Annotated in this window: 48 protein-coding genes, 1 tRNA gene and 1 pseudogene (1 of these 50 only partly in view); 15 read left to right on the top strand and 35 right to left on the bottom strand. The window is 39.4% G+C overall.

What is annotated here, in order from left to right; all coding sequences use genetic code 11:
- Positions 1–100 precede the first annotated feature (100 nt).
- Complete coding sequence (locus FTU16_RS02170; protein WP_180145369.1) at positions 101–1,621, top strand: acetyl-CoA C-acetyltransferase; 1,521 nt, start codon at positions 101–103, stop codon at positions 1,619–1,621.
- Positions 1,622–1,689: 68 nt separating this feature from the next.
- Here the strand turns inward: FTU16_RS02170 and FTU16_RS02165 are convergent, their stop codons facing one another.
- Both FTU16_RS02165 and aceI read right to left on the bottom strand, forming a co-directional pair.
- Positions 1,690–2,793: an OmpW family protein gene (locus FTU16_RS02165; RefSeq protein ID WP_180162604.1), complete on the bottom strand. Its 1,104-nt coding sequence runs from the start codon at positions 2,791–2,793 to the stop codon at positions 1,690–1,692.
- 204 nt (positions 2,794–2,997) lie between these two features.
- A complete protein-coding gene (gene aceI, locus FTU16_RS02160) occupies positions 2,998–3,423 on the bottom strand; it encodes a chlorhexidine efflux PACE transporter AceI (RefSeq protein ID WP_180162603.1) in 426 nt (141 codons plus the stop codon).
- A 116-nt stretch (positions 3,424–3,539) separates the two neighbouring features.
- On the opposite strand from aceI, the gene FTU16_RS02155 reads away from it, so the two are divergent.
- The 4 genes from FTU16_RS02155 (at position 3,540) to FTU16_RS02140 (ending at position 7,655) form a co-directional block, all read left to right on the top strand.
- Entirely contained in the window at positions 3,540–4,430 is an 891-nt protein-coding gene (locus tag FTU16_RS02155) for a LysR family transcriptional regulator (protein WP_111884264.1), read from the top strand.
- A gap of 89 nt (positions 4,431–4,519) precedes the next feature.
- On the top strand, positions 4,520–5,509 hold the full coding sequence (gene tal / locus FTU16_RS02150; RefSeq protein ID WP_078191801.1) for a transaldolase: 990 nt from the start codon (positions 4,520–4,522) through the stop codon (positions 5,507–5,509).
- Between the two features lie 73 nt (positions 5,510–5,582).
- A complete protein-coding gene (leuE, locus tag FTU16_RS02145) occupies positions 5,583–6,233 on the top strand; it encodes a leucine efflux protein LeuE (RefSeq protein ID WP_180022039.1) in 651 nt (216 codons plus the stop codon).
- Between the two features lie 252 nt (positions 6,234–6,485).
- Positions 6,486–7,655 (top strand): benzoate/H(+) symporter BenE family transporter, encoded by a 1,170-nt coding sequence (locus FTU16_RS02140; protein ID WP_180162602.1) that lies wholly within the window; start codon positions 6,486–6,488, stop codon positions 7,653–7,655.
- A gap of 344 nt (positions 7,656–7,999) precedes the next feature.
- On the opposite strand, the gene FTU16_RS02135 is transcribed toward FTU16_RS02140, so the two are convergent.
- The 3 genes from FTU16_RS02135 to FTU16_RS02125 form a co-directional block, all read right to left on the bottom strand.
- A complete protein-coding gene (locus FTU16_RS02135; RefSeq protein ID WP_180162601.1) occupies positions 8,000–8,560 on the bottom strand; it encodes a TetR/AcrR family transcriptional regulator in 561 nt (186 codons plus the stop codon).
- A 1-nt stretch (position 8,561) separates the two neighbouring features.
- A complete protein-coding gene (locus tag FTU16_RS02130; protein ID WP_078188613.1) occupies positions 8,562–8,906 on the bottom strand; it encodes an SMR family transporter in 345 nt (114 codons plus the stop codon).
- 81 nt (positions 8,907–8,987) lie between these two features.
- Positions 8,988–9,995 carry an alpha/beta hydrolase gene (locus FTU16_RS02125; RefSeq protein WP_180162600.1) on the bottom strand — a complete coding sequence of 336 codons (1,008 nt, stop codon included), beginning with the start codon at positions 9,993–9,995 and terminating at the stop codon, positions 8,988–8,990.
- 311 nt (positions 9,996–10,306) lie between these two features.
- Here FTU16_RS02125 and FTU16_RS02120 point away from each other — a divergent pair, with 311 nt between their 5' ends.
- Together FTU16_RS02120 and FTU16_RS02115 are read left to right on the top strand one after the other, a co-directional pair.
- On the top strand, positions 10,307–10,750 hold the full coding sequence (locus FTU16_RS02120) for a universal stress protein (RefSeq protein ID WP_078191806.1): 444 nt from the start codon (positions 10,307–10,309) through the stop codon (positions 10,748–10,750).
- 141 nt (positions 10,751–10,891) lie between these two features.
- Positions 10,892–11,338: a universal stress protein gene (locus FTU16_RS02115; protein ID WP_078188616.1), complete on the top strand. Its 447-nt coding sequence runs from the start codon at positions 10,892–10,894 to the stop codon at positions 11,336–11,338.
- A gap of 49 nt (positions 11,339–11,387) precedes the next feature.
- Here FTU16_RS02115 and FTU16_RS02110 read toward each other — a convergent pair whose 3' ends face one another.
- From FTU16_RS02110 to FTU16_RS02080, 7 genes are all read right to left on the bottom strand, one after another.
- On the bottom strand, positions 11,388–12,416 hold the full coding sequence (locus FTU16_RS02110) for a DUF1311 domain-containing protein (RefSeq protein WP_180007886.1): 1,029 nt from the start codon (positions 12,414–12,416) through the stop codon (positions 11,388–11,390).
- Positions 12,417–12,537: 121 nt separating this feature from the next.
- Positions 12,538–14,013 carry an OmpA family protein gene (locus FTU16_RS02105; protein ID WP_180162599.1) on the bottom strand — a complete coding sequence of 492 codons (1,476 nt, stop codon included), beginning with the start codon at positions 14,011–14,013 and terminating at the stop codon, positions 12,538–12,540.
- Positions 14,014–14,179: 166 nt separating this feature from the next.
- Positions 14,180–15,082: a lysozyme inhibitor LprI family protein gene (locus FTU16_RS02100; RefSeq protein ID WP_257224780.1), complete on the bottom strand. Its 903-nt coding sequence runs from the start codon at positions 15,080–15,082 to the stop codon at positions 14,180–14,182.
- A 15-nt stretch (positions 15,083–15,097) separates the two neighbouring features.
- Positions 15,098–15,808, bottom strand: coding sequence for a hypothetical protein (locus FTU16_RS02095; RefSeq protein ID WP_180162598.1), 711 nt, complete (start codon positions 15,806–15,808; stop codon positions 15,098–15,100).
- A 117-nt stretch (positions 15,809–15,925) separates the two neighbouring features.
- Positions 15,926–17,158, bottom strand: a complete 1,233-nt coding sequence (locus FTU16_RS02090; protein ID WP_180162597.1) for a dihydroorotase — start codon at positions 17,156–17,158, stop codon at positions 15,926–15,928.
- A gap of 9 nt (positions 17,159–17,167) precedes the next feature.
- Positions 17,168–18,184, bottom strand: coding sequence for an aspartate carbamoyltransferase catalytic subunit (locus FTU16_RS02085; protein WP_180023479.1), 1,017 nt, complete (start codon positions 18,182–18,184; stop codon positions 17,168–17,170).
- A gap of 368 nt (positions 18,185–18,552) precedes the next feature.
- Positions 18,553–18,909: a hypothetical protein gene (locus FTU16_RS02080; protein WP_111884255.1), complete on the bottom strand. Its 357-nt coding sequence runs from the start codon at positions 18,907–18,909 to the stop codon at positions 18,553–18,555.
- Between the two features lie 221 nt (positions 18,910–19,130).
- On the opposite strand from FTU16_RS02080, the gene rlmKL reads away from it, so the two are divergent.
- Positions 19,131–21,335 (top strand): bifunctional 23S rRNA (guanine(2069)-N(7))-methyltransferase RlmK/23S rRNA (guanine(2445)-N(2))-methyltransferase RlmL, encoded by a 2,205-nt coding sequence (rlmKL, locus tag FTU16_RS02075; protein ID WP_078188622.1) that lies wholly within the window; start codon positions 19,131–19,133, stop codon positions 21,333–21,335.
- A gap of 41 nt (positions 21,336–21,376) precedes the next feature.
- On the opposite strand, the gene FTU16_RS02070 is transcribed toward rlmKL, so the two are convergent.
- From FTU16_RS02070 to crp, 8 genes are all read right to left on the bottom strand, one after another.
- Entirely contained in the window at positions 21,377–21,799 is a 423-nt protein-coding gene (locus tag FTU16_RS02070) for a hypothetical protein (protein ID WP_078188623.1), read from the bottom strand.
- Positions 21,800–22,033: 234 nt separating this feature from the next.
- A complete protein-coding gene (locus FTU16_RS02065) occupies positions 22,034–23,335 on the bottom strand; it encodes a DUF945 family protein (protein ID WP_180162596.1) in 1,302 nt (433 codons plus the stop codon).
- Positions 23,336–23,463: 128 nt separating this feature from the next.
- Positions 23,464–24,630 carry a GNAT family N-acetyltransferase gene (locus FTU16_RS02060; RefSeq protein ID WP_180060057.1) on the bottom strand — a complete coding sequence of 389 codons (1,167 nt, stop codon included), beginning with the start codon at positions 24,628–24,630 and terminating at the stop codon, positions 23,464–23,466.
- Between the two features lies 1 nt (position 24,631).
- The gene (locus FTU16_RS02055; protein ID WP_180162595.1) at positions 24,632–26,182 is read right to left on the bottom strand and encodes a GH3 auxin-responsive promoter family protein; all 1,551 of its coding nucleotides are present in this window, start codon (positions 26,180–26,182) and stop codon (positions 24,632–24,634) included.
- Positions 26,182–27,018: a hypothetical protein gene (locus FTU16_RS02050; protein WP_306669391.1), complete on the bottom strand. Its 837-nt coding sequence runs from the start codon at positions 27,016–27,018 to the stop codon at positions 26,182–26,184. The genes FTU16_RS02055 and FTU16_RS02050 overlap by 1 nt, the downstream gene beginning before the upstream one ends.
- Before the next feature lie 225 nt (positions 27,019–27,243).
- A complete protein-coding gene (clpB, locus tag FTU16_RS02045) occupies positions 27,244–29,823 on the bottom strand; it encodes an ATP-dependent chaperone ClpB (protein ID WP_078188627.1) in 2,580 nt (859 codons plus the stop codon).
- Positions 29,824–30,170: 347 nt separating this feature from the next.
- Positions 30,171–31,220, bottom strand: coding sequence for an NADP(H)-dependent aldo-keto reductase (locus tag FTU16_RS02040; protein WP_180162594.1), 1,050 nt, complete (start codon positions 31,218–31,220; stop codon positions 30,171–30,173).
- A 202-nt stretch (positions 31,221–31,422) separates the two neighbouring features.
- On the bottom strand, positions 31,423–32,133 hold the full coding sequence (crp, locus tag FTU16_RS02035; RefSeq protein ID WP_180004890.1) for a cAMP-activated global transcriptional regulator CRP: 711 nt from the start codon (positions 32,131–32,133) through the stop codon (positions 31,423–31,425).
- A 148-nt stretch (positions 32,134–32,281) separates the two neighbouring features.
- On the opposite strand from crp, the gene FTU16_RS02030 reads away from it, so the two are divergent.
- Both FTU16_RS02030 and FTU16_RS02025 read left to right on the top strand, forming a co-directional pair.
- The gene (locus FTU16_RS02030; RefSeq protein WP_078191820.1) at positions 32,282–32,710 is read left to right on the top strand and encodes an OsmC family protein; all 429 of its coding nucleotides are present in this window, start codon (positions 32,282–32,284) and stop codon (positions 32,708–32,710) included.
- Between the two features lie 403 nt (positions 32,711–33,113).
- Positions 33,114–33,860, top strand: a pseudogene (locus FTU16_RS02025) (IS5 family transposase).
- A gap of 85 nt (positions 33,861–33,945) precedes the next feature.
- Here the strand turns inward: FTU16_RS02025 and FTU16_RS02020 are convergent.
- The 7 genes from FTU16_RS02020 to efp form a co-directional block, all read right to left on the bottom strand.
- Positions 33,946–34,022, bottom strand: a tRNA-Val gene (locus FTU16_RS02020).
- Between the two features lie 31 nt (positions 34,023–34,053).
- A complete protein-coding gene (locus FTU16_RS02015) occupies positions 34,054–36,066 on the bottom strand; it encodes a DUF3488 and transglutaminase-like domain-containing protein (RefSeq protein WP_180162593.1) in 2,013 nt (670 codons plus the stop codon).
- Positions 36,067–36,069: 3 nt separating this feature from the next.
- Positions 36,070–36,975 (bottom strand): DUF58 domain-containing protein, encoded by a 906-nt coding sequence (locus tag FTU16_RS02010; protein ID WP_180009339.1) that lies wholly within the window; start codon positions 36,973–36,975, stop codon positions 36,070–36,072.
- A gap of 12 nt (positions 36,976–36,987) precedes the next feature.
- The gene (locus FTU16_RS02005) at positions 36,988–37,944 is read right to left on the bottom strand and encodes a MoxR family ATPase (RefSeq protein ID WP_180009341.1); all 957 of its coding nucleotides are present in this window, start codon (positions 37,942–37,944) and stop codon (positions 36,988–36,990) included.
- A gap of 229 nt (positions 37,945–38,173) precedes the next feature.
- Positions 38,174–38,476, bottom strand: coding sequence for a YbdD/YjiX family protein (locus FTU16_RS02000; protein WP_078190160.1), 303 nt, complete (start codon positions 38,474–38,476; stop codon positions 38,174–38,176).
- A 13-nt stretch (positions 38,477–38,489) separates the two neighbouring features.
- Positions 38,490–40,592: a carbon starvation CstA family protein gene (locus FTU16_RS01995; RefSeq protein ID WP_180162592.1), complete on the bottom strand. Its 2,103-nt coding sequence runs from the start codon at positions 40,590–40,592 to the stop codon at positions 38,490–38,492.
- Between the two features lie 194 nt (positions 40,593–40,786).
- Complete coding sequence (gene efp, locus FTU16_RS01990; RefSeq protein ID WP_067762759.1) at positions 40,787–41,356, bottom strand: elongation factor P; 570 nt, start codon at positions 41,354–41,356, stop codon at positions 40,787–40,789.
- 388 nt (positions 41,357–41,744) lie between these two features.
- On the opposite strand from efp, the gene epmB reads away from it, so the two are divergent.
- Genes epmB through FTU16_RS01975 form a run of 3 tightly spaced genes read left to right on the top strand, consistent with a single transcriptional unit; the run spans position 41,745 to position 46,632 of the window.
- Positions 41,745–42,761, top strand: coding sequence for an EF-P beta-lysylation protein EpmB (gene epmB / locus FTU16_RS01985; protein ID WP_180162591.1), 1,017 nt, complete (start codon positions 41,745–41,747; stop codon positions 42,759–42,761).
- Between the two features lie 14 nt (positions 42,762–42,775).
- Positions 42,776–44,521, top strand: a complete 1,746-nt coding sequence (locus tag FTU16_RS01980; RefSeq protein WP_180162590.1) for a GTPase — start codon at positions 42,776–42,778, stop codon at positions 44,519–44,521.
- Complete coding sequence (locus FTU16_RS01975) at positions 44,503–46,632, top strand: EAL domain-containing protein (RefSeq protein ID WP_180162589.1); 2,130 nt, start codon at positions 44,503–44,505, stop codon at positions 46,630–46,632. Before FTU16_RS01980 ends, FTU16_RS01975 begins: the two co-directional genes overlap by 19 nt.
- A gap of 83 nt (positions 46,633–46,715) precedes the next feature.
- Here the strand turns inward: FTU16_RS01975 and rpmE are convergent, their stop codons facing one another.
- The 5 genes from rpmE to FTU16_RS01950 all read right to left on the bottom strand — a co-directional run bounded on the left by rpmE (position 46,716) and on the right by FTU16_RS01950 (position 51,626).
- Positions 46,716–46,940: a 50S ribosomal protein L31 gene (rpmE, locus tag FTU16_RS01970; RefSeq protein ID WP_078190165.1), complete on the bottom strand. Its 225-nt coding sequence runs from the start codon at positions 46,938–46,940 to the stop codon at positions 46,716–46,718.
- 217 nt (positions 46,941–47,157) lie between these two features.
- Positions 47,158–47,628 carry a hypothetical protein gene (locus FTU16_RS01965; protein WP_180162588.1) on the bottom strand — a complete coding sequence of 157 codons (471 nt, stop codon included), beginning with the start codon at positions 47,626–47,628 and terminating at the stop codon, positions 47,158–47,160.
- Between the two features lie 56 nt (positions 47,629–47,684).
- Positions 47,685–48,659: a bile acid:sodium symporter family protein gene (locus FTU16_RS01960; RefSeq protein ID WP_180116768.1), complete on the bottom strand. Its 975-nt coding sequence runs from the start codon at positions 48,657–48,659 to the stop codon at positions 47,685–47,687.
- A 223-nt stretch (positions 48,660–48,882) separates the two neighbouring features.
- Positions 48,883–49,284 (bottom strand): lactoylglutathione lyase, encoded by a 402-nt coding sequence (gene gloA, locus FTU16_RS01955; RefSeq protein ID WP_078191833.1) that lies wholly within the window; start codon positions 49,282–49,284, stop codon positions 48,883–48,885.
- 197 nt (positions 49,285–49,481) lie between these two features.
- Positions 49,482–51,626, bottom strand: coding sequence for an MFS transporter (locus FTU16_RS01950; RefSeq protein ID WP_180162587.1), 2,145 nt, complete (start codon positions 51,624–51,626; stop codon positions 49,482–49,484).
- A gap of 205 nt (positions 51,627–51,831) precedes the next feature.
- Here FTU16_RS01950 and FTU16_RS01945 point away from each other — a divergent pair, with 205 nt between their 5' ends.
- A complete protein-coding gene (locus tag FTU16_RS01945) occupies positions 51,832–54,480 on the top strand; it encodes a Lon protease family protein (protein ID WP_373683879.1) in 2,649 nt (882 codons plus the stop codon).
- 182 nt (positions 54,481–54,662) lie between these two features.
- On the opposite strand, the gene grxD is transcribed toward FTU16_RS01945, so the two are convergent.
- Entirely contained in the window at positions 54,663–55,004 is a 342-nt protein-coding gene (gene grxD, locus FTU16_RS01940; RefSeq protein WP_067762767.1) for a Grx4 family monothiol glutaredoxin, read from the bottom strand.
- 198 nt (positions 55,005–55,202) lie between these two features.
- Here grxD and FTU16_RS01935 point away from each other — a divergent pair, with 198 nt between their 5' ends.
- Complete coding sequence (locus tag FTU16_RS01935) at positions 55,203–56,414, top strand: aspartate aminotransferase family protein (protein ID WP_180162585.1); 1,212 nt, start codon at positions 55,203–55,205, stop codon at positions 56,412–56,414.
- A gap of 69 nt (positions 56,415–56,483) precedes the next feature.
- Here FTU16_RS01935 and FTU16_RS01930 read toward each other — a convergent pair whose 3' ends face one another.
- Together FTU16_RS01930 and FTU16_RS01925 are read right to left on the bottom strand one after the other, a co-directional pair.
- A complete protein-coding gene (locus FTU16_RS01930) occupies positions 56,484–57,413 on the bottom strand; it encodes a LysR family transcriptional regulator (protein ID WP_180063510.1) in 930 nt (309 codons plus the stop codon).
- A 92-nt stretch (positions 57,414–57,505) separates the two neighbouring features.
- Positions 57,506–57,671, bottom strand: partial view of a peptidoglycan DD-metalloendopeptidase family protein gene (locus FTU16_RS01925; protein ID WP_180162584.1) — the final stretch only. The gene runs 665 nt beyond the window's last position; 166 of the gene's 831 nt are visible here — the last part of the coding sequence; its start codon lies off the right edge, out of view — the gene reads right to left on this strand; it ends in the stop codon at positions 57,506–57,508.

Genomic DNA, 57,671 nt, shown 5'->3' with positions numbered 1-57,671 from the left:
CCTGAATGCTTTAGCGAATGTCATTTTAGTCAATTTACCCCTTTGGTGAATATGCTAATGTAGCCGTCAAGAAGATCATCAACATGCTTGGAAAAGCCTTATGAGCAAAACAACTCAAGAAAATCCAGCAGTCGAAAGTCCGACTACGGAAACTGTGTCAAATACATCAAAGAGTACGCCACGTACCGCTAAAAGTACGGGCACAGCAACCAAGTCTACAAGTGATGCCGCTAAAATAAGCCGTCCTCGTCGTGCATCTACACGTACTAAGACACCCGCTTCAAACCCTAAAACAGCTTCAAAATCAACAACTCAAACGTCTGTTCAACAGGATAATACCATGAGTCAAAACACAGTTCGCCGCGTTGCTATTATCGGTGGTAATCGTATTCCTTTCGCTCGTTCTAACGGCGCTTACTTCACTGCATCAAACAGCGATATGTTCACCGCTGCATTAAATGGTCTTGTTGAACGTTTCAACCTTCAAGGTCAACGCCTTGGTGAAGTTGTTGCTGGTGCCGTGTTAAAACATAGTCGTGACTTTAACATGACCCGTGAGTGTGTACTCAATACCGAACTTGCTCCTGAAACACCTGCTTACGATATTCAACAAGCATGTGGTACTGGTTTACAAGCAGCTTTCTTGGTTGCTAACAAAATCGCATTGGGTCAAATCGAAGTGGGTGTTGCTGGTGGTGTAGATACAACCTCTGATGCACCGATCGCTTTTGGTGATGGCTTACGTAAAGCTTTACTTGAATTGAATATTGCTAAAACAGGTAAAGACCGCCTAAAAGCATTAACTAAAATTAATGTTAAAGATTTGATGGATGCACCGAAGAACGGTGAACCACGTACAGGTCTTTCTATGGGTGACCATCAAGCAATTACAACGCTTGAATGGGGTATCTCTCGTGAAGCGCAAGATGAACTTGCTGCATCTTCACATCAAAAAATGGCAGCTGCTTATGAAGAAGGTTTCTTCGATGACCTTATTACACCATTCCTTGGTTTAGAGCGTGACAACAACTTACGTGCAGACTCATCAGTAGAAAAACTTGCGAAGTTAAAACCAGCGTTTGGGAAAGGCGATGCACGTACGATGACTGCGGGTAACTCGACTCCACTGACTGATGGTGCGTCATGTGTCCTTCTTGCATCAGAAGAATGGGCAAAAGCAAACGGTCACGAAGTTCTTGCTTATTTAACTTTCCAAGAAACAGCGGCGGTTGACTTTGTAGAGAAAAAAGAAGGCTTATTGATGGCGCCAGCGTATGCAGTACCTCGTATGCTAGAACGTGCAGGTATTACGCTACAAGATTTCGATTACTATGAAATTCATGAAGCGTTTGCATCTCAAGTATTGTCTACACTGAAAGCATGGGAAGATCCTAAATTCTGTAAAGAACGTTTAGGCTTAGATGCACCATTGGGTTCAATTGATCGTTCTAAATTGAACGTGAAAGGCTCATCACTTGCTGCAGGTCACCCATTTGCTGCAACTGGCGGTCGTATTATCGCAACTGCTGCAAAACTATTGAACCAAAAAGGTTCAGGCCGTGTACTTGTATCGATCTGTGCTGCGGGTGGTCAAGGCGTAACAGCAATTATTGAAAAATAATCCTTTATGTTTTAAAGCAAAAAACCGCTCTTGAGAGCGGTTTTTTTATTCTTTGATTCCGTAAATTTTTAGAAACGATAACCGACACCTAAATAAGTAATGATGGGATCAATATCGATCTTGGTCGTTGCATGAATTAATTGTTCACCCGTCGTTTGGTTAATCACATCAATCTTGGTTTTGTTATTTAACTTCGCATAAGACACCGAAGCAACCGTAAACCAACTTGGGGTGAAGTCATAGGTAAATCCGAGTGTGACAATTGGAGCAATCGCATCATCCGCATCGACATCGACCACCATTTTACCTGATGATTCTTTACCGTCTAATGCAGCACCTGCAAGATTATCCTTAATATTTTGAATCATATGCCCTGCAGCAATTAAGTCAGATTCAATACCTTTATTGAGTTCAATATCATTAAAATACGCATACATAATCCCTGCACCTACATAAGGTCTGAATTTATTCACGCCCGATTTTCCAAATTGATACTGAGCTTGAAATGCTGGCGTCCAAGCACGCGCTGTTGCTGCTTTACTATAAGCATCCAGATTGGTAATTGGTACATCATAATCCAAAGGTAAACCGTCCGGAAACAGCAAACCAGCAAGACCTCCCGGCATTGCATTGCCAGATAAAGGTGCCGTAATCATCCCTTTCCCTTGAATATCCACTTTGGGAGGAATACCGCCAATCATCTGTAAGGATACGTTGTCATTGATATAATAATTGACCATCAAACCTAAAGTATCAACATCCTCTGCTTCTAGACCAGTGCCTCCTGCTGACCAATTTTCCAATCCATATAATGTCGATATCCCTGCAATATCTGGTTTGATATTGCCTTTGCCATCTGTCATGAGTCCATTAATAAAACTATCTTCTAATAATGTTCCTAAAGTCTCCTTTAAATTTACTGTGTTATCACCGTCTTGAATCGTTGCATTTGGGTCAATTGCTTGTAAAAAACCCTCTTCACTAATGCTTCCAACTTTGGCCTGTGTCCCATTTGCCACAGAAGTATTAATGTTAAAAGGATTCGCCTTTCCTTGCGGCATCACGTGTAACCAACCTGCAGATACAGAAAAGCGCTTAAAGTTACCATCTGCAAATGTAAATTGTGTAAGCCCAAGTAAAACAATAGGTGTGACAATTTTTATCAATTTCATATGCTAACTCCTTGTTTTGAATATTTTTTGAATTAATATATAAAAGCATTCTTTGTTCTTATATTTAAAAGTTATGTAATTATTCTAACTTTTTATAGTTAGTTTATGTTTTTATATATTATTATTTGTTAAATATTGCACTATTTTGATGCAAAAAAGGCCTGTATTTATCAGTACAGGCCAATGTGATTTTCTTATTGAAATTTAACGATATTGTGGTTGGTAGCCAAAGTGCGCCTCGATCTGGTCATAGCACCATTGGAAAATAAATGTGTAGACTAAAATGCACATGGTCATACTAAAATCGAGCAAAATCGCCTGCCATAAGGTCATATGCATGGCATAAGCGACCATTGGTATGGTTGCAAGCATTAAGCCGCCCTCAAATCCAATTGCATGTAAAACACGTACACCAAAGGTTCTTTTTAACTTTCTTTTTGCTTCAAATTTTTCAAAATAATGATTAAAAATCATGTTCCAAATCACAGAAGTGACCGCCATCGCAATACCGAGCGTACCTGTCACCTCCATCGGAACTTTAAAAATAAAACTTAAAGCAATAGCAATGATCACCAATAGGATGATCTCATAGCTTAGCGCATGAATAATCCTTCTCTTGGAAATCGTCATTTTGAAACACTCTATCATTTGTAAAAAACTTATTTTATTTTTATATTATTGATTAATCGAGTTAGGTTCTTTCAATATTATTGAAAGGTTGTATTCCTTTATTTTTCTGTATGCTCATGAATATTAATCAAGAACAACTGATGATTTTTAAAACAGTCATGGAAACAGGATCATTTTCCGCAGCTGCCAGACAACTCGGCAAAGTGCCTTCAGCGGTCAGCATGTCCATTGCGAATTTTGAAATTGATCTCAACCTTAAACTGTTTGAGCGCGTTGGTCGTGAGCCTGTGCCCACCGCTCAAGCGCTTAACCTGTATGAAAAAACTGAACAATTATTGATAGAAATCAATCAGTGGAAACAGCATGCGATTGCGCTGAGTCATGGTTTAGAGTCTTCACTGAATATCGTGGTGGTATCAGAACTGCTTCATACGCAGTGGACCGACTATATCTCTTTGCTAGAAACTCATTTTCCATCTTTGCAAATCAATATTTTTTCTGCGCCTCAAGAAGATGCCCAAAAGATGCTATTACAAGGTCAAGCGCAGCTTGCTCTAATGTTTGAACGTGAACAGCTTGAGAGCTATGAACAATTTGTCGAATTGAAGCGTGAAGCATTGGTTCCTGTTGCTGCGACAAAACATGCCCTGTCGAAATTTAAGCAAGTCAGTTTTGAGCAAATTTTGCAAAGTCGACAAATCGTGGTCGCGAGTCGTGATAAAAGCATCAAACCAGAATTGTTATTTTCCAAACACAGTTGGCGTACAGATAACCACCACTCTGCCTGTTCGATGATTATTCAAGGGCTGGGTTGGGGTGTGCTTCCATTAGAGATGTTTAATGAAAATCCGACGCTCAAAGATCAACTCAAAATCTTAAGCTTTCAAGATTTCACACCCAAATTTGAATATTTCGTCGACTTGGTCTGGAACCGTGAAAAACCACTCGGCTCGGCTGCTCATTTTTTGATTAATCACATCCGAAATTCACGAAAAACTACGATTTAGACCGCCTAATTGGGCGGTTTTTGGTTGGGTTCTAAACAGATTGTGTTATAAAAGTATGTACACCAAGAACATTAAGAACTAGATTTCAAATGACTCAAAATGCGTTAAACCAATTAAAAAGCCTAACAACGATTGTTGCTGACAGCAGTGATTTAGCTGCGATTAATACATTCCGTCCATTGGATGCGACCACAAATCCATCTTTAATTACAGCAGCGGCAAATCAACCTGAAAATAAAGAACTGATTGAAAGTGCTTTTGAACAAGCGCGTAAAGAAGGTTATCAAAATGATGAGCTGGTTGAGCGCACCATCGATATTCTTACGGTCAAATTTGGTGTAGAAATTTTAAAATTGATCGAAGGACGTGTCTCTACAGAAGTCGATGCAGCCTTGTCCTATGATACTGATGCCACCATTGCAAAAGCTAAAGAGTTATTGGCTTTATATGCACAGTATGGTATCGATCAAAACCGTATCTTAATTAAAATTGCCTCAACGTGGGAAGGCATTCAAGCCGCTAAAGCCCTTGAAGCTGAAGGCATTCACTGTAATCTGACGCTTTTGTTTGGTTTGCATCAAGCTCAAGCCTGTGCAGATGCTCAAGTCACGCTGATTTCGCCATTTGTTGGTCGTATTTTAGATTGGTACAAAAAAGCTGAAAATGTGGATAGCTACCCGATTGAGAAAGATCCGGGCGTGTTATCAGTGAAGCAGATTTACCACTACTATAAACAACATGACATCAAAACTGAAATTATGGGTGCTAGCTTCCGTAGTATTGATCAAGTGCTTGGTTTAGCAGGTTGTGATTTATTGACGGTTTCACCGAATTTATTGGCAGAACTGGAAAAAGATCAGCGTACCGTGGAAGTGCAATTGTCTAATCATCATGCGCATGCACACTGTCAACACGATGTACAAGTGCTCGACAAGCAAACTTTCAAAGCTGAAGTTGAAAAAGACTTAATGTCTTTCCAACTATTACAAGGCGGTATTGATGGCTTTATTAAAGCCCGTGAGCAATTAAGTAGCTTACTGCGTCAAACTTTTGGCTTAGATGCTGAAATAAAAGCATAAATTAGAAATTTTCAGTTTCATCTAGAACCGAAGTTGTATACTACAGCTTCGGTTTTTTATTTGAGTGTCTTCAGTGTTTGGAATCACAGACTTAACGACCTTTATTATTGGTACGATATTAATTGTGATTTTACCCGGGCCAAATTCACTTTATGTCATGTCTGTTGCTTCTCGCTATGGCATTAAGGTCGGCTATTTAGGTGCTTTTGGCGTTTATACTGGCGATTTGATCTTAATCTTACTCACCGCTCTAGGGGCTGCATCCTTACTTCACGCCTTCCCTTGGTTATTCTTATTATTAAAAATTGTCGGTGCGCTGTATTTAAGTTATCTAGGTATCAAACTTTTCAAGGCTGCCTACCAAACATGGAATGCCGTTCAGATGCCAGAACAACTCGACACCAAGCAACTGAGTTTGAATGAATTGAAACCGTTTAAGACTGCATTAACCATCAGTATTTTAAACCCTAAAGCCATTCTTTTTTACTTATCGTTCTTTGTGCAATTTGTTGATCCTGCATATCCATATCCTGCGATTACATTTACCGTACTCGCGATCGTATTGCAAATTATCAGTATGAGCTATTTAACGATTTTGATCTTTTCGGGTGCAAAACTGGCCACCTATTTTAGCCATCGTTATAAATTTACGGCATGCTGTGTCGCAGCAGTTGGTCTTCTATTTTGTGGATTTGGTCTAAAGCTTGCGACATCTACCATGTAACCGACATAGGCAAAGTAGTACTGTTTTTTTAGGAAAATCCATATCCCTTTAAATTTTAAATGGATGAAACATCCACAATGTGTGGTTGTCGGTTCGTTCTATTGAAGTGCCATTTGTTAAAGTGCCATTTGTGAATAAATAAAGTATTTCCATAATATCTCGATGAGCACTTTTACTGTACATGACTTGAGCGTATCATCCTGAAAAATGTCATCCTAAATCTGCGCCAACAATAGTCATAGCTCGATCATTATGCAAAAACTACTCCAAGACTTCTCCATTCCAGCTGCTTTTGCAGGTTTTATTACGTTCTTAGTCGGGATCAGTGTCTCGGCTGTTTTGGTGATCCAATCTGCACAAATGCTCGGTGCCAACACTGCAGAAATAACTTCTTGGTTTTGGGCCCTAGGTTTGGGTATCGGCTTAAGCGGGCTGATTCTGTCTTGGAAATTTAAATATCCCGTTGCGACTTCATGGTCCACTGCAGGACTGGCACTGATTTTAGCGACTGCAAATGGTTACAGCATGAATGCTGCCCTAGGTGCTTTCTTGGTTTGTGGCTTATTGACAGCAGTACTTGGATTTTTAGGCATTTTTGAAAAAATACTGCGCTATATTCCACAAAGTCTCACCAGTGCAATGTTGGCGGGCGTACTTCTAAAATTTGGTATTGAGTTATTTGTCAGTTTACAAAATGAATGGGCATTCGTCCTGGGTTTACTCGCGGCTTATGTCCTCAGTAAACGACTGTTACCGCGTTATAGCATTGTCATCACAGTGATTATTGGCATCATGCTTTGCCCATTATTACTTGGCTTTCAATTACCGGCGCTTAATTTAGAACTCGCACAGCCGGTTTGGGTTACACCTGAATTTTCGATCTCAGCAATACTGGGTTTGGCGTTACCACTCTTTGTAATCAATATGGCCTCTCAGTATTTACCGGGTTTAGCTATGATTAAAAGTTATGGTTATCAACCCCACGTTAATCAACTGATTGGTTGGACTGGTACAGCCCAAACGCTACTCGCGCCATTTGGATGTTTTAGTGTCAATATTGCTGCGATTAGTGCGGCCATCAGTCTAGATGACCAAGCCCACCCCGATGAGAAAAAACGTTATATCGCAGGTATGACCTGTGGCTTTTTTTATATTTTGATGGGCCTGTTTGCAGCCACTTTGGTGAGTTTCTTAACCGCTTTCCCATTGATATTTATTACCGCTTTAGCAGGCATTGCCCTACTAGGCACCATTGGACACAACATCGTCATTGCTTTCCAAGAAGCGAGTGAACGTGACGCTGCTCTACTCACCTTCTTGTTTAGTGCATCGGGCGTACAATTTTTTGGTATTGGTTCCGCGTTTTGGGGGTTGGTCTTTGGTTTAGTCGTACATGCTATTTTCAAGTATAAGAGAAATTAAGCCCTCAGTTAAATAATTTGCTTCAAATAAAAGAATGATACGCGGTAACGTCATACGCAAGTGTTTGATATAGGACTACTTCTAATCAAAAATGTTTTTGCGGTACTTTGAGTAATTAGACACTAGTGAACAAGTTTTGCGGTGAGGAGCAATGCTCCGCAAGATGGTTTCCTTACGTAGCACGCTTCTCATTTTGCCGAATGAGAAACAACATTTCAAGAGTACCTCCAGCCGAAGGCTAATCCCTTTATTCAATCCCTAGATGTAAGACTCTATCGAATAGACTTAAAAATCATTTTAAAAATGCGTAATTACTTTTACGTATTTAAAATCAGTTATTTAATCTATTTCGCTCGATACGTTCGGGCGATTAATTCTTGTTTTAATAATTGAGTTTCGATTTCGTCTTCCACTTCTGTAAAAGCGGTGAGCCAAATACCATCAGCTGCATAACGTACAATTTTCAGTTCTATATCTGAATCGGTCTGATGATGTCTCTCTAAACGTGAGTTCATCCATTCAATCCAATATTCATTAAAAGTTTTATCGGTCAGCATGGTCATCGAAATCGCGGACCATGACTGTTGCAAACCCATGATTTGTTTTTCTAAGGTAATTTCAATATAGGCTCGGGTAAAGCGACCGTATGGCTCAGGGTCTTCGTCAATTAATCGGTCAACGACCTCGTCTAATTGAGCTAAAAGCATCACAATCATGGACTCTAAGAGCTTTTGCTTATTTGAAAAATGATGAAATACACCACCTTTTGTAACCCCAACTAAATCCGCAACGGCTTGAATCGACACTCCATTAACACCTTTATCAGCAGCAAGAAGGATTGCGTGCTGCAAAATACTTTGGCGTATCAGTTGAGGTTCTTTCTTGCGCTGATGCGGATTATCCATATTAGTGTCCAGCTGAAGTTGAAAACAGGTTGATCACGACCACACCTGAAACAATCAGGCCTATCCCTAACATGGCTGGGAGGTCTAAACTTTGACGAAAGATAAAGTAGCCAATTAGTGCAGTTAAAACAATACCAACGCCTGCCCAAATGGCATAAGCAATACCAAGTGGTATGACTTTAATCACCTGAGACAATAAATAAAATGCCAAACAGAATAAAACTGCGACAGCCAATGAAGGCGCAAGTTTGGTAAACCCTTCTGACTTCACCAAAAATGTCGAACCAATTACTTCTGAGATAATCGCCAATGACAGTAAGCCATACGCCAATGTTACCGAATTCATTATTCATTCCAAAAAAAACATACCAACTGGTAGGTATGTTATTAAGTTAGAGATTATTCTGCAAGCATTTTAAGTCTGTTTTTAATTTTTAACGGACTGTACGTGTTGTTGCAAAAATTCTAAAGTGCGATCAAAGGTCTGCTGGCTAGCCTTTTTACTCATCATAAATTGATATTCATGTACCAAATATTCTTTCGAATCTGGATAAAATACCGCCGTCACAGGTACATTATTTGCCTTCATTTTTTCTACAAAAGGCTCAGATTGCGTTTTGGTTAAAAAATCTTTATTGCCACCGCTGATAAATACAGGCGGATAATTTGCATTAATATTTGAGGCCGTTGAAATACGCGTTAAAAACTCGGCATCATCTTTTTTGTCTCCGGTATACGCCTGAACTAAGTTATAGACGCCCCACTCGATCAGTCCAATCTCGTCAGGTACAGTATTTACAAAGCTGTTTAAATCATAAATACCACAATGCAAAATCAGCCCTTTAAGCTGTGAAGGCTTTAATAGAGGTTGAATCTTTGACGCTTGCGCAAAATCTGGATTCGTAACCAAGGCGGCATAATGACTGGCCATATTTGCACCTGCAGAATCCCCTGCCATATACATATTTTGCGAATCAATGCCATATTGTGCCGCATGTAGATTTAAAAACGTCAATGCAGCATCAATTTGGTTGAGCTGTACGGGATAAATGGCTTCAGGTGCAAACTGATATTGAACAGAAACCACATTATAACCTTGGGCTGCGAGCCGTTTAAAATATCCACCTGCATGCTCTTTTGAACCTGAGACCCAACCGCCACCGTGGATCCAAATAATCGTTGGTCTGGGTGCAATCGCTGTACTTGTTTCAGGTTGATAGATATCCAAGCTTAAATTTGGATTTTGTAGATATTGAATATTTGACTGCACAATAACATTGTCAGGTGCATGTAGGTTGATAAAGGTCTTTTGGACTTGTGTCGATAAGTTAAATGCACCTGCAATCACTTTGGTACTGCTTTGCGTGTTTTGACAACCAGACAAATGCAACACTGAACACATGCTGAGTACAACCAACCCTACTTTATATGACATATCTAACTATCCAATCGCATCAATTCTGTTATAAATCTAAGATTTAAAACTGTATATAGTTTAGGCTTATTTTTATAAAGTTCATATTGATCTTTTAGGCTCAAAATCCGAGAAAATTAGTCGATTTTATTTTAATATTTTTTGAGCAAAGTCCGAGTTTTTCGCTCAGATTTATTTGACGACTTATCGACATTAATTTATGTAATTTTATGAATTTACAATATTTTTTAGATTAATAAATTGAACCATTCACGACAATGTGTTATCAATAATCTATAGGGTTTAAAAGCAAAATTACAGGAGATTGTTCCATGTCATATCAAAACATTTTAGTACCTGTCGATGGTTCAGAAATCTCGTTTTCTGCAGTTAAAAAAGCTGCAATTATTGCCAAGGCGTTTAACAGCCAACTCACTTTAATCAGCCTTGTTGCTGAAGACCCATTTACCGATGCAGACTTCTATTATTCTTCATCAATCATGAAAGAATATTTCGTACAAGCTTATGCAAATGCAGAATCCGCATTAAAAGAAGCTGTGCAAATTACAACTGAAGTGGGTGTAGAAGCACAAAGTAAGATTATTAAAGGCCAAGTTTCTGCTGAAGGTGTCGTAGAAGCAGCCAATGAAGTCAAAGCCGATTTGATCGTGATGGGTTCGCATGGTCGTAAAGGCTTTAAGAAAATGCTACTCGGCAGCTTCGCACAAGATGTACTCAGTAATACTGAATTACCTGTGTTGGTTGTAAAAGCTTAAGATGACTAAGCCCACATCATGTGGGCTTTTTTCTATTCAGCACACCCTTCACCAAAAAGCTTACCCTTTTGTCTAATTCATACAATATCGTGAATAGAGCAAGATTAGATTGATAACATTTAAAATATTAAGGAAGCAGATATGAGTCAATATCAACAAATTTTAGTCCCTGTGGATGAATCTCCAATTTCATATTCTGCTGTTGAACATGCGCTCAGCTTGGCTAAAAGTCAAAATGCACAAGTGACCATTGTTAGTGTTGTTGCTGTTGATCCATTCGTTGGTGTCGATTTCTATGCTGTTGCACCTGCAATCACTGAATATTTTATGCAGGCTGAAAAAAGTGCTCAGCTGCGTTTAGAAGATATCAAACAAACCTTTGTACGTGATGGTATCGAAGTTAAAACTCGTTTGATTCATGGTGTATCGCCAACTGAAGGGATTTTACAAGTGGCTGATGAAATCTCTGCGGATTTAATCATCATGGGTTCACATGGACGCACAGGTTTGAAAAAAGCCATGCTAGGCAGCGTGGCACAAAATATTTTAACGCAGTGCCCAATTCCTGTTTTGATCATCAAGCAATAAACTAAGATTCAAAAAAAAGCCCTCAATTGAGGGCTTTTCTTCTTTTAGATCAATTAAACACGTTATTTAAATACACAATTCGTTCTGTAGTTTTCTGATTAAAACATTTGGTATATTGCAACTCTTGATTTTGCGTATTCATCGCATCATCCCAGTATTGCGAATGCTTTTGATAAGTCTCTTTTTCACTTTCATTTAATGAATAAACACTTTTTTGTGCAAGCACTTTACAGTCGATATCACGCTTTTCAAACCAGTCTGCTTGATCTTGCTGTAACTGCGCCTTTTGTTCATCACTAAAACGATCCCAAGTCTGATTGAGACGATCCACCACTTTGGCATTATCCTGATCTAGCTCTTTTTTTCGAATATCCATTGCCTTTTGTGCAAGGCTCATTTGTTGAGATTGACTCTCCATCCCTTGCTGATAGGATTCTTCGTTTCGCTTATTTTGAGCACTATATGCCGCATATAGCACCGCATGACGTGTCACTGTTACAACGCTATCAATTACGTCATTTTGACTTGGGACACTTAAACTTAAACCATCTTTGTCCGTTTTAGTGATGCTATAGCTAAAGTTCCCTTTAAGCTGATCATTGTCCATGCTTAAGCCTGACTCACCATCTTCGAGTGAATCATTCAAAGTATAATTACCACGTTCTTCACAGCCTTCGTCACATGGTCGTTCAGCAAAGGCGTTTTCAGCACGCTTTTGTAATCCTTTCGGGAAAACCACCAACAGTTGACTGCTACATTCCAATGTTTTGGCTTTATTAGGATCTTCAGTTAAAGTCGTGACATTTTGAATGTTAAATTTTAGATTTTTTACAATCAGATCCATGAGTTGCTGATCGGCTTCATAATCTGACTGACGTATTTCTTTGTTTAATTCTTTGAGATATTCTTTTTTTAAATGATCTTGCAATTGGTCAATATTGGCTTGTGCAGTACAACTCCAATCTTCCAAAGCAGGCGCTTCCGTTTTGGCTTCTGTATCTTTTTTATTTTTAAAATTATCACAGCCGGATATTAATGCCGCAGACAACATGAGGCTCGTGATGACTATTTTTTTCATTGTATAAGTACCATTATGATTTTATTCTTCGGGCGTATTTTACTCAAAATTACAGCGCTTTGACGAGAAAAATCCCCGCATGTGCAGGGATTTTTTATATATCATCTCATTTAGTACGGTTTTAATTGGCCTTTTCAGTCACGCCTTCATTGGTAACATCTCGTACTTTGCCATTCTCGGTATTTAAAACTTCAAACTCAATACGTCGGTTTTTGAATTGACCTTCTTTGGTGCTGTTTTCTGCTACCGGTTTTTCTTGACCATAACCCACCGCTTGAAGCTGTGCAGGATCAACGCCTTTCGACACCAAATAATCCACCACAGCTTGTGCACGCTCTTGCGATAAAGCTTTATTCGCTTCCGCATTACCCACAGCGTCGGTATGACCTTGTACAGTCAGATGTACCTGTGTTGCGCGCTGCATTAACGCTGCCGCTTGATCCAAAATCGATTTATTCACGTCAGGAATATCAGATGAACCTGTCGCAAAATTAATAATTTGTAAGTTCAGCGCAGTCGCAACATCTAGAGCACGAACTTGTTCAGGGTTAATACTCGCTAATGCTTTTTGTGCATCAGTAATACTGTTATCTACTGCAGTTTGTTCGCTCACGCCTTCTTGAATCAATACCGTCATATTTTTTGCTAAAGGCTTAATTTGATTGGCAAGGCTTTGAGCATCCGCAGGATTTTGCGACAAAATCGATAACTGATTTTCTGTCCAGGTTAAAGTGGTATTTGGCACACCTTTAAGTTTTTGCAGAACCGTTGGAATGGTATCTTGATCAATAAATTGCGTATGGTAACTGGCATCAGATGAAGCACCACAACCCGTATTAAAGTTAAAGATCTGTTTGACTTGTTGCTGCAAAATTTCAAGATAATTTGAATCACCAGTTTGAATTTGACAGTTGGTTAACTGCCCATCTGTACCGGTGCTAAATTGCAAATGTGCTGGCTGAGATGCAGCAGGCTGTGCAACCGTTGTTGCAGAGGTGGTTGGTTCTTCTTTATTAGTACAAGACTTAAACCAAAATGCGATCAGACCCAATAATATAAGCAGCGCAATAATTGGTAATAACCAATTCGAGCGTTTTTCTTCAACGATAACAGGTGTTGGTTCAACAACAGGCGCTTGGTGTAATGTACGGCCAGCTGCAGTGTTTACCCCTAAACCTGCGAGTAAAGGCACTGCCCATTGTGGTAGTGCCGCCAAAATGCTATCTACATGATTATCAAGTAAATGCGTGATTGCGACAGGATCAGATGAACCCGCTTCATTTTCAAGCACCCCTATGGTTGGGGCGATCGAATGATTCAAGGTCTGCTCTATTTCTGACGCTGGAGCAGCACCGCCACCAAGATGTTGCAGAAATTGATCTTTTAATGTGGGATTCGCCGAGAAAATATCACTAATTCGTGGATTTAACTGTTTTTGAAAGGCATCAATAAATTCAGGTTTGGATCGAAAAATATTTAACAGGACTGGAACAAACTGGCTAATAGCTGAATTTTTTTCAGTTAAGTGTTGTGTATCACCGTCCAGCACAATCGAGGAGACGTGCTGCTTAATAAGCGCTAATAAATCTATACTCATATTTGTACTCCATGCAGTTGTCATTATTTTCATGTGTACTTCAGTTTATATGCTTATTTTTTGATCAAATGTAATAATTTGTTCGGACTTGTCAACGCTTTAATTTCTTCTTTTATTTTCAATCTTCACTAAAAAAGCCAGCCGAAGCTGACTTTTTAGTATGAAATTAAGGTTCTAGATAATATATTTTTTGGCGCAACTCAGTAGTTCGTGTCACAGTCATATTTGTTTCACAGTTTAAACGATAAACCTCTGGATTTTCTGTATTTGAACTTTCTAACTTACACTCTAAATCACGTTTTTTTAGCCAAATTTTTTGTTCCGCAAGTAATTGGTCACGAACCTCTTTTGTCGTCGCATTCCAAACTAAATTCAAGTTCTCATTTGCTGTATCTAAATTCGACTTAGCTTCTGCTAACACTACTTCTTGATATTCTTGTACTGCTGCATTTTGTTCAGCAATACGTTTCACTTCTTCTTGTTTAGCTACTTCAGCTGCATTTTGCCTTGCAGACTTTAGTAAAGAGTCTACAGCAACTTCACTAACAAAATGGACTAAAGCATCGGAATTTTCCAAAGTAACAAATACTTTTTTTCCATCATCAGTTGGTTGAACTAAGTACTCAATTTCCTTTTTTAATTGATTTTGTTCTAAACTAAGATCCGAAAGTACAGCAGATTGTGCAACATTATTCTGTTCGTATACAGCCCTTGCTGCATCTGCGTCTAAAATCATTTGCTCTGGTAATTTAACAATAAAATCCGTTGCACAGTAACTTTTCTTACTATTTGGATCCGAATTATTAGTACGAACATCAGTAACTTGAAAAGTAATTTGCTTCAAAGAACTGCGTAATTTACCCATATCAATGGTGATATTTTCCGTCTCAATTAATTCTTTTATACGATTACTTGATAGATCGCTTAAACCTTTACTAAATGATTCAACCACAAGCTCTTTAGCAGTTTCATTATCACATTTGGCAGTTGTTCCAGTAATTGATGAAACTTTATCACAAGCTGTTAAAAACACAGATGCTACCGCAAGACACATAATTTTAAATTTCATATTCATCTTACCATCTTAATATTCTGAATAATATTCAGTTTCTGCTGCAGTTGCTTGTGCTGCTGCCGCGGCTGCATCTTGCGCAGCCAAGTTAGCCTCATAAGCTGCATTAACTGCTTGCTTCGTTTCAGCCTCTTTTAGTTTAATTTGATTTTTCTCTATTTGAGGCTTTAAAAATGCATAAGTTAAAGTATCAGAAATCAAAGTATTAAAATTATTTGTGTTCTTAACTAGAGTAAAAATTTTATCGCCCTTGTCTGAGGGTTGGAGCGTATATTCTAAAGTCAAGTTGATTTTATTATTATCAAAATCAACACCTAAGTCATTAGCTTGACTCTCAGTTGAATAGCGATCTACTTTAACACGGGCTTCATCTGATTTTTTCACAACATCGGAAGGTAAAATTGTTGCTAAATCAATTGAACAATTCGTCTTTGAACTATTCGGATCAATAAATTCTGTACGACTATCCATCAAAGTAAAATTTATTGATTGTGCTGAAAGTTTTAATTTAGCAGGATCCAAATCTTTGATTGCGCCATCCGAAATTAGCGATTTAAGCTCACTTTCTAATTGGTTCGTTAGGTTATCTTTTAAAACTTGATTAACAAGCAGCAAAGCTTCTGTGTCATCACATGCTATATGCTTAGAAAATAAATTACCCTTACAACCTGTTACACATACTGTAACCACACCAATTGCTAAAATATTTTTATAAAACGACATATTACCCCCTATTTATTTGAATCAAATATACACAAATTTACATAAACTAACCATTTTTAATTAAAAAAAAGCTGACTATTGCCAGCTTTTTTTAATTAAATTCTACTCATTTTTTGTTTATCTAAAGAAAGCGTGAACTACTTTACCTTTTACCGTTTGCTGAATTAATGGTGTGTTCTTACCATTTGAGACAATCGTGTCTTTATTAATAGTCCACTCAAGTTCTGGATCGACAAGCACCCAACCCGCTTCATCTGCCCAACGTTGTTGCATATTGGCTACTTTAGCAGGTGCGAGTGTGACTTTCTCAACCCATTCCAGTGGGCTTAATAGACCTTCTTGAATCAGTTGAATACCAAAAGGTACAAAGGTATCAAATGCGGTAAAACCGGGCTGTGTTTCAGCAAAAGGCGCCATTTTCGCAGAGCTGCTCAGCGGCTCATGATGCGTACAGATCGCGTCAATTACACCGTCTTTCACTGCTTGGCGGAGCAAGTCTTTATCTTGTTCTGAACGCAGTGGCGGACGCACATGCGCAAGTGAATTAAAGCCATCAATCAACTGATCCGTTAAATGCAATTGGTGCATGGCTACATCGCAAGTCACCGGCAAGCCTTTCGCTTTGGCATGTTTAATCAATTCAACAGATGCACCTGATGACAACAGACCAAAGTGCGCACGCACTTTAGTGGCTTCAATCATCAGTAAATATTTTGCAATGGCTACGGTTTCCGCTAATGCAGGGATCATCGGTAAACCTTGACGAGATGCGACAAAGCCTTCATGCACACAGCCATCTTTGGCAATCTGCGGTTCTTCGGCATAGAACACAACGGTCATGTTCAGACCCGCAGCATATTCCAAGGTACGAATCACCACATCATCGTCCATAAATGGCGCATTGGCATTTGATACTGCTGTACAGCCGCCTTTTTTCAAACCTGCCATATTCGCAGGCTGCTTGCCTAACAAGCCTTGAGTTTGCGCGCCAATCACCTGCAGATAAATACCGCCGTCCAGCATGGCTTTTTCCACCAGGCCATGAATCAATGCGCCATTGTCCTGCACAATCGGTTTAGAGTCTGGCGGGGTAAACACATGCAAAATACCATTCGCACGCGCAGCCTTACCTTCTGACTTTAAAGTGCCATGCTGCTGCTGACCCGGCTCACGCAAACGCGCACAGAGATCAACCATACTTGGCATCAGCCATTTGCCTTGACCATCAATGGTTTCAGCGGCATTGCTATCGGCAACCAATCGGCCATTTTCAATATAAACCGTCTGTACGCTGTCAGTTTGATTAATTGGATCTAAGACACGTACATTTTCAACTTTAACAATACTCATGACTATCCCTTAAACCGCAATCGCTTCAATTAAACCTTTTTCTTGCAACTGACCTTGCATCGCCAAAGCCAGTACAGCCATACGCACCGCAATACCATTAGTCACCTGATGTAAAATCACCGACTGAGTGCCATCGGCAATACTTGAGTCAATTTCAACACCACGGTTCATTGGTCCCGGATGCATCACGATGCAGTCAGGTTTAGCCAAAGCCAGACGCTCTTTATTCAAACCATACATTTTGTAGAATTCGGCTTGAGATGACAGCGCAGGAGAATCAATACGTTCATTTTGAATACGTAAAGTAATAATCACGTCGCAGTCTTGAATGCCGGCTTCCATGTTGTTGAACAAACGAATGCCTTCGCCATAATCATCAAAACCGTACGGCAGCAAAGTATTTGGCGCAATGACACGAATATCTTTACAGCCCAATGTTTGCAATGCAGCGACATCTGAACGTGCAACACGTGAATGCTTAATATCGCCAATGATGGCAATGGAAATGTCTTCAAAATTCTTTTTGGTTTCACGGCGAATCGTCAGCATATCCAGCATGGCTTGCGTTGGATGCGCATGACGGCCATCGCCTGCATTGATGATTGCCACATGCGGACAAACATCTTTAGCAATAAAGTGCGGCGCGCCTGACGATGAATGACGAACCACAAAAATGTCGGTCGCCATCGCTTCTAAATTCCACAAGGTATCACGCAGTGTCTCGCCTTTTGATGTACTTGAACGCGCAATATCAATGTTCAATACGTTTGCAGACAGACGTTTTGCTGCCGCTTCAAAAGTGGTACGGGTACGTGTTGAATTTTCAAAAAACAGGTTCATTACCGTACGGCCTTCTAAAAGGTTGTTGGTAATCAGCTGATTTTGGTCATTAAAAAAGGACTGTGCAGTGTCCAATATTTTTGTGAGAGTTTCTTTAGAAAGGCCTTCGATGGTGAGGAAATGTTTTAAGTTACCATCTTGGTTGAGTTGAATCTGGCTCGGTGTATGCAATGCCGCCAAGTGCATGAGAGATTCCTTATCGTTAAGTTAACGCATTATACAGAGAATCTTGGCAAATGGCAGTTGAAGTTTTCAACGTTCAATGCAAACGCATGATGTTATTCAAAATGAATTTTCAAATTCCTATCTATCATTTCAATTAGATAAATTAAACGTTTTAAATTAAACTTCACCTTTCCCCTTTCAAAAAGCCTTCAAACAGAACTTCAATCCACCTTTATTTTTAATTGAATTGGATACTTTCAAAAAATAAAGTTCAGCTGTAAACAGCCGCCTTCTGCGCAGTTCAACAACTCTTGAAATAAGGAAGTTGGTTTATACATCAGGCTGTGCGCAGCAAGAAAAATATACCTACTGCTCACAGCAGGATTGAATTAACGCAATGCGCCGATATAACGATGTGCAACCTGTGCTTTATAGATATCTTCCGCAGTCGGTTCGCTCATTAAAATTTCTGCTGTTTCATGCGATACTGAGTTAACCATTGATTCTTCTGGTACTGAAACTGCAACTTCATGCAAATTCAACTCACTATATAAACGTGCAACTAAACGAGATAATTCAGGATCAGCCGTTGCCAAAGCCAAATTAGAAACAAAGCGTGCATATTCGACATTTTCAACTACATATAATGCGTCAATAACCCGACCTGACACACGACGTAAACGCGCGTAAATTAAAGTGGCGATTGAAAATGCGTTTGATTGACTATTGATTGCCAGCCCTGTCATAAATACCCCTAATGATATCAATATTATAAAGATCGAATTTTGATCAGGGTTATAGCAATTTTTGTACCATTAAGTGATATTTCTCACAATGTACACAGAATAAATTTGGTAAAGTCATTCAAATCTACCGATATTTCTCCCGTTTCAGCGCAATATCGTCCGCCCAAATCCACGAAAATACGTTAAAATATGCGATTGCTTTTTTGCCTTTGGAAATTTACATGAATTCGAAACCGCGTCTTTCTACATATTGGGTTACCTGTGCAGATGGACTGGAAACCTTACTCCGCGAGGAAATTGAAGGTTTAGGTGTTCAAAATATTGAACAATTCCCGGGTCGTCTTGTATTCAAAGGCACACTTGAAGATGCATACCGTATTTGCATGTGGTCACGTTTGGCTTCTCGTGTACTCACCCCGATTCATACACATGAATTAGAGTTCACGCATGATGCACGTGATGTAGCGGAAGAGCTCTATGAAGGTGCAATAAACTTTGACTGGTCACTTATTTTTGCACCACAAAGTACATTTGCTGTTCGTTTACACATCGAACGTGACATTAAAGTCAATTCTCAGTTCGCAACTTTACGTGTCAAAGATGGTGTGGTCGATTCCTTTATGGAAGCTGTGGGCAAACGTCCTAGCATTGACATTAAGCAACCTGAAATTACATTGTATGTATTAGCTGGCAAAACTGAACATACTTATTGCTTAGATTTATCAGGTGACTCTCTGCATAAACGCGGCTACCGTCGCTACATGACAGATGCACCGATTAAAGAAAACTTAGCGGCTGCCATCTTACAGAAAGCAAAACTTAAACAGCATCAACCCGATATTATCTTGGACCCAATGTGTGGTTCAGGGACATTTATCATTGAATCTTTAATGATTTTGACTGACCGCGCGCCAGGCCTTGTTCGTCGTTTTGGTTTTAATGGTTGGAATGGTCATGACCATGAACTTTGGATGTCGATCAAAGGCGAAGCTGCTGAACGTCATAAAGCCGCACTTGAAAACCCTCTCCCACAATTCTATGCATTTGATGCCGACTGGGAAGCGGTAAAAGCAACCAAACAAAATATTATCGCTGCAGGTTTCGAATCTGTACTTGATCAAATTAAGATTGAAGAACGTACACTTGCAGACTGGCCAGATTTCCAAGCAACGGGTAAGAAAAGCTTTGTTGTCACTAACCCGCCATACGGTGAGCGTTTAGGTGATAAAGCCTCTAACCGCGCACTGTATTTAGGTCTATCGGCATTATTACAAAAGAACTTCCCAAATCAGCCTGCTGCTATTATTGCAGCACAAGTTGAACAGGCCGATGTCCTTGCCTTTAATGATCCGCAAATTTTGCGTTTGATGAATGGTAAGCTCCCAATTTACGTCCGTTTTGGTACAGTCAAACCTGCAGCAGTTCAAAAGCCTTTCCTAGAGCATTGGGAACCTCAACAATTTGAAAAAATTGAAGGTGCAGAAGACTTTACTAACCGTCTGCAAAAAAACATGCAGAATCTTAAAAAATGGGCAGTTAAAGAAAATATTTTCTGCCTACGTTTATATGATGCCGATTTGCCAGACTTTAATGTCGCGGTAGATTTATATGGTGATCGTTTACACGTACAAGAATACGCACCACCGAAAAAAATTGACCCTGAAAAAGCCAAAAAACGCTTTAACTTAGCACTGCAAGCGATTCGTGCAGTGACAGGCTTAGGTCGTGATGCGATTTTCATTAAAACACGTGCCCGCCAAGAAGGTAAAAATCAGTACACCAAACAAAGTACTGCGTCTAAACGTTTCATCGTTCAAGAAGGTAAAGCTAAGATTTTGGTGAACTTAACAGACTACCTCGATACAGGTCTGTTCCTTGACCATCGTCAAATGCGTTTACGTATTGCCAAAGAAGCCAAAGGTAAACACTTCCTGAACTTATACAGCTATACCTCTACAGCGAGCTTACATGCAGCGCTTGGCGGTGCAGCAAGTACGACCAGTGTCGATTTGTCAAATACCTACCTAAACTGGTCTAAAGAGAACTTTGTACTGAATGGTTTGACAGTAGATCATGCAGATGAACAACATCAATTCTTCTCTAGCGACTGTTTTGAATGGTTGAAAGAAGGTCACGAGCAATATGACCTGATCTTTATTGACCCACCAACATTCTCTAACTCTAAAAAGTTCTATGGTACGTTTGATGTCCAACGCGACCATATGTCTTTGCTTAAACGTGCCATGAACCGTTTAACCACTGACGGAACGCTTTACTTCTCAAACAACTACCGTGGTTTTGAGATGGACGATGTGATCATGGCAATGTTTGACGTTGAAGAAATCAGCAATGAAACCATTGGCCTAGACTTTAAACGTAATACCAAAATTCACCGTGCATGGAAAATCACTCATCCACAAATCTAAGGTTTGACTTTAGAAATTCCTGATCTATGAAATGAAGCACGTCAGTGCTTCATTTCAACCACGACTCCATCTGGATACGTTACTCGAATATTTTCGTGTCGCTCTTGCAGCACGATACGGTTAATCGGTGCGACTTCTGGAGATTGTATTAACCCGACCTGATCCGCTGCCCTTTTCTTTTGAAGCAAATAATCACTCATGGTTGAGCCTTCAAGCTGGGTCTCCTGAATGATCTTATTATTACGATTAGATTTATGATTTGAATTTTTCTGCTGCTCTTCTTTGGGTTTAGCTGCTTCACTCTCAATAATATCTAAGGTTTCTTCACTAAATTGTTTTTTACCTTGCGTTTCATTCGACAAACGCTGATCTGAAATTGAAGTACCCGCAAAAGCGGTAGACTGAACAGCGATCAGAAAAATGCTACTAATAAGACTGTGTTTTACCCAAGAACATTTAGGCATGGATGAATGAACAAGTTTCCGTCTAAAAAAATAATCGTGTGAAATGGTGTCTTTCCTATTGTTGTTTTCATTGGCTAGTTGCCCATTGACGCTAGCAACTTTTCAACTGTTCAACAATGGCTAGGCCGCTGTGTTCCGATAAACTGAAAATCATAATTCTGTAGCCAAAAATACAAAACCGCCAATCTATGACGGTTTTATATTTTTTAAACTTAACTACTCACTACTGGTTGCTTATTTCTTTTGTATGGCTTGACCAAAAAGCTTTTGACCGAACTTATATTGCATACTCATGACCATGTTATCGCCATCGCGCTTGCCTTGCCCTGATGTTTCAAAACCAGCAAACATGGCTTCAGCTTCCTGTCCTGACAAACTTTTGCCTTGTAATTGCAAAATATTATTCATGATTGCAGTCATCATATTTTTATCGAAACTTAAGTCTGCTTGAAAATCCAGTAAGCTCGGTACCATTTTAATAAAAGACTCCATAGAAGCATGGTGACCCGGCATGACTTTCCCCACGACATTTGCAGAAGCTTTACCTCCACCAATACTGATGGAGTTATCTTTAGACTCAAAATCAAAACCTTGGCTTGCGATTGCTAAGAATGCTTGAGTCATTTCTTCACTTGATTCACCCACTGCATCGCATGAATTTTCCACCTGATGCAAAAGTTCACTAAATGCACGAACTTTATCTAGATTAACTTTATGCAATGCCAAATTCAGTGCGAAATCTTTGGTGACTGGTGAACCTGGGAAATCCATCTCATCAGCTTTTAAGTAGCCTTCAAAGTCCACATCATGTTTATTTAGTTCGGTCTCCCAACGCAATTGCATACCACGCATGCCGCCTGAGAACTTTTGATCTAAACGTTTGATAGAAGCCGCTTGGATTTCAACAAAACCATTTTCAAGATTTTTCTGATTTAAACCTTGATTGGTCTTCATCGAAAAATTTTGCACCATGGTTTGCATTGGACCTTCACTCAACCGAACCACAGGTAAATGGATTGAAAGCTCAGATACCTTAGTGACTTGCCCCGGTAAACTACTGATCCGAATTTGCAATTGGCTTGCATCAGCTTGTACTGTTGCACCTTGTGCAGTCGTTTTAAATGCAGGAATCTTTAGATCTGTTTTACTTTGACCAATCCAATTGACCAAAGTTTTTGCCGTTAAGTCCGTGCCAAAAAGCTTGGCATATTCGGACGTACTTTGTTGTTGAACAATCTTAAAATTCGAGTTGATATTATAGCCTTTCAACCCACGTTGAATCTGATCTGTACCCTTCAACACGATCACTTCTTTCGGTTTACACGGGTCTGTTTTCAGGGTTAATACCCAATCGACTGTTCCACCCATCAAGCCCATTTGATAATTGCTGTACTTTACATCAACATCTTGTACAGCTGCGGACCAATTATTCTGTGTATAAAATTGGGCAAGAGATTTATCTGCATATAAATTCCCTCCCACCACTGCTGCTGAAAGCACCGCTAAACTGCCAATTCCCCACATCAACTTCGACATGTCTTTCTCATTCTGATTATTCTTTGCGCAGTATACTGAAGAACTCAGTTACATAAGTACACAATTAGAATGATTTTAAATGATTGATTTGGCAGTTTTAATTGATTTTTTGATCGTTATCACTTCCTCTATATACGCCCAACTTCAAAATAACTAATACGTTTACGATCAAAAGCAGCGTATGGATTGGCTTTAAAACTATGAAAATAGTGCTTGGCTTTTAACACATGTGAGGTCGTATTTTTCATCCACTCAATACGTGGGTCCTTCTCTGCCAAAGTAATACAATAGGTTTCTTTACCACGTTGCTTTGTCTGCTGTTTTGCATGAAAAATCAAACTTGCAAATACGTCCAGATGTTCAGGATGACATAGCGGACTATGCAACATTAAATAATCAAAGGTTCCATGAATTTTTGGCAGTGATAAAACACCACGCACACTGGCATAGGCATTATAAAACGGCTTCATCAACTTTAATGAACGCGAATAGTCGATTACGCGGGTTTGTTTAAAACTCTTTTGATTCCATAATCCATAGAGTCCAACCAACTGATTGTGCTGATCATAAATCAAATAAAAATCGTCCAGATTTAAGCCTGCCCAAAATGGATTTTGACCATCAACCAACGCATTAAAATCATAGCTAGGTAAAAAATTATAATGGTCTTTCATTTTTAAAATGAAATCATTTGCTTCATCTACACGTTCAGCAGTCAGCGTTTTAAATTGATATTGATTGAAAGTTTTTGGTTTCACTGCCTGTGAAACGGTAAAGGTTCGAATTTCATCATAAAAATATGGCAGCGGAAATCCAGATCTTTCATGATGTAAAATACTGGCAGCGACAATATTGTCGTTTAAAACCACACTTTCAAAAATCGTGTCTTGTGGTATTTCATCATGGAGATAGTCCATCAATAAGCGCATGACTTTAGCACCACGATACGCTGGATTCATTCTTAAATCGGCGACATAACGCATCAGGTCAGGCTGACCATTGATATAACAATAACGCCATCCCAAATTCATCATCGCAATCACGATAGATGGATCTTCCACAGGGACAACCACTTTTAAATCTGGACGATTATACTGTGCGTGGCTGGCATCAAAATAACTGGGGTGACGCGCATAAGATAATGTGATGCCATTGCTTGGCATAGTCTCTGCACTAATTTTCATTAGTTGCTCATCATCTTCGACAGTCGCATTTCGAACCGCAAACTTAGTCTCATTCTTTGAATGATATAACGCCGTTTCGTCGAACGGTGCATCTAACACATCGATATCCATCTCAATACTCAATTATTTTTGTTTTCATTTTCTTAAGCGGCTCAGGCTTAATATTCCCTTCAATCATGCCATTGTTCATGGCTAGTGTTTTGTAGTAGTCCCAAGCATCTTGTACATGTACCACTTCAGGTTCATCCAACTGCCCTAGATCGCGTGCCAATTCATAATGAAAATTATGTTTAAGCAAACGGTCTAGTGCTTGAGCGGATGGTTGTTTATCTACATTGCCTTCACTGAGTAAAATATAGTGTGGTTTTTTAACCGAACATTGTTCAATACCCAAGATACTAATCGGCAAATAATCCGCTTGTTTAAACTCTGCAAGGACTTTAACTGCTGCATTGTGGTCGAGCTTTTCTCCGACCAAATCAACCGTCATTTTTCGACCTAAAAATTTAAAACATGGCACTTGCTGATAAAAGTCGGTGACTTCTAATTCATCATCAATCACATAACGAATTAATCCTGAACCTGTAGTAATCACAGGACTAACGATATCGCCTATTTTCAGTTGCCAAGATGGCACCACTTTTTGGCTGTCTTGCAAAATAAATTCATAAAAATGTGACTGATAACTTAAGGTAAAACGGTTTGCAAATGGAATCGTCACTACGCCTTCAGTTGCCCATAAACCTTTACCCTCAAATGCCACCCCTGCAATTCGTTGCTGTAGCTGTACTGCCCATTGCTCTGCGCTCGCTGTATCCCAACTCGAAACCAGACTGAGTTTAGGCCACAGTTTTTTCCACGCCGTTGCTTGGGTTAAATCCAAGTCTTGTAAGCGATAGCATTGTTGACAAGATTTCGGAACTTGCAGAAAACTCAAACCATCACGTTGCCATTGTCCAGTTTTTAAGACCTGTACAATTTCAGCTTGATGTTCTTGAATAATATCCAGCAATTGCAATGCAAATGTAGGACTCCATACCGAAATCATGCCTAAATGCTTATCTGCAACGAGATACACCGCGGTTGCAAACATGGCATCTTCGGCTGAATTTGCCATCGCAATTTCAGTCGGTACCGATTGAGTAATTTTACTCAACACTCGCTTCGACAGATTAAGCAGCGCACTGTCATCATTTAAATTACTATTTTCTAAAAGCTTTCGCTGGCTTTCAGGCAACCATGAAACCGACCAATAATGCGTTGAATTTTTAAGTTGTGGGTGTGTCCGATATAAATTAGTCAGCCATAAACCAATAGCCTCATCCAGTTCATCTAAAAAAGCCTGAGTATAGGGAATGAATTTAATTGCTTCACTCGACCCACTGGTCGGTTGAAACCGTACAATTTTTTCAGGCCCCAAACTATTTTTGCCACTTTGTCTGGATTGTTCAATTTGGCTTTTCCAATTGCTATAACGAGAAAGCGGATATTTTTTGGCAAATTGCTCATAGCTTAAATTTTGCGAAATGTGCTGCTTTAAAAAATGACTTAATTTTTTACGTTGCACATTTTCCAGCTGATTTGCCTGCTGTGTATAGCGCTGAAATGCTTTACGGCAGGCAATATTCAAAACTTGATGTGCTGTAGTGAGAAGCAATCCCATTAGGCCACCTTCGAGTCTGAACCTGTCGCAATATGCAATGTACGTGACTTATAACGTAACTTGCTGTCATGTTTACTCACACTGGTGGTCTTGGTTAAGAATCGATTTACATAACGGTATAAATCGCTCCAGCGTAATTCACCAATGCACGGAAGTTCTGTTCCATCGACCCAAGTTGGGTTCTTATCTTCAAAGAAAGCTATCTTGGTATTATTTTCGCGCATTTCATGGGTGATGGGCGCAACATCTGCTTTGAGTGGTTGATAGTCTTCGCCAAAATTCAGCAGACCCGTTTCGTGGTTATAATATTCTGAGAAGTATTCTTTACAGTACGATTCAACAAAGTCTTTGAGATGAGCATTTTTCTCACCATAGTGTGGATAGTAGCTGTAGTAGTTATTGGCTAAGAGCAGATAAGTTTTAAAGCCTTTAGAGATTAAAATCCAATATATAGGTGTTCTTGGATGACGAAATTTAAAACTAATAATATAACGGAACATTGCTCTAGTTAATGCACGATTTCCCCAATACTCTTTCTCAATAATGGTATCTCCACTGAAAAAAGCATGTCGGGCTTTACCATCAACAACAAAGTCACGTTCCATAACCGTCGAAAATCCGACAATTTGATTATTTTTCGGTTCAATAATAAAAAAAACACCGGTTTTTTCTAAGAAGTCGCGTTCAAAAATTTCATAACGGGTATTGGCATAATACTTTTGATAAATACCATACATGCGTTTGAGTTCTTGAACAGTGATGTCACCAGTATGTTTATATAAACTATAAGGTTCTTTTTTGATCTGCCTAAGCAGTTTAAATTCCATCATAATCATAATTTCCTGTTGCCATTCATTCTTGATGAACGCGCGATATTGTTTTTGTTTTACAGAACACAGCCATCTCGTTGGATGCGTGCGGGCGTCATATTAGTGGGTGAAAATGATGAAATGCAATCAACTTTACGTATTTAAACGAAAATCACGAAAAGCGTAAAATAAAAAAACCCGGCCTAAACCGGGTTTCTGTTTTTACAACTGAACGTGGCTAATTTGTACCTTTTAATTGAGTTTCATCTTGTCAAAACTTAGGTGATCTCCTTCCGCTTGAACAACAATCGTATCGCCCGGTTGGAACGCGCCTGACAAGATTTTCTGTGCCAGTGTATTTTCAACTTGTTGTTGGATGGCACGTTTTAGAGGACGTGCACCATATACAGGGTCAAAACCAGCATCGATAAGTAACTCAAAGGCACTATCTTCAACTGCCAAACTCATGTCTTTGTCAGCCAAACGTGAACGTAAACGATCCAACTGAATATCTGCAATGCCACGAATTTGCGCTTTTTGTAAAGAATGGAAAACCACCAGCTCATCAATACGGTTCACAAATTCAGGACGGAAATGTTCAGATACAGCAGCCATGACCACAGCACGAACTTCGTCTTTCGACGGGTTTTCACCTAATTCACGAACATCGGTTGAACCTAAGTTCGAGGTCATCACGATTACGGTGTTTTTGAAATCAATCACACGACCTTGTGAGTCAGTTAATCGACCATCATCTAACACTTGAAGCAAGATGTTAAAGACGTCTGGATGGGCTTTTTCAACCTCATCAAACAACACCACACTATAAGGTTTACGACGTACAGCCTCAGTTAATACACCGCCTTCTTCATAGCCCACATAGCCCGGAGGAGCACCCACTAAACGGCTCACCGAATGCTTTTCCATAAACTCTGACATGTCGATACGAATAATCGCATCATCACTGTCAAATAAGAAGTTACCTAGAGCTTTGGTTAACTCAGTTTTACCTACACCTGTTGGCCCAAGGAATAAGAATGAACCACTTGGGCGGTTTGGATCGGATAATCCTGCACGAGAACGACGCACCGCATTTGATACTGCTACGACCGCTTCATCTTGACCGACTACACGGTTATGTAAGAACTCTTCCATGTGTAAGAGTTTTTCACGTTCACCTTGTAGCATTTTTGCAACAGGAATACCTGTAGCCGCACTTACCACTTCAGCGATTTCATTTTCAGTGACTTTGGTACGAATCAGTTTCGGTTCTTCATTCACCTCGGCAACTTCTTCTTCATTCAAGCGTTTTTGCAACTCAGGAATAACACCATATTGCAAACGGCTAGCTTCTGCTAAATCACCTTCACGTTGTGCTTTTTCAAAGGCAGTACGTGCTTTATCTAGCTCAATTTGAGCCTGATTCGTGCCGTCAACCAAACGTTTTTCCGCAATCCACACTTCTTCCAAATCACTATATTCTTTTTGAACTTCAGCAATTTGTTTCTCTAGGTGCTCAACTTCAGCTTTTGAGACTGAATCTGCATCTTTTTTCACGGCTTCAAGTTGCATTTTCAATTGAATTAGGCGACGATCTAAACGGTCTAATGGCTCAGGTTTTGAGTCAATTTCCATTTTAATTCGTGATGCTGCTTCATCAATCAAATCAATGGCTTTGTCTGGTAACTGACGATCTGTGATGTAACGGTGCGACATTTTTGCCGCAGCAATAATCGCAGAGTCTAAAATTTGCACACCATGATGGGTTGCATATTTGTCTTTTAGACCACGTAAAATCGCAATGGTGTCTTCCACACTCGGTTCATCAACGATCACTTTTTGGAAACGACGTTCTAATGCCGCATCTTTTTCGATATATTGACGATATTCATCAAGTGTTGTCGCACCTACACAGCGTAGCTCACCACGCGCTAATGCAGGTTTAAGCATGTTACCAGCATCCATTGCACCATCGCCTTTACCTGCGCCAACAAGCGTATGTAATTCGTCAATGAAAAGAATAATCTCGCCATCATATTTGGCTAAATCTTTTAGAACTGCTTTAAGACGTTCTTCAAATTCACCGCGGTATTTTGCACCTGCAAGCAATGAACCTAAGTCAAGTGAAAGTACACGTTTACCTTTCAGACTTTCAGGGACTTCACCATTGACAATACGCTGTGCCAAACCTTCTACAATCGCAGTTTTACCCACACCAGGCTCACCAATCAATACCGGGTTGTTTTTGCTACGACGTGATAAAACCTGAATGGTACGGCGAATCTCTTCGTCACGACCAATAACTGGATCTAACTTGCCTTCTAATGCACGTGCATTGAGGTCTAAGGTATATTTGTTGAGTGAATCACGTTGATCTTCGTGGTTATTACTCATGACTTGTTCACCGCCTCGTATTTGTTCAATCGCTTTGCGTAATTTATCTGTCGTTACGCCTACACTATTTAATAAGGTTTTGGTTTTACCCGTTTCAGCTAAACCTAGAATCACCCAATCTGTAGAAAGAAACTCATCTCCAGCTTTTTGAGCAAAACTGTCAGCTAAATTCAGCGCCTTGACTGCTTCAGGATTTAGGTTGATGTCCCCTGTCGGCGTAGCAATGGTGGCGGTATCCTGTAGGGCTTGCTGAAGTTTGGTTTTTAACTCAGGAAGATTAGCACCTGCCTGTTGTAACAAGCTTTGGTTCGAAGGCTCTTCAAGCAATGTCGAAAGAATATGGATTCCTTCAATGGCTGTATGGTCTTTCCCCATTGCTAAAGATTGGGCATCGGATAATGCTTGCTGCAAACGGTTTGTGAATTTTTCGAATCGCATTCTTGTTATTCCTCACAACAAATTCTGTACTTGAAGCATATATGGGAGTCATATTTAAAATTTCAAATACATTTTTTAAATATTTTTCAATGAGTTAATTTTAAGATAAAGATAAATCTCAATTATAATATTGGTATAAATAGAATACTTTTCAAGTCATTTATTGAAGAATTTAGTACTTTATTATATTGTTTAAATACATATGTATTTTTAGGCAATTTTCTTGTCAACTCAACTGACTTTCTGACAATAAAATTCAATGATTTTCCATTTGCTTAAATAATACAAATGTCAAAAAAGCCCACATTTACATGCAGGCTTTTGCTTAATCCACTAAAAAGTTCAGCTTAAGGTGCAGGATTTGGCTGTTGGCGATGAATAGCTTCAATCCCTTTTAAAATGTCTTCTGATAAATTCACCTCAAAAGCATCAATATTTTCTTTCAACTGATCTAGATTTGTCGCACCAATAATTGTAGTGGTGACAAAAAATTGCTGCTTAATAAATGCTAGTGCTAACTGTGTCAACGTTAAACCATGCTGTTCTGCCAATTGTGCATATTGTTCTGTTGCCCATTCACTCTCCGCATTTGAATAGCGGCTAAAGCGTGAAAATAGTGTCACTCGAGCATTGGCAGGACGCGCACCATGACGGAATTTACCTGTTAGATAACCAAATGCCAATGGAGAATATGCCAATAAGCCCACGCCTTCGTAGTGTGCAATTTCAGATAAACCTATTTCATAAGTACGGTTCAATAAACTATACGGATTTTGCACACTGACAATTTTTTCTAAACCATGCTTTTCTGCAAGTTGTAGGAATTTTAAAGTTCCCCATGGTGTTTCATTAGATAGTCCAATTGAGCGAATTCGACCTTTTTTCACTTCATGACTTAAAGCAACCAATGTTTCTTCTAAATTGGTAATAGTTTGCGTATTGTTCGCTTCGGCATTGCCATAACCCAATTTACCAAAAAAGTTAGTTGGACGTTGCGGCCAATGAAGTTGGTATAAGTCAAGATAATCTGTCTGTAAGCGAAGAAGAGATTGATCTAGAGCAGACTCAATTTCCGAAGCAATAAATTTGGTTTGCCCGTCACGAATATGACTACCGCCTTGTGACGGTCCTGCAATTTTTGAAGCTAAGATTAATTTATCACGTCCACCGCGAGCTGCAATCCAGTTACCTATAATAGTTTCAGTTGAACCTTGGGTTTCAGGTTTCGGTGGGACAGGATACATTTCTGCAGTATCCCAAAAGTTAAGACCACGCTCTAAAGCATAATCCAGTTGCTCGAAAGCTTCTGCTTGGGTGTTTTGTTCACCAAACGTCATAGTGCCTAAACAAATTTCTGGAACTAAAATTCCGCTATGTGCCAATGGTTTAAATTGCATGCCACAAATTCCCTCTTTATTTTAAATATCAATATATAAGTCACGAAGTAGCTTACCTAAGATATCGGCTTTGTTTAAATCATAATTTTCTGTTTATTTGTCAAAAAATGTGAGAAAAGCTTGTTCAGATATAATAGTGAGAAATGAATAGACATAAAAAAAGCAAACCCCTGAGTTTGCTTTTTTTTATTTAGAAGAATGATTATTCTTCGTCGTCAAATTCGTCAGAAGCCAATTGACTTTTATCTTCAAGCGATGCATCAAAAATTAGAATCGCTTTACCATCAGTTTCAATCATGCCTTGCTCTTCAAGTGTTTTTAGAACACGACCAACCATTTCACGGGAACAACCCACGATACGACCAATCTCTTGACGAGTAATACGAATCTGACGACCATTCGGCAAAATCATTGCTTCAGGTTGTGAAGATAAATCAATTAAGCAACGTGCAATTCGACCTGACACGTCAATAAACGCAAGGTCAGTTACTTTACGCGTCGTATTTTTAAGACGGCGTACAAGCTGTGCAAATACCGCATAACTTAAGTCTGGGTATTGTTTACTTAATTCATGAAAGTTTTCATAGGTAATCTCAGCAATTTCACATACATCTCGCGTACGCACTTCTGCAGTACGCTGTGCATTTGCTTCGAATAGACCCATTTCCCCAAAAAAGTCACCCGCATTTAAGTACGCAACCACAATTTCACGCTCATCATCTTCACGTAAAATGATAGATACTGAACCCTTAAGAATTAAATACAAAGATTTAGATTCTGAGCCCGCATCAATGATTGTTGTACGTTTTGGGTAACGATTGATATATGCACGTTTTAATAATGCCTTCACCGACTCAGGTAACTGCCCCGGAGATAGCGCATCTGTGCTAAGTTGTGAAAAGTTTGAAGTCATGCTAACAGTTTCCGAATATGGATAATTTATAGATCGCACAAGACCTAAAGTGAACTTGTCACACGTAAGAGTTGAAATTCCTTATCAACTCAATTTATGTTAGTGTACAGGTACTGCGTAAATTTATAGCTTTTTTTAGGGACTTGCAATGCAAACTAGTGTTCATTGGCTAGAGAATGTTGCTTTTGAAGCAAAAACTCAAAGTGGTCACACTGTTATGATGGATGGATCACAAGAATATGGCGGTGAAAACCGTGGTCCGCGCCCAATGGAACTGATTTTAACAGGACTTGGTGGTTGTGCATCTTTCGATATTGTGACGATTTTAAAGAAAGCACGCCAAGACATTACCGATGTTCGTTGTGAATTAAATGCAGAACGTGCCGACACTATTCCTGCTGTATTCACTAAAATTCATTTGCACTTTGTAGTCACTGGTCATGGCGTGAAGGAAAAGCAAGTTGCAAAAGCGGTTGAACTTTCTGCTGAAAAATACTGTTCTGCTAGTAAAATGCTGATGGATGGTGGTGTAGAAATTACCCATGACTTCGAAATTTTAGAAACTGAAGATGCATAATTTATTTGTTCAATTAAGAGCCGCATAGAATGCGGCTTTTTTGTTTCAAATAATCCGCTATAGCATACATTGTATAAAGCACTGCTATATAGTCATAAACGCAGAAATATGAGCCAAAGAAGTTTGGCTTAATCACTTAAACAATCAATATCCAAATTGATGTATTTGCACATAGATGCATTTACACCCAATTCCATCTCATGATGATTTTACGACTCAATCCATATGAATCTATTCAAGCCAAATACGATTGAAAACGATTGCGAAGAACACCTTACATATAAGTAGATTTGATTTAACTATAGTCTTAATAACACTTTAATTAGGGTGTGTTGACACTTTTAGCTTAAAAAAATAGCGAAGTAGTAAAATCAAATCGCCAAACCCAATTTTACTATTCGCTATGCCTCGTACCATGCTGACAGATCAACACTGGCAAAAGTTGAAAGTTATTCTGCGTAATTTATCCATTCACCACAACTCAAATTTACGCAATTTTATTGAAGCTATTCTCTATAGAATTAGAACAGGCTGTCCGTGGCGAGATATTCCTTCTTGTTTTGGTCATTCAAACTCTATTTTCAAACGTTTTAATCGTTGGTCAAGCAGCGGTAAGTTACTTAGATTATTCAAATTACTAGCCTCATGCCCCGATATGGAGTGGGTTTTTATTGATGGCTCTCATGTACGTGCTCATCAACATTCTGCCGGCATATCGAATCAATCTATTTCTAAAAGTGTAGGAGGAAACTCCTCAAAAATACATTTGATTGTTGATGCACATGGCAATCCTATTGATTTCATGATTACCGATGGAACCACACATGATGTTAAAGTTGCACCTGATTTAATATCAACATTAGATTTAAAAGAGACATAAGTCGTATGCGCAGATAAAGGCTATGATTCAGAACCACTGCGTGAACAGATCAGGAAAACAAGCACCAAAGCGAATATACCAAGGAAAACGAATAGCAAATCGAACAATGACCATATGGACTGGTATTTATATAAAATCAGGCATTTAGTTGAAAATATGTTTTGCAGATTAAAGGAGTTTAGAGGAATAGCTACTCGATATGACAAGCTCAAAAGGAATTATCAAAGTTCTGTTGCTTTAGCCTGTATATTTTTATGGCTACCTTTATAGGGTTAATTATGAACAGTAAATGTCAACAGACCCTAATAATTTCAGATAAAAAAAGCAGAATCATTTTGATTCTGCTTTTTGAATTTGGTAGGTATATCCAGACTCGAACTGGAGACCTCTACGATGTCAACGTAGCGCTCTAACCAACTGAGCTATATACCTGAAGTCCAAGCATCATATTCATTTTTATTTTTTATGACAAGCCTTTTTCTGAGTTTTTTAAACTTTGCGTACAAGTTTTAAGCAAAGTCTTAAAACATTGAATATCTTGAGAACTTAGCGGAGTACCTACGTAAATTTCCTGCTCAAATAACTTGATGGATTGTTCAAATGAACGCCTTTCATGTTCAGGTACATTTTCAGCCAAACGTTGTAACCAATGCCGAAAACTTTCAGAAGCATCTTTTTGCTGGCTTAAAGGTAAATTCTTAGCGAATTTGGCTATTTCTATTTCGAGAGGACTTAGACTTTTTCTTTTTTTCCACAAAATCCATATAAAATATAATGCAACAACGCCACCAATACTCAATACAAGAAGTAACCCACCTGCATAAGCAGAATTTGTACCGAGCTTTTTAAACCATTGTTGTTGAGATTGAGCATTATAGCCCACCACTTTGCTTTGCCATTGGTAACTCGCATAATCACTCCATACACGGACTTTTTTCAACATCGAAAATTGTTGATAGGCCCAAGTAGACTGCTGGCTCCCAAAAATTGTCCGATCTTGTTCCATATAATCCTGCATCCCACCATCGATACGCTGCGGTGCGATCATGGCTGTAGGATCAATTCGACGCCAATGTTGATTGACATAAACCTCTGTCCACGCATGTGCATCAAGTTGACGAACTTCCCAACTTTTTCCATCTGGTGCTAATTGACCACCTTGATATCCCACAACAATACGCGATGGAACACCCACATAGCGCATCAACATTGCAAAACTCGATGCAAAATGTTCGCAAAACCCCTGTCTTGATCCAAATAAAAAATCATCTATCCGATTTTGCCCCAATACACCTGGGCTTAAGGTATATGCAAAGCGATTTTGTTTATACCATTGCAAAACTTCGGCAATATAACGCTCAGGATTTTGACGACTTCGCTGCCATAAAGTTTGGGCCAATTGTTGTGATTGAACATCCAAGTTTTCAACATAGCGAGTGTTTAATTTTTCAAGTAAAGCTACATTTTTTATTTGTGGCGGCTCTGCACTTCCTAACCATTTCAGTTGAATCGGCTCTGTACGTGCTGTTAATCGGTAGGGTGTAATTCGACCATCTTGACCTAATGCAAAACGTGCTTCATTGGGAACGGATTGCTCCAACGACATAATCCACATCACACTTGGGTCGGCAGCCAAATATTGATAATTCAATGTCCGCTTGGGTTTTAAATCAGCTGGATTCAGCTGTATAACGTTCTGGTTAAAAAAATGACTAGTCCATTTAGAACCATCATATTCATCTAATGCCATCGCCCGCCAATACAGCTCTGTACGTGTTGGCAAGGCTTGAATATCACCAATTATACGAAAAGCCAAACTACTCGACTGTGATAACTCAGCAATATCGCCCGGAGACATGCTGTCACTGATTCCCGTTGTGGCTTTATTTTCAGGAATAGGAATATGCCATAGCGGCGGCAGGCGTGGAAAAAAGAGAAACAGCAAGATAAAGAATGGAACAGCTAAGGCAATAAATTTACCCACATGCCCAATATCTTGTTTAATCGCCTGTATTTCACCGCCTGAGTTTTGGCTAAAACCAACGGTCTGTAAACGATATAATCCAATAAAGCAGCTCAACAACGCCAATAAAATAACCAATGCCATGGCAAAAGACTGGCTAAACAAAAAACTACTGGCAATCACAAACATCGCAAAGTTAAATAAAATAATTACATCACGACGTGTTTTTGTTTCTAAAGATTTAGCAAATAAAAATGTACTAAGTACTGTAACCCCTGCATCAACACCAATAAAGGTTTTATGACTTATGTAAATGCTGAATAAAGCTATCAATGTCAGCACATAGGTTAAAATTTTAGAAAATGGTTTTTTACTGGCGCGGGTATTGAGTAATAAAAAAAGCCAAATGACTAAAAATACTAATGATGTCACCACTGGTATATAAAGCATTTGCGCAATGAGCACTAAAGCTAACGTTAGTAGTATGGAGCGGCGTATGGTATTTTCAATCATAAATCAAGCCTGCGCCAATAACCGTTTAGCTTCGGAAAAATGCAGTGCTCCAGTGCCTGATGCTAACTCAGCATTAGGTAAATACAGTGCATATTGATCGTGATTTTGCTCAGCCTGCTCGACCAAACCCATCATAAGGCTAAGTTTTTCTTCATGACTTTGAGCTGGCATATAGTGATAATGAATCTCCAATTTCTTTAGATCTTCATATTGTTCAAAGACTTTCACATATAAGCCTTGTCCTCGTGCTGCTTGTTTCCAAGACACCGCATGAAGTGAATCCCCCGTCTGAAAACTCCGTAATTCGCGAAATTCATCAAGATCAGGTTCAAAGTTTTGCTGTTGTTGCTTATTTTCAACGGAATGCCAACTGGCTTGAGGTGCAACCCACGCTGGTTGCTGTACGTACAAATACGTCCAGGCCCGAACCAAACCAAAGGGATAAACACTATAAATTTGTATGGGTGGAATCTGAAAAAAACCGCGTTGGCTGGTTGTAAAATTTAATTGAAAGCCATGCTGTTGCGTATTGAACAATAATTTATGTAGCTGATTTTCAGTTTTAATCCACAAATATCGCGCCTGTTCAGCATCTTGCTTAAAGTAAATTTCGACCGAGAGTAATTCACCTGCTTGCGGTGTATCAACAACATTTATTTGAATCTGCAACGCATGAAGCTGCTTAAAAGTAATATAGAAACTAATACTCAATACGGCGCTAATTAAAAAGCAAAAGCCTAAAATCAAATTATTGGCATAATTCACACCTGCAATAAAAGTGATGAAAATTAATACCAAATACAAGTAGCCTTGCTGATAGATAAAGATCAAGACATCTTTTTGAGTCAGCTGCTTGTGCTGATCGATTTTAAATCGACGTTCAATCCATTGCTGCCACATTGAAGCCAAGATTCAACTCCTTTATTGAATCGAAACTTGTTCTAAAAGCTTAAAGGCTTCAAGATCTGACAACCCAATTCGATGAGATACCACAGCTGTAAAAACGGCTTGTACATCGTCAGGATTCACATAATTTCGCTGCTCAATCAGCGCATAGGCTTGCGCAGCTTTCTTTAAGGATAAAACACCACGCGTAGAAAGACCATGTCTCCCTTTACGTGTTTCAGCAGCAAGATCCAAAATGTAATCCATCAAACGATCACTCAGATGTATCTGCTCGACAAAGCCTTGTAGTTGTAAAATTTCTGATTCATTAAAGATATGTGCTAATGCCGCAATCAGATCATGGCGTGAAGTTTGTTGGAGCAATAATTTCTCTGCCTGACGCGATGGATAACCTAAAGACAAACGCATTAAAAACCGGTCCAACTGGGACTCAGGTAAGGCATAAGTACCACTTTGAAATAAAGGGTTTTGTGTCGCAATCACCCAAAATGGTTGAGGCAAAGCATAGCGCACACCATCAACCGTCACATACCCCTCTTCCATCGCTTCCAATAAAGCACTTTGGGTCTTTGGACTACAACGGTTGATTTCATCTGCCAATAAAATTTGGGTAAAAATCGGCCCAGATTTAAACTCAAAATGATGTTCTTTTTGATTAAACATATTTACCCCAATCACATCGCTGGCCAGCATGTCATTGGTAAATTGAATCCGTTGAAACTTTAATCCCGCCAAATGTGACAAGGCGCTAGATAATGTCGTTTTTCCTAAACCAGGTAAGTCTTCAAATAGCACATGCCCGCCTGCCAATAGACAAGCTAAAGCCAATTTGGTTTGCTGATTTTTATCCAAAATAATTTGGTTAATTTGTTCGAGGAATGTATTTATTTTCGGGTAAAAAGGCGCAAGGCTCTGCTCACTTAAAAGCGTTGATGTATTATTTTGTTGGCTTTTCTCTGATCCCCAAAACACCTTTTATTCCCCAATAAAAAAGTTAAATGAATGACTAACATACAGGGTTTTATTTAAAAATACAGTGTTTATCTCCAATCTATACCCAGTTCAATACTTTAAATACATACGCTTGATATTTATTGGGTATACAAAAGCGTTGTTTTCGCTTCGACTGATCACAATTCAGCAAAAAAAAAGCGTCCCGAAGAACGCTTTTTTTATTGGATTTTTAGCACAAGTCAAAGCATTAGCAAGGACACTTCTTCATGTCACCACCAGCTGATGGATAACGTGCATCTACACAGTGACGATAAAATGTTTTTGCATCCATCGCTTCCAAATCAGGATGATGTTTTGCCATATGTTCCAAATAGTTTTGGTAATCTGGCACACCCACCATCAGGCGGAAGCTTTGCTGTAAACGTTGCCACAACGTCGCAATACGTGACCAATTTTTCGGGTTCAGAATTAGATCCTTCTGCGACATAATGGTCATTTTAATGATTTTATAAATCACCGTTTTTCCACTTTTTGCAAACTTCAGGTTCATTCATATTCCCCTATTAATGTGCTGAATTCGACGGATTAATTTCAGCTGGGTCACGGTAAATCGCTTCTGCTTCATTCACCGATGGATTTGGATTTGCCAAAGCACGACGCACCACACCAATCGCTGCAAATAACATCACAAATGCCACAATCATAAAGAATGCACAAAGACCGGCATTGATTTGATTCGACAATGCAACCGTATGCATTTCAGCCATGGTTTTCGCAGGTGCCAACAATTCATTCTTCGCAATGGCTGCGTTAAAACGATCTGCCTGAGCCAAGAAACCAATCTTTGGATTTTCGTGGAAAATCTTCTGCCAACCAGCGGTCATTGAAGTAATAAACAAGAATAATGTTGGGATAATTGTCACCCAAACATACTTTTGTTTTTTCATCTTGAATAAAATCACTGTACCCAAGATCAATGCCATCGCAGCAAGAATTTGGTTACCAATACCAAATAGCGGCCATAAGCTATTAATACCGCCGAGTGGATCAACCACGCCTTGGTAAACGAAGAAGCCCCAACCTGCAACAGCCACCGCTGTACCTAAGAGATTTCCGAAGAAGTTATGTGAGTTTTTTACCTCAGGAATCACGATACCCACAGTATCTTGCACCATGAAACGACATGCACGTGTACCCGCATCAACTGCCGTTAAAATGAAAAGTGCTTCGAATAAAATCGCAAAGTGATACCAGAACGCCATCATTGAACGGTTATTAAAAATTTCCGTAATGATATGCGCCATACCAATCGCAAATGTTGGTGCACCACCTGTACGAGACAGAATCGAATTTTCACCCACTTCTTGTGCAAGTAAGGTCAATGCTTCAGGTGTTACCACGAAGCCTAATGTACGAACTGCTTCTGCAGCGGACTCAACCGTTGTACCAATCACAGCTACTGGCGCATTAATCGCAAAATACACACCAGGCTCAAGAATCGTTGCACAGACCAAAGCCATAATCGCAACAAAAGACTCCATCAACATGCCGCCATAACCGATCATGCGAATATCTTTTTCATTATTCACAAGTTTCGGTGTCGTTCCTGAAGAAACGAGCGCATGGAAACCTGAAATCGCACCACAGGCAATGGTAATAAACAAGAATGGGAACATTGAGCCTGCAAATACAGGACCTGTACCATCAATAAAATGCGTTACTGCTGGCATTTTCATTTCAGGTAAAGCAAACATGATCCCGATTGCCAAACCTGCAATAACACCAATTTTCAAGAAAGTAGATAGGTAATCACGTGGTGCAAGCAGTAACCAAACGGGTAATACTGATGCCACGAAACCATAACCAATCAACCACCAAGTTAGTTCAGTACCTGAAAGTGTAAAGAATGGCCCCCAGTATGGGTGCTGTGCAATGTCACCACCATAGATAATCCCTGCCATCATCAGTACAAAACCAATGATCGACACTTCTGCAATTTTACCTGGACGGATAAAGCGCATGTAGATACCCATGAAAATCGCAATCGGCACTGTTGCAGCGATACTGAAAACACCCCACGGACTGTTGGTCAACGCTTTTACAACTACCAAAGCCAGCACCGCTAGAATGATGATCATCACCCCTAGTGCGCCAAGCATCACGATAATTCCGGCAAAAGAACCTAGTTCTTGTTTTGCCATTTCACCGAGTGAACGACCATCACGACGTGTCGAGATGAATAAGACTAAAAAGTCTTGAACTGCACCAGCAAGAACGACACCCACCAAGAGCCAAATTGTTCCCGGCAAATAACCCATTTGCGCAGCAAGGATCGGTCCGACTAATGGGCCTGCACCTGCAATCGCAGCAAAGTGGTGACCAAATAGAACGCTTTTATTGGTCGGTACATAATCCAAGCCGTCAGCTAAGCGATGGGCAGGCGTTAAACGTCGCTCATTCAGTTCAAAGACTTTATTGGCAATAAATAAACTATAAAAACGATATGCAATGCTATACACACAGATTGCTGCAAGGATCAGCCAAACTGCATTGACATGCTCGCCTCGACTGAGTGCTAGTATGCCGAATGAAACGGCACCTAGAATGGCTACAAACAGCCAGATAATCTTTGAAGCCATTCCTGACTTCGGTTGAATGGTTTCCATCTCAATCCCTCATAAATGTTGAAATAAATCAGCTTGATTTTTCTTGTTCGAGGTACTGCTGTTTCTTCCCTTGAAACTCTACTCCTGTTATAGGTTTTTTCATCTAATACTTTGGAATAAAAATTTAAACCAATAGGTATAAAAAAAGGGATGAATCACTTCATCCCTTTCGATAATAGTCTATTTTTAAACCATTATGCACGTTCTAAATAGTCACCAGTACGAGTGTCTACACGAACGCTTTCTTCTTGCTGTACGAATAATGGAACACGTACAACTGCACCAGTTTCAAGCTTAGCCGGTTTACCGCCACCGCCTGAAGTATCACCACGTACACCTGGATCAGTTTCAACGATTTTTAATACAACGAAGTTTGGCGCGCTCACAGTTAAAGGAACACCGTTCCAAAGCATGATTGTGCAAAGTTCATTTGAGTCATCTTTCAACCATTTAGCCGCGTCGCCCATAGCAACTTTATCAGCAGCGATTTGTTCGAAAGATTCTGGATCCATGAAGTTCCACATTTCACCGTCGTTATACAAGTAGTTCATTTCAACTTCTTGGATGTCAGCAGCTTCTAGTGAATCACCAGATTTGAAAGTTTTTTCTAAAACTTTACCAGTTTTAAGGTTACGTAATTTTACGCGGTTAAAAGCTTGGCCTTTACCTGGTTTTACGTATTCGTTTTCCATGATTGAACATGGGTTACCGTCAAGCATGACCTTAAGGCCTGACTTGAAATCATTCGTAGAATAATAGGCCATGACTGGCTCACTCCAAACTTACTAACTTTAATCTATAGATGCTATGGGCTGTAACATGTCATTTAGCAAGTACTGACTGTAACATTGGCTGCCACATGCACATTAATGTGATATTGCGTATTCTAAATGACCAATGCACCATGTCGCAACGAAAAAATCCCCATTAAAAGGGTCAAGCTGCTTAACTTACACTCAGACATTAAAGAACTTTGTTTATACAATGCCCACAAACAGGTAAAATTGCTGTTTACTGAAACTTAATAAATGTTTTGTAGGCTTCATCCGTTGTGAGCTTTATCGGAATTATTTCAGCTTACACTTCAAAGTTCGACGCATTAATTTCAGCAATATTCCCCACTCACCTTTCTGCATTTTTTAAACATTCAGCATGATAAACTATTTATTTCAAGAGCAAAACTGGCAAACCCAATTGAGTGATTTGATAACAAATCCTCAAGAATTACTCGATGTATTAGAACTTTCGCATGATCAGTTATTATCGGGTGCTCAGTTCGCAGCAGATGAGTTTCGCCTACGCGTTCCGCGCGCTTTTGTCGAAAAAATGCAAAAAGGTAATCCGCTCGATCCGCTTTTACTCCAAGTCCTACCGCATCATTTAGAACTTGAAGAACACGCCGGTTTTGTTACCGACCCATTAGGTGAAGAACAAGCCAACCAACAGACTGGTGTATTACATAAGTACAAGTCTCGTTTTTTACTGACTTTAACCGGTGCCTGCGCGGTCCATTGCCGTTATTGTTTCCGCCGGCATTTTCCCTACCAAGAAAACCTGCCTAAAAATGACGATTGGACAAACATTAAACAATATATCAAACAACAACCCGATATTAATGAAGTGATTTTAAGTGGTGGAGACCCGCTCACACTATCAAATCGTAAACTTCAAGTGTGGATTGAACGTTTATCGACTTTGCCACAAATTAAATTTTTGAGAATTCATTCACGAGTTCCTATCGTAATCCCCAACCGTGTCGATGAAGAGCTGGTTTCTATTTTAAAAAACAGTAGGCTACGCATTATTCTAGTGGTACACTCAAATCATGCATCTGAGCTTGATGATTTTACGTGCAGCCAGCTTCAACAGCTTGTCAAACAAGGAATCACCGTGCTTAACCAAGCCGTTTTATTGAAAGGGGTCAATGATTCAGCTGATGTATTGGTCGAACTAAGTTACCGCTTATTCGATGCAGGCGTGATGCCTTATTACTTACATGTTCTAGATAAAGTCAAAGGTGCTTCACATTTTGATACACCGGCGCAGAACATAGATTTAATTTATAAAGAAGTTTTAGAGAATCTACCGGGTTACTTGGTTCCTAAACTTGTACGGGAAATCGCGGGCGAGAAAAACAAGACACCGCTTTTTGGGGCTTCAACTTTTTGAGTTAAATAATAAAGATGACCACGCATACTTCAGATACGTTTCAACATCCGACTGAATTAAAGCTGGATAAACTGAGCTTTTGTCCTACCAATGCCAAAGGACTACAAGAGTGGTTAAATGGCATTTCAATTTTACAATTAGGTACTTCATCTAAAGCACTGTTTAATGCGTTGCTAGAAATTTCTGAGCTCAAGTGCCAAGAAATGCTACGTTTTGATTTGGTTCAGATTGTTCATCCAACTTTGGAAAGTGTGCTTACCAGTTTAGAAAAGCACTTTACCAATCAGAGCCTAATTACGACGGATCGTAATGACCAAATCATTGAATTGGCCATGTTATTACGTAGCCACTTTGCCAAAATCTATATTGATATTGCCAAACGATGTAATCAGCAGCTCAATCAACAAAAGTTTTCGATTTTTTCATTCGGCCATAAAAAAAGCTTACAAACCGCTAGAATTGCATCAATCTACTATGCGTTGCAACAACTGACACTGTTGTTGTATCAACAACACATGTTGTATGCCACACCGACGGCGGGTCAATGGATTGCGGCACATCAACTGATTGAATGTGCCATTGAACACAATTTCTATCAAAGTAATGTCAATCAGTTACTGGGTACTCAGCATCAAATTGCAAATATTGCCCAAGCTTATGCACAATTGATCTTATTAGATATTTTCAATAATCATCAGATCCGCCCTGCTGAAATCCAAGGCTTGTATTTATGTAGCTTTGACTGGGTAAAATTGGTTCAAATCCTACCGAAAGAAACCACGCTTTCACGCTATATTGTAGACACGAAAAAAGATCATCCACCGATTTATAACTCTAAACAAGATCGGTCGTATCAAGCCAATGTGTACATTTCAACGCAAAACTTGCTCGATCATTTGACCGAAACGCAAACTAAGAATGCCAATTTCCTTTCTAAAAATGAAAAGCTATTCTTAACCCCTGCGCTGTATTTCCATATTCATAATATTTTGACCAACAACACTGAACGTCGTCATGAACGTTATGAATATTCTGCGCAAATCAATATTTGCTTTAGCTTAATGGTGGCGCATTTCTATCTCTCTAAAGGTAAAAACTTCCATGAAACTTTAGATTTAGAAGGCAACTATCAATTCCACAATGAAGCGTCTTTTGTCAATTCGCATGATTCAAATATGCCAACGGGCATGACCAATGCGAAAGCGCTAGATCGTGAAGCGAAACAAATTCATACCGCCGACGTTTTAGATATTAGTGTGAATGGTTATCGCATTAAATGGACTGGGCCTACCCCAGCCAATTTAAAAACCGGCGAATTTATTTTGATCCAAGAAAATGCTCAAAGCCAATGGCGTGGCGGTGTTGTTCGTTGGATCAAACAATCGACTGAAAAAAGTTTGGAATTGGGTCTCGAAGTACTGGCTCAAGATTTGTATCCATGTTCAGCCCATATTCGTACCGACCGCAATACAACAAATCATCAACCTGCTTTATTGGTTCAGACCACACAACTAGATCAGGTGTCTACGACCTTAATTTTACCTGGGGCAAATCTCTTCCGAGAGAAACAAACGGTCCACCTTCGCTTAGGCAAAGAAGACATCAAAGTCTACCTCACCAAAGCGCAGTTGGTGACGCAAAGCTTTATTCGCTTTGAATATGAATTATTGAATGAAGAGCAAGAAAATGTCGTTAAAGACTATATTGCGAAACAGAGCAATGAGATCAAAAATAACGACTTATGGGAAGCATTAAAGTGAGAAATCCATTACTATCCAAAAAACTAAAACGTACGGAAACTCGATTACTCATTATTGATGATAATCAAATACGTTTTAACCAGATACGTGATTTATTGACAGACAGCGAACATCAAGTTCATGCCATATTACTTGATGATTTACAAAATTTCGAAAAACAGCTGAATCTCAATTGGGACTTGATCATTTTTGGACGTGCTTATGATTTAAAATATGAACAAGCTTTAAGTTTAGTTCAACTATCGAGCCAACCGAATTTACCGATTATTTTACTTAAACCCGAAGACTATCAAGCAGAACAATATGCAAGTTTAGTCAAAAAAGGGATTTATGACATTGTCGATATTGCTGAACCTGAGAGTTTCTATTTTGGTTTAATCCGTGCTTTATCCTTTAGTCGCCTACAACAATCGCAGCAACATTTAATGGAAGAGCTCGAAACAGCTCAAATCCAAACCCAGTCTTTAGTTGAAGATAGTCGTAAAGCGGTTGCCGTGATTCAAGAAGGCATTCATATTCAAGCCAATGCTGAATATCTCACTTTGTTTGGTCTAAAAAATGAAGATGATGTAATTGGTCTGCCTTTACTCGATCTATTACAACCTACTGACCTTAACGACTTTAAGCAACGCTTTAAAAAAATTAGCCAAGGGCAGCTCGATTTAGGACGTTTTGATCTCGTTTCACAAAATATCGCAGTGGCTGGGCAAAACCCACTAAAACTCGAATTTATTGCCGCAGCTGAAGAAGATGCTTTAAAGCTCGCAATTGAAATTGGCAGTCAAAGCAGCAATGCTGTAAGCAATGCTCAAGTTGAAGCTAGCCCACAAAAACCAAAAGCATTTCAACAACTCAACCGTACTATTGCTCAGCAACCTGCTAATGTAAATGCATTAGTTCTATTTACATTGGCTTCTTGCTCAGATGCGATTTTTCAAAAAGATTGGAATACTTATAAGAGCTATTTCACCAATATTAAAGACTTCTTGAAAGATCAGACGCATGCTCCATTATTTGGTTTAGATAATGGTGCAATCGTTGCCTTATTCCAAGCGGATAATCAGCTCAAACTTGAGTCTAAATTGATTGGTCTTAATACCCTGAGCAAACCTCAATTACTCAGTGTAAACAATGAAACTTATCCATTAAATTTACGCATAGGATACAGTGTTTTAGACAGCGATATTCGTGATGAAGCACATTTTGATACCTTTATTGCGAAAGCCTTTAATACTGCGCTACCAACCAACCAACAAGCACCTGAAATCGATTTAACTATTCCATTAGAAATTGACATACCAAGTTTGGATTTCGGTACACCAGAAGCACAAATTGCGCCGATTGTCGTTAGTGATGAAGCTCCTGTTATCAAGGCCCTTCGCAACTGCTTAGAACGCGGTGAAATTCATCTTAAATATCAGCAACTGTATGATAAAGAAGATTCACATCTTTATACTTATGAAGTAACCAGCGGCTTTATTTTTGAAAATAAATGGAAAGATATCGCCCAACTACGTGAATTGGCTGAAGACTCAGAGCTATCCATTAAATTGGATCGTTGGATCTTGGTTGAATCGTGTAAACAGCTACACAACTTTATTACTCAGTTCCCTGAAGCTAAATTAATCGTTAACCTCAACAAGGAAGTGCTATATAACGACCGCACCTTCCCTGAGTTTATTTCAAAACTCATTACGATTATTCGTAGTAAATTGAAGAATCCACTGATTTTACAATTTGCAGAAGAAGACATTCAGCTCAATATTGATGCCGCTCAAAAAGCATTTGTTGAACTTCGTAAAAATGGTGCCGAACTGGCTTTACGTAATTTTGGTCATTCGATGTTTAGTGAATCATTATTACGTCAAATGGATGTTCACTGCTTAACACTAGATTCAAGCTTGACCCAAATGCTTGCAAACGACAAGTCATGCCAAGAGCTGCAAGAAAAAATTACCACTTATCATGAAATCAAAACTGTTGAAATCATGCTACGTGAATTAAATGACATGACACTGTTTGCCAATGCTTGGAATGTAGAAGCTCGTTTTATTCAAGGTGATTATTTCCAGAAGAAACTCGACCATCTCATCGATGTTCAGGACCAATAAGGTTCTGAACATTGCCGATTTAAGGTTGATCTTTTTATCGGCACAAAAAAACGGGCATAAAGCCCGTTTTTTCGTTTTGGATATTAACGTTTGATAGAACGTGACATACCAGCAAAACGTTGTTTGAATTTGTCGATACGACCGCCAGTGTCAACGCTTTTCTGTTTACCAGTGTAGAATGGGTGGCAAGCAGAACATACGTCTAGGTAAATAGTTTCTTTACCAAGAGCTGAACGAGTTTCAATTACGTTACCGCATGAACATGTAGCAACTAAAGTTTCATATTTTGGGTGAATATCGGCGCGCATCGTCGATTACTCCTAAGATTAAAGAAGGTTTAGCTGTCATCGCAATTGATCACTCTTGCATCACTACAAGGAAGGCTTAAAAAAGCAGACCAACACCATAACAGACCATTCTTTTGGCCCACCGAGACGGATACCGCCAGAGCTAAGCACAACAAGTTGGGGCAAATTATAGCTGATTTTTTATTGTTAATAAATAGATATTCAAGGCTGAATCACTCTACTCTTTAGGTTGAGCTTGCTCTAAATATTTCTGATATTGTAATTCGACTGTACGCTGAAATTGGGCTTGATCAAAATGTTTTAATTTTTCAATAAATGCAGGACAAAACGTCGCTGCATTTACTGACTGTAATGATCTGCTCATGCCCTCTAACATACCTTGAAGCTGCTGTTTAAATTGTGCATCGACGGGCTGATCAACATCTTTTGCTTTTAATGGCTCTACACCATTAAAACGGATAGCCTGAACCGCAGCAATTAATTTAAGCTTTGCAGCTTGATAAGCCTGATCTAATTCCGTATTCATCTGTGGTTGTCGATCACGACAAAAATCCAACATGGGCTGTAGGCTGATGAGCGGCATTTTTTCAATGACATCACGGTTACTATTTAAAGATAAATCCTCTTGAGCATGAACGACTGTGTTCATACCCAAGAATAAAATGAAAAAGCCTTTTTTAATTTTCATGATTATTTTCTTTCCATCTATATAAGGTATTTTAAAAGGACCTATTCATCTCGTCCTTACCCTTGCCCACGGCTCTGTTTTGCCCAAAGGTTGGCAATCACACCACAGACCATCAACTGAATTTGGTGAAAGATCATAATTGGTAAAACTATCATCCCCATCGGCTGCCCAATAAATAAAATTTGTGCCATGGGCACACCACTCGCCAAGGTTTTTTTAGAGCCACAAAAGAAAATCGTCTTTTGATCAGCTCGGCTAAAGCCCAACCAACGTGGCACATATAACGCCAATAACATAATAATCGTTAATAGAACTGAGCACGCCACAATCAATAGGAATAAGGTCATACCACTTACTTGATGCCAAAGCCCTGCCACCACCGCACTACTGAATGCACCATAGACCACCATCAAAATTGAGCCCTGATCAAATACCTTCACAATTTTTGGCATTTTCTTCATATAAGGAAACACCCAAGGACGGAGGAGCTGCCCTAAAATGAATGGAATCAGCAATAACAGCGTAATTTGAATAATAGATGCTGTCGGATCGTAGTTATGTTGTGACTGGCCGAGAATAAAATAGGCCACCATCACTGGGGTAATAAACATACCAATAATATTTGAAAATGATGCACTACAGACTGCACCAGCAACATTACCCTGTGCTACCGAAGTAAATGCAATGGAAGACTGTACTGTCGAAGGTAAAAAGCACATAAACAAAAAGCCCCAATACAACTCTTGCCCTAACATCGGCACGAGGATTGGTTTCGCCATTAAACCCAATAATGGAAATAATGCAAAGGTAAAAGCAAAAACTAAAGCATGTAACTTCCAATGCATTATGCCTTCAACCACAGCCTCACGAGATAACTTTGCACCATGTAGAAAAAATAAAATGGCAATTGCAGCCGTTGTAATATAGCCAAAAATTTCTGCAGCTTGACCACTGACAGGCAAAAAAGTCGCAAGTATGACCATTACAAAAAGTAGAATGGTAAAACGATCCAAAGCCAACATTTTTAGCATAACAACATCCTGTAAAAATTTCCCTTTAAAGCTGATCGGCACAAAAATGCCCAATAAGCTAAATTTACCATTGAGTAAATTTCATCTTACTGGGCCATATAAATAAAGCCAGCTTTTCTCAGATATATTCATTATTTTAAACGTTGATAGTGAGCTCAACGCAAAAAAATTTATAAATAAGAATATTCAGCATTACATATGACTTTATATTAATGATTGCACATTAATTATTTCGTGCATTTGAGTCTTGTTGGATCAACTCAATTTTATAGCCATCGGGATCTTCAACAAAGGCAATGACGGTCACACCACCTTTCATTGGTCCTGCTTCACGTACCACGTTTCCGCCACGTGCTTTAATTTCTTCACAAGCCTTGTAGGCATCATCTACTGCAATAGCAATATGGCCATAAGCGTTACCCAATTCATAACTCTCCGTATCCCAGTTATGCGTTAACTCAAGTACAGTATGATTTTCTTCATCACCATAGCCCACAAATGCCAAAGTAAAACGACCTTCTTCATAATCACGCTTACGAAGCAAAGTCATACCGAGTACTTCAGTATAGAACGCCAATGAACGCTCTAAATTGCCTACACGTAACATGGTATGCAGCATGCGCATAATCGAGTTTCCTAAATCTATCATTATGTCTGAATACTATAGGGATTTAACATGCAAAGTTCAATTTAAGTCTAGAACGCATATACCTGCTTATTTCAAATATCCTTGTCCAAAACCGCAGATATGCTTAGGCTATTTATAAGCTTAGATTAAAAAAGCCCGTTCAGATTGAATGGGCTTTTTTAATTTAAATTGAATTATGAATTGGATTTTTGTTCATGTTCTTTCAATAGCTTGGCGACCCAAACCACTAAAATCAAAATCGGAATACCAATTAAAGTCGTCATCAAGAAAAAGTTTGGATAACCGATATTGGTCACAATCGTACCTGAATAACCGCCTAAAATTTTAGGAGTTAAAGTCATTAATGAACTAAAGATGGCATATTGAACGGCTGTGAAAGAAACACTGGTCAAGCTCGATAAAAATGCAATAAATGCCGCACCAGCAAGACCTGACGCCAAATTATCAACAATAATCGCGAAATATAGCCACAGCGAACTATAAGGCTTAATGACCTTACCTTTGATGTCCACATTTTGTTCAGCACTAGCCAAATTAATCGGTTGAATATCAACACCAAGCACACCCGCCATATTGGCCGCTGTATTCACTTGATATGCTAAATCGACACTCTTTTTCACTACATCATTTTCTAGCAGTTGAGCCGTTAATGTTTTTTGCTTTGCTGTTTCGAGCGCTTGCCCTGGAATTGCAGCACTAAAAACACCAGTTTTATCAAGCTTCGCGTCGAATGGTTTAGCATCCAAAATAATTTGAATTTTTTGATTTTCTTTTAACTCGCCTGCCAAGTATTGTCCACGGACCACGATACTATTTGCAGTCTCTTGAGCTGAAATCGTGTTATCTGAAGTCACTGGCAGCAACATCATTGCTGAGTTTGAAAAAGAATTATTCAGATACGGTAAACTCACCTGTACTGGATGTTGATTCTTAGACTGATAATCCGCACTGACCTGAATATTTTGATCAGCCGCCAAGACTGCTTTTGGAATTTGAACTGCCCAAGCTCCCGTGTCATCCGGCGTCGCTGTATATTGCTGCCCTGCTACATTGACAGTGACATCACTCAATGGCTGACCTGATTTGACCAGACCGATAAAAATCAAGTTTGTTGAACTTGCTAAAATCGCACCAACAAACATCAATTTCATAATGTTCATGCGCTGCGCTAGCAAACCGCCAAGGAAGCCACCAACCAAGCTAAATATCACACCATAGACTTTTACAGCTTCGGCAATCTGCTCTTTGGTGAAGTTTAAATCTTGATAAAACACATTAGAAATGACGCCGGCGATAATATCGGAAATACGGTAAAAACCAATAAGTAACAACAGTACTAAAGCCAGTTTTAGACCATAGCGCTTAAAGAAATCTGCAACTGGATTAACCCAAGTTTCAAATGCCATCTGCTTATTTACAGCACCTGATTTCACTAAAACAGAACCGACACCAAAAGCAACCATAGCTGAACCAATAAAGCGTACAGCCTCTAAACAGAACAATGCAAATGAGTCTGAAATTTGCCACTGCTCTTTCAAGCTTTCAACCGCAACACCTGAATAGATATAACTCAAAACAAAAGCAACCACCGCAGCAAAAAATACAGCGACTAAGCGATAATAGTCGGTCCGTTTATAATGCTTTTGTACACGGTCAACCTGCGGCTCACGTATCGATAAAGTTGTGATAATACCGATAACCATTACAGCAGCCATTGCAAGGTAAGTATATTTCCAAGCTTCATAAATATAGTTACCTTTGGCCGTGCCTAAATATGCAGCCAAAAATAACGCCCCTGCACCTGCCACGATCATGCCGATACGATAACCTGCATTATAAGTCGAAGCTAAAACGGTCTGCATTTCAGTTTCTGCCAACTCAATACGATAAGCATCAATCACAATGTCTTGCGTTGCGGCAGAAAAACCTAGCAATACAGCGCCAGCGGCCATTTGGTAAATATAGCTTTGTCCTAAAGCAGGATCTGAAAATGCCATGATACAAATTGCACAGATAATGAGAACCTGAGCGATCAACAACCATGCACGGCGCCGTCCGAGTTGTTTAGTTAAAAATGGCACAGGCAACTCATCAATTAATGGCGCCCAAACAAACTTAAATGAGTAGCCAAGCGCTGCCCAACTAAAAAAAGTCACTGCACTTTTATCAATTCCTGCTTCACCTAACCAAAGCGATAAACTGGAAAAGATCAGTAAAATTGGGATACCGGCCGAAAAGCCAAGAAAAAGCATAATCAGCGCACGTCGGTCTAAAAATGCAGTAAAAGCAGATTTCCATCCTGAAGCTTGTGTTGTCATGACTCAGTTATTTTTGTCAAAATCGAATGTTGCTATTCAAGCGCTTAACGACAACGGTTTCAACAACATTTATGAAATCATTGTTTTATTTTATCGATATTTCGCATGCTGTTGCTTGATCTTTGGCATTAAACCTGTATACCTTAATTACATATCTCTATTCTTTAGTTTTTTGGATTCAACAGTGACCCAGCGACTTGAACAAATTCACTCTTCTTTATCAACCACCATTAATGAAACCAACACAAAAAACTTAGCAGAAACAGTAACGACACTAAAGAGCGCTTTTGATCAACCCGAAATACAGAATACTTTAACTAAAACCCAGTTGCAGCCGCTTCAGCTGACGCATACGCCTGAGCTTAAAAAAATACCGACGTCTACCAAGCGGATTAAACCACTCAATGACTTTTTAGGACAAGATCGTGCCCGAGCTTCGGTTGAAGCTGGCATTGCATTGCCCTATTCAGGCTATAACATTTTTGCTGTAGGTACCGCAGGCTTAGGTAAGCGCACCATGATTAAGCGCTTATTACAACAACACGCTAAAAATATGCCAACGCCTTCAGATTGGGTCTATGTCAATAATTTTAAGTTTCCGCGTGAACCAATTGCGCTAAAACTTCCTTCTGGTCAAGCGACAAAATTCCAAGCGTTATTACATCAAAGTTGGCAAACCATATTAAAACAGCTTGAACGTCGCTTCACCGCAGAAACCTATCACAATCGCATTGAAATGATTCGCCAACATGCTGGTGATGAACAACATCTTGCTTTAGTTGAATTAACCCGAGAAGGTGAAGAGCTCGATCTTAAACTGATTTCTCAGGATGATGATCATTGTTTCGTTCCCGTGCATTTGGTCGATAACAAATACCAAGAAATGTCCAAAGAAGACATCAATGCACTAAGCAGTAAACAACGAGCTGAAATTGCGTCAAACGTCCGTTATATGGATAAAAAACTTGAACGCCTTGGTCTACATCTTGGTGATCTTGAAGATGACGCACGCGATAAAGTTCAGGTTTTAAACCGTGAAATTGCTAAACAAGTCGTCATGCCGCGTATTGATCTAATTCAAAATAAATTCAGCATGGTTGAAGGCTTGGAAGATTATCTGAAGCAATATGCAGATGACATCATTCAAAATGTTGAGTTTGTGCTTGAGCAAGAAGAAGATGACTTTACACCCGGCCAATTTAACCGCGTGCCATCTCGCTACCAAGCAAACATCATTGCCACACACAAACCTAATGCTGGTGCGCCCGTCATTTTTGAAGATTTCCCTACCCATTACAATTTGTTAGGTCATGTTGAACAACTAACTCAAAACGGTACCATCACCACAGACTTTACCTTAATCCGTCCCGGTGCATTACATAAGGCCAATGGTGGATTCCTCATCTTGGAAGCTGAACAACTTTTAGAACAGCCTTATGCATGGCAAGGTCTAAAACGTGCATTAAAATCAGGACATTTAAAGCTGTCTTCACTTGAACACATGCTCACGCTAACAGGCAGTATTTCGATTGAGCCAGAAGCCATTGATTTAAATATCAAAGTGATCCTGCTTGCTGAACCTGATATTTATTACGATATTTTAGAACTCGAACCTGAACTTGGCAGTGTCTTTAAAATTCGTGCCGATTTTACCGATACATTACAACGTAATGACATTAATGAGCAGGCATATATGCAGCTGATTGCTGACTATGTGCAAACAGATAAACTTCTGCCGTTTGACCGTACGGCTCTCGCAGCACTGTTAACTGATTCAAGTCGTCAAGCTGAAGATCAAAGCTCTTTGTCATTACATGCCCTCACCTTAGGTGATTTGATTCGTGAAGCACATCATCATGCAGCCCTCGCTGGCGATAAAATGGTGACAGAAACACATATCAACACCGCTCTTGATCATCGTAAATACCGTCTAGGCTACTTACGTGAATTGTATTGGCAAGATCTCAGTCGCGGTACACAGTTAATCGAAACCAAAGGTCATCGATTCGGGCAGATCAACGCCCTCTCTGTGATTCAATATGCAGATGTTGAATTTGGTTTACCGTCACGCTTAACGGCTTCGGTTTATCAAGGCGGCGGCGATATTTTAGATATCGAGCGTAGTGTAGAACTTGGTGGTTCTTTACATGCCAAAGGCGTCCTGCTGATGTCGAGTTTCTTAAAGGCACACTTTGGTCGTGAACAAATTTTACATTTTTCTGCTGCCCTTGCCTTTGAGCAAAGCTATGGCCAAGTAGATGGCGACAGCGCAACTGTTGCAGAGCTTTCAGCTCTGATTTCCGCTATTAGCCAATTACCGATCGATCAATCATGGGCAATCACTGGCTCAATGAACCAATTGGGTCAAGTTCAACCGATTGGTGGTGTAAATGCCAAGATTGAAGGCTTCTATGATGCATGTAAATTACAAGGGCTAACAGGCAAGCAAGGTGTGATTATTCCACGCCAAAATATGCAGCACTTGATGTTACGCAAAGATGTGATTGAAGCTGTGCAACAAGGTCAATTCCATATTCACGCCATAGATACCATTGATCAAGCATTAGAAATTTTGATGGCGCGTCCAGTAGGCACTCTTGATAGAAAAGGTCGTTATAGCAAAGGCTCAATCTACGCTGCTGTCATGGAGCAACTTGAATACTGGCAAGCGATTGAAGATGGTGCTGAGTTTGAGGAAGAAGAGCCAAAGAAAAAGAAAAAAAAGAAGAAGTCAAAAAAGGACAAAGATAAAAAGGCAAAGAAGTCTGAAGCTCAAGACAGTACTGCTAAAAATGGGACTGCTGAAAACGAGCAACGTGTTGAAGAAAGTCCGACTGAAGACAATCCGTCATAAATGTTCGATTAGATTATTCATTTGTTGATTTTTCCACCATTCATTGCACTTTAAATGCCTTTGAAATGGTGGAAAAACGCATAACCCCAGACTTTTTAGATAATTAAGTCATAAAAAAAGCGCCTTAAAGGCGCTATTTTTTATCTGTATCCAATGATTAAAATCATCAAATACATATCCAATTAAGCTTCCGGAGCTGGGCTATATTGTTCAACTAAAGGTTGTAATTCACCTTTTTGGAACATATCAAGCATAATGTCACTACCACCGATCAATTCACCATTGATCCATAATTGTGGGAAAGTCGGCCAGTTTGCAATTTGTGGAAGGGTTGCGCGAATATCTTGATTTTCAAGAATATTTACATAAGCAAATGGACGACCAATTTGACTGAGCGCTTCTACTGCACGCGCAGAGAAACCACACTGTGGAAACTGTGGAGTGCCTTTCATGTAAAGTAGAACTGCGTGTTTAGCAATTTGGTCACGAATTAACGCTTCTGTATCGCGTGCTTGTTCAGTCATTGATATATCCTCAATAAATCTGCTTCGCATTATACCCAAAACTGAGTAAAACAATATGACTAAAGCAATATTTCACGTTTTATTTACATTTCAGCTTTTCAAGTGAGTCATATTTTGCTTATATAGACCTCTTGATGCTCATATATATATGGCGTCTCCTCTATATTATTTCAATCACCTGACAAATTAGAGTTAGTCATGAATAACATTACCCTTGCCCCAGTACAAACTGATCAACCATCGCACTTGATGCCAGTATTTGGCCGCCAACCGATCAGCTTTGTCCGAGGTCAAGGTGCTCACCTATATACCGCAGATGGCACAGAATACTTAGACGCACTGACAGGGATCGCTGTTTGTGGTTTAGGTCACTCACATCCTTCAATTACAGCTGCAATTGCTGAACAGGCAGCGACCCTCATTCATACCAGTAACTTATTTGAAGTGCCTTGGCAAACGGCTGCTGCGCAAAAATTAGCTGAAGTTGCGGGTATGGAAGAAGTTTTCTTCTCAAATAGTGGTGCAGAATCAAATGAAGGTGCAATCAAAATTGCACGTAAATTTGGTCATATGCAAGGTGTTGCAAGCCCTAAAATTATTGTTGCTGATCATTCATTCCATGGTCGTACCATGGCGACATTATCTGCAACAGGTAACAAAAAAGTTCAGGAAGGTTTTGGCCCACTGGTTGAAGGTTTCATTCGTGTGCCTTTCGGTGATATTGAAGCAATTGAAGAAGCTGCAATTCACCACCCAGACATCGTAGCGATTTTGGTTGAGCCGATCCAAGGCGAAGGTGGCGTCAACACTGCTCCTCAAGGTTTTAGCTATTTAGAAGATATTCGTCGTATCTGTAACCAACACAACTGGTTAATGATGCTTGATGAAGTGCAAACAGGTAACGGCCGTACTGGTAAATACTTTGCATATCAACACACCAATATTATTCCTGACGTGCTAACTACAGCAAAAGGTCTAGGTAATGGCTTCCCTATCGGCGCAGTCATGACTCAAGGTCGTGGTGTTGGCGTTTTAACAGCGGGTAACCACGGTTCAACTTATAGCGGTACAGCATTAGGTTCACGTGTGGTTTATACCGTGATTGATACCATTCAAAAAGAAAACCTTGTTGAAAATGCTGCAAATATGGGTGCGTACCTTGTTGAGCAATTCACAGAGCAACTTGCCGATCAAAACGTAACTGTTCGTGGTTTTGGTTTAATGGTCGGCATTGAATTACCAAAAGCATGTGGTGAACTTGTGAATATTGCACGTGATGAGCATCACTTGATTATTAACGTAACAGCAGGTTCTGTGATTCGTTTATTACCTACGCTAAACATCAATAAAGAACAAGCGGATATCTTGATTGAACGCATTGTTAAAATGGTGAAAAACTTTCTAGCGTAATTTGTGCCGAAAGTAAAAAAAGCCGCTGATTGCGGCTTTTTTTTATATCTTTTTAAACCTTTTTTGTTTTTATGAGGCTTCTTGGTATACACGTCCGCCTGGTAATTGACTGAAATACAATTTTAATGCATCTAGGCAACGATGAATCTTGGTAGGCTGTTGATCACGTTTAGACATCACAGCATATAGAGTGAATGATGGTAAGCGCCATTCTGGTAAAACTTCAACAAGAGAACCGTTTAATAAGTCTTTTTGCGTATCTAGATATAATATTCTTGCAATGCCATGTCCTTGTTGGCACATTGCTTTTGCAGCAAATACATTATTTGTTGTAAATCGGGAATGCACATCCAATGCAACATGCTCTTTCGTCACTGCATTTTCAAATGCAAAATGCTGAAAGTTTTTAACCAAATTTATTTGAACCATATCATGATTTTGTAAATCTTCTGGTCGTGTAATTAAACTGGTTTGGTTGATATAGCTTGGTGCAGCAACGAGAACTTGTTCAACATGCGCCAATGGCACGACATGAAACTGTTGATCATCAATTTTTGAACTCATGCGTAGCGCAATATCAATGCGTCCATCAATTAAGTCAATATATTGATTATCTGCTTCTAAATGAACTGATAAACCACGATGTGCCGACATCCAATGTGACAATGCAGGAATCACATGATTCGCACAAAGTTCTGGTGTTGATGCAATACGTAATTCACCGACTAAGTCGTCACGAAGTTCATTGATACGAATTTTGCCGCGCTCTGCGGCAGATAGCATCTCTTGGCAACTATGAAAAAAAGCTTGTCCAGCTTCTGTCAAACTCAACTTACGTGTTGAACGATGTAAAAGAATGACTTCCATATCCTGCTCTAGTGAGCGGATTTGCTGACTCACGGCACTCGTGGTAATACCTAACTCACGAGCAGCACCGCTAAACGAATTTTTTTCCACAACGCAAGCAAAGACACCCATTGCTCGAAGTTGATCTAACATAAATTTCCCTCATAAACTTATGAGAAGCTTCATCTTTCGATAAAAGCAACTCATTGTATTATACGGGGATATTTTGCTTTTGCATTATATATTTAATTATTTGGTAAAACTGCAGTTGGATTGATTGGTTTACCATCTAAACGCACCTGAAACTCAAGCATCGTACGGTTTGTACCCGATGAACCCATCTCACCAATTTGCTGCCCTGCTTTCACAGTATCACCACTTTTGACATTCATTTTACTGTTATGTGCATAT

Origin of the sequence: Acinetobacter sp. YH12069, assembly GCF_013419675.1 — a bacterium.
Lineage (GTDB): Bacteria > Pseudomonadota > Gammaproteobacteria > Pseudomonadales > Moraxellaceae > Acinetobacter > Acinetobacter amyesii.
Note: the sequence above shows the minus strand (reverse complement) of the source record. Positions and strands in the feature narration are given on the sequence as shown.

What these genes read in the sequence shown, in the direction of transcription:
- FTU16_RS01950 (WP_180162587.1), bottom strand. Translation starts at nt 51,626, where the DNA reads ATGACAACACAAGCTTCAGGATGGAAATCTGCTTTTACTGCATTTTTA.
- FTU16_RS02050 (WP_306669391.1), bottom strand. Translation starts at nt 27,018, where the DNA reads ATGATTATGATGGAATTTAAACTGCTTAGGCAGATCAAAAAAGAACCT.
- crp (WP_180004890.1), bottom strand. Translation starts at nt 32,133, where the DNA reads ATGACTTCAAACTTTTCACAACTTAGCACAGATGCGCTATCTCCGGGG.
- FTU16_RS02155 (WP_111884264.1), top strand. Translation starts at nt 3,540, where the DNA reads ATGAATATTAATCAAGAACAACTGATGATTTTTAAAACAGTCATGGAA.
- FTU16_RS02170 (WP_180145369.1), top strand. Translation starts at nt 101, where the DNA reads ATGAGCAAAACAACTCAAGAAAATCCAGCAGTCGAAAGTCCGACTACG.
- FTU16_RS01930 (WP_180063510.1), bottom strand. Translation starts at nt 57,413, where the DNA reads ATGTTAGATCAACTTCGAGCAATGGGTGTCTTTGCTTGCGTTGTGGAA.
- FTU16_RS02080 (WP_111884255.1), bottom strand. Translation starts at nt 18,909, where the DNA reads ATGACAGGGCTGGCAATCAATAGTCAATCAAACGCATTTTCAATCGCC.
- FTU16_RS02095 (WP_180162598.1), bottom strand. Translation starts at nt 15,808, where the DNA reads ATGTCGTTTTATAAAAATATTTTAGCAATTGGTGTGGTTACAGTATGT.
- FTU16_RS02015 (WP_180162593.1), bottom strand. Translation starts at nt 36,066, where the DNA reads ATGATTGAAAATACCATACGCCGCTCCATACTACTAACGTTAGCTTTA.
- FTU16_RS02100 (WP_257224780.1), bottom strand. Translation starts at nt 15,082, where the DNA reads ATGAAATTTAAAATTATGTGTCTTGCGGTAGCATCTGTGTTTTTAACA.
- FTU16_RS01960 (WP_180116768.1), bottom strand. Translation starts at nt 48,659, where the DNA reads ATGCTAAAAATGTTGGCTTTGGATCGTTTTACCATTCTACTTTTTGTA.
- aceI (WP_180162603.1), bottom strand. Translation starts at nt 3,423, where the DNA reads ATGACGATTTCCAAGAGAAGGATTATTCATGCGCTAAGCTATGAGATC.
- clpB (WP_078188627.1), bottom strand. Translation starts at nt 29,823, where the DNA reads ATGCGATTCGAAAAATTCACAAACCGTTTGCAGCAAGCATTATCCGAT.
- FTU16_RS02120 (WP_078191806.1), top strand. Translation starts at nt 10,307, where the DNA reads ATGTCATATCAAAACATTTTAGTACCTGTCGATGGTTCAGAAATCTCG.
- rpmE (WP_078190165.1), bottom strand. Translation starts at nt 46,940, where the DNA reads ATGCGCGCCGATATTCACCCAAAATATGAAACTTTAGTTGCTACATGT.
- FTU16_RS02070 (WP_078188623.1), bottom strand. Translation starts at nt 21,799, where the DNA reads ATGCCTAAATGTTCTTGGGTAAAACACAGTCTTATTAGTAGCATTTTT.
- FTU16_RS02140 (WP_180162602.1), top strand. Translation starts at nt 6,486, where the DNA reads ATGCAAAAACTACTCCAAGACTTCTCCATTCCAGCTGCTTTTGCAGGT.
- FTU16_RS02085 (WP_180023479.1), bottom strand. Translation starts at nt 18,184, where the DNA reads ATGCACTTGGCGGCATTGCATACACCGAGCCAGATTCAACTCAACCAA.
- FTU16_RS02125 (WP_180162600.1), bottom strand. Translation starts at nt 9,995, where the DNA reads ATGTCATATAAAGTAGGGTTGGTTGTACTCAGCATGTGTTCAGTGTTG.
- FTU16_RS02030 (WP_078191820.1), top strand. Translation starts at nt 32,282, where the DNA reads ATGCAAACTAGTGTTCATTGGCTAGAGAATGTTGCTTTTGAAGCAAAA.
- FTU16_RS02130 (WP_078188613.1), bottom strand. Translation starts at nt 8,906, where the DNA reads ATGAATTCGGTAACATTGGCGTATGGCTTACTGTCATTGGCGATTATC.
- FTU16_RS02060 (WP_180060057.1), bottom strand. Translation starts at nt 24,630, where the DNA reads ATGGATATCGATGTGTTAGATGCACCGTTCGACGAAACGGCGTTATAT.
- FTU16_RS02090 (WP_180162597.1), bottom strand. Translation starts at nt 17,158, where the DNA reads ATGAGTATTGTTAAAGTTGAAAATGTACGTGTCTTAGATCCAATTAAT.
- FTU16_RS02000 (WP_078190160.1), bottom strand. Translation starts at nt 38,476, where the DNA reads ATGAACCTGAAGTTTGCAAAAAGTGGAAAAACGGTGATTTATAAAATC.
- FTU16_RS01980 (WP_180162590.1), top strand. Translation starts at nt 42,776, where the DNA reads ATGACCACGCATACTTCAGATACGTTTCAACATCCGACTGAATTAAAG.
- FTU16_RS02040 (WP_180162594.1), bottom strand. Translation starts at nt 31,220, where the DNA reads ATGCAATTTAAACCATTGGCACATAGCGGAATTTTAGTTCCAGAAATT.
- FTU16_RS02135 (WP_180162601.1), bottom strand. Translation starts at nt 8,560, where the DNA reads ATGGATAATCCGCATCAGCGCAAGAAAGAACCTCAACTGATACGCCAA.
- FTU16_RS01975 (WP_180162589.1), top strand. Translation starts at nt 44,503, where the DNA reads ATGGGAAGCATTAAAGTGAGAAATCCATTACTATCCAAAAAACTAAAA.
- FTU16_RS01935 (WP_180162585.1), top strand. Translation starts at nt 55,203, where the DNA reads ATGAATAACATTACCCTTGCCCCAGTACAAACTGATCAACCATCGCAC.
- tal (WP_078191801.1), top strand. Translation starts at nt 4,520, where the DNA reads ATGACTCAAAATGCGTTAAACCAATTAAAAAGCCTAACAACGATTGTT.
- FTU16_RS01965 (WP_180162588.1), bottom strand. Translation starts at nt 47,628, where the DNA reads ATGAAAATTAAAAAAGGCTTTTTCATTTTATTCTTGGGTATGAACACA.
- FTU16_RS02110 (WP_180007886.1), bottom strand. Translation starts at nt 12,416, where the DNA reads ATGAAAAAAATAGTCATCACGAGCCTCATGTTGTCTGCGGCATTAATA.
- epmB (WP_180162591.1), top strand. Translation starts at nt 41,745, where the DNA reads ATGATAAACTATTTATTTCAAGAGCAAAACTGGCAAACCCAATTGAGT.
- FTU16_RS02055 (WP_180162595.1), bottom strand. Translation starts at nt 26,182, where the DNA reads ATGGGATTGCTTCTCACTACAGCACATCAAGTTTTGAATATTGCCTGC.
- grxD (WP_067762767.1), bottom strand. Translation starts at nt 55,004, where the DNA reads ATGACTGAACAAGCACGCGATACAGAAGCGTTAATTCGTGACCAAATT.
- efp (WP_067762759.1), bottom strand. Translation starts at nt 41,356, where the DNA reads ATGGCCTATTATTCTACGAATGATTTCAAGTCAGGCCTTAAGGTCATG.
- FTU16_RS02065 (WP_180162596.1), bottom strand. Translation starts at nt 23,335, where the DNA reads ATGTCGAAGTTGATGTGGGGAATTGGCAGTTTAGCGGTGCTTTCAGCA.
- FTU16_RS01995 (WP_180162592.1), bottom strand. Translation starts at nt 40,592, where the DNA reads ATGGAAACCATTCAACCGAAGTCAGGAATGGCTTCAAAGATTATCTGG.
- FTU16_RS02115 (WP_078188616.1), top strand. Translation starts at nt 10,892, where the DNA reads ATGAGTCAATATCAACAAATTTTAGTCCCTGTGGATGAATCTCCAATT.
- rlmKL (WP_078188622.1), top strand. Translation starts at nt 19,131, where the DNA reads ATGAATTCGAAACCGCGTCTTTCTACATATTGGGTTACCTGTGCAGAT.
- FTU16_RS02165 (WP_180162604.1), bottom strand. Translation starts at nt 2,793, where the DNA reads ATGAAATTGATAAAAATTGTCACACCTATTGTTTTACTTGGGCTTACA.
- gloA (WP_078191833.1), bottom strand. Translation starts at nt 49,284, where the DNA reads ATGCGCATGCTGCATACCATGTTACGTGTAGGCAATTTAGAGCGTTCA.
- FTU16_RS02105 (WP_180162599.1), bottom strand. Translation starts at nt 14,013, where the DNA reads ATGAGTATAGATTTATTAGCGCTTATTAAGCAGCACGTCTCCTCGATT.